A 57,671-nucleotide genomic window follows, 5' to 3' on the forward strand; every position below is an offset into this window, starting at 1 on the left:
GCGCGGACGGTGCCACTCGCGCAGGCGAAGGCACAGGATATGTCTGACGTGCGGGCGCAGGCTGCCGATGCGAGGTCGCGGCCACACGCGACGAATGGCTGTTTCTGGAAGGAGCCGAGGGCCTGGGTTCGCTTGGGGTAGGCTCCACAGCCGGGGCTTCCGGCTCTGGCTGCTTCACAATAGGAGTTTCCGGCGCGGCTGTCGGGGTCGCATTCCCCTCAATCACCGGAGCGGGCGCTGCAACCGCTTCCGGCGCTGCAGAAGTATTCCGATAGAACCACCCTCCGACCAGCGCCGCCAGCACAAGCACCGCCGCCAATCCAATCCATAGAGATAATCTGCTACGGGGGGCTTCGGCGGTTTCCGCACTCACCCGCGTGAATCGAATCGGTGTATCCAGGGCAGGTTTTGCAGGCGGAATTTCAACAGTTTCCACAGGAGCAAAAGGCTCGACTTCCGCATGCATGGGCTCACGCGAAGATGCAGGGAACTGCGTAATCAGTGGATTTTTAAGAACCTGCGTAGCCGGGGTGGCGAGTTTTTCCACATCGGCGCCAGCGTTTTGCACAGGCGCGATGGATTCGATCGACGCAGCGATGGGCTCCGGTAAAACTGAAGCCGTATCCACGCTGCGAGCCGGTGGATTCAACCCGTCATGCGCCCCCATGACAAAGCGCAAAAGATCGTGCGCCACACCCTCATCAGCATCCGCTGCGAGCCGTTTGCCAGCAGCCGCCAACGCCACGACACCCAGCGTCTCGCCATAACGGACGTCGCTGCCACGGCGATGCAGCATTACCCACACATGCGACGTCAGATCGCGATGAAACCCGCGGTCTTCGCCCAGCCGTCGAACCACCGCGGCCAGTGCCTGAGGCTTTTCCACAGCCACACCGGCTGTGGTGAAAAACTCGGACATCTCCGCGATCTCATCCGCGTAACGGACGGACACATCCTCAAGTTGCGACGGCTGAAGCATTCCGGCGTTAATTCCTCCTTGAAGAATGGACGCATTCCCTAGCTATAAGCGTACAGACACGGAAATCCGGCGAGCGTTGCCGTTTTACGGCGTCTGGCCTCAGAGCCATACATCTCCAAAGCATCCGCTTTCTTTTCATGCAACTACGATGCCAAGCAAAAACCTGTTGCCTCGAACCGGTAAACACATGATTTGGCAGAGACATTCATGGCAAGGTCAAAAGCAAAACGGACGCCGAAGCGTCCGTCTCTGCAAAGCGTTGCAACAGGATTAAGCCGTAGCCTTGCGTCCTGTCTGCAGACCAGAGCTCTTGCCTCGGCTAGTGCGCCAATCGGTGTAAGCCACCAGCATGGGTGCGGCCACCGCGATGGACGAGTACGTACCGATCAAAATGCCGATCACCAGAGCAAACGAGAAACCATGCAGCACCTCGCCGCCAAACAGGTAGAGCGCCAGCACGGTGAGGAACGTCAGGCCCGACGTCAGCAGGGTTCGCGACAGCGTCTGGTTGATGCTCTTGTTTACCACTTCAGACAACGTGGCGCGACGCATCAACTGCAGATTCTCGCGGATACGATCGAAGACCACGATCGTATCGTTCATGGAGTAACCCACCAGCGTCAGGATGGCCGCGATCACCGTCAGCGTAATTTCCTGGTTCGTCAGCGAAAACGCGCCGATGGTGATCAGCGTGTCGTGGAAGACCGCGATCACGGCAGCCGCACCGTAAATGAACTCAAAACGGAACCACAGGTATGCCAGCATGCCCAGCAGCGACCACAGAATGGCCCAGCCCGCCTGCCGCGTCAGTTGCTTACCAGCCGTGGGTCCCACGGTGTAGGCGTCTTCCACGCGTGACGCTGAGTCCGTGTAATTGGTGGCCAGAGCCTTCACCACGGTTGCGCGCGCGGAATCGGAATTGGAATCGCTCGTCTCCGGCAACGTGATGACAGCCTCATATCCATTGGCGCCGTTCAGGCGCTGGATGCTGGCATCGTGAATGCCGGCGCGGTCCATCGCGGTACGCAGATGGTCCTCGTTCGGCTGCTGCGGAAACGACACACGCACCTGCGTGCCGCCCTTGAAATCAATGCCCACGGGAATGTGGTGCCAGAACAGCATGCTCAGCACGCCGGCCACGGAGAAGATCAGCGAGAAGCCAAGAAACAGCCACTTCTTGCTGAGCCAGTCGATGTTGCTATCTCGAAAGAATTCCACTTGCGAAACCTCGGTACTACAGAAACAGAAACGTTAGATCGACAATGCTTCGCCGCGCGTCTTGCGCTGCAGAATGCTGTCAAAGATCACGCGCGAAACGAACACAGCCGTAAACAGGTTGGCCAACAGACCGAACATGAGCGTCACGGCGAAACCACGAACCGGGCCCGTTCCCACAAAGAACAGGATCAGTGCGGAAACGATGGTCGTGACGTGCGTATCCAGAATGGTGGTCCAGGCATGATCAAATCCGCCGAAGACAGACGCACTGGCATTCTTGCCCGCACGAATCTCTTCACGAATACGCTCGAAGATCAGCACGTTCGAGTCCACGCCCATACCAATGGTCAGAATCACACCTGCGATACCCGGCAGTGTCAGCGTCGATCCGGTGAAACCCATGAAACCCAGCAGGATGACCAGGTTCAGGATCAGCGCCAGATCCGCGTTGATGCCCGCGCCCTTGTAGTAGATGAGCATGAAGATCATCACGGCCATCATGCCCACGACCGATGCGATCACACCCTGACGAATGCTCGTGGCACCCAGCGAAGGCCCAACCGTATGCGTCTCAAGGAACACGATCGACGCAGGCAGCGAACCCGTGCGCAGCATCAGCGAAAGATCGCTTGCCGTCTGCTTCGTGAAACCGCCGCCGCTGATCTGGCCCTGGTCGCGGATGGCGCCGTTGATGTTCGCCACTTCGCGCACCTTGTTGTCCAGAACAATGGCCATCTGCTTGCCAATGTTGGTGCTGGTGTACGAGTAGAAGCGGTCGCCTGCGCCCGTGGTTAGCGTGAAGGAAACGTCCGGACGTCCGGCTTCATCCTGCGAAGCGCGTGCATCGCGGAAGTCCGGTCCCTGCACCACAGCGATGCGCTTCAGCGCCCACCACGACTGGTCGCCCAGCGCGTTGCCACCCTGCACCAGAACTGAGTCTGGCTGCAGCTGCATCTGCGCGTCCTGCTCCGTGGTGAACGGGCCACCGGTCACTTCGTGAATCTCAAGGCGTGCCGTGGACTGGATCACATCGCGAACGTGGTCGGCATTATCAATGCCCGGCAGTTCGACGAGGATCTGGTCTTCGCCCAAGCCGTATTTCTGGATAGTCGGCTCGGCCACACCCAGCGAGTCAACGCGGCTACGGATCGTCTCGATCGACGTCTCCAGAGTGCGCTCGCGCAGTTCCTTCACCTCAGCCAGCTTCATCGTCAGCTTGTAGCCGTCAGCGGTGGAGGCCAAGTCGTACGCGGAAAACTCAGTCGCACTCAGTGCATCGCGCACGGCAGACATATTGTTCTGCGATACGCCGCTGACCACGATCACCGGCTGCGACGGATCGGGCTTGGTGGCATGGGCTCCGGGAGCGACCTTGCTGGCTGCATCCTGCGCACGCACCATATCGTTGTCGCTGCTGGCTGCAACGGCTTCCGCCGTCTTTACCTGCAACACAATGTGCGTACCGCCCCGAAGGTCCAGGCCCAGGTGAATGCGTCGTGTAATGGACTCCTTCAGCCCGCCATGCGGGATACCGAAGATGCCGTAAAGAAACACCACCAGGATGGCGATGATGAGCGCGATTTTGCCGTTCAGATTCTTCTGCATGGATATCTATCTAAGGCTGTGGGGACCCGCGTCTCTCAGAGACACAAGGCTCTCTCACCAGAACTTACTGTCCCGCCTCTTCCTCCGTGGTCACGGATGCGATGGCGGTCTTCAGAAACTCAAGCTTGATGCCGTCCGGCTGCGTGCGAAGGACCACCACGTCGTCCTTCAGGCTAACGATAGTGCCGCGGATGCCGCCCGTTGTAGCAACGCGATCGCCGGACTTCAACTGCGAAAGCTGCTCGTTCCACTTCTTCTGCTTGCGCTGGTTAGGAATCGCTGTAAGCAGCACCATGCCGATGAGAAGTACAGGCAGCAGCAGGCTGAATCCGCCAAATGCGGAGCCGCCGCTGGATTGCAAGAAGTAGAGAGCGAACAATGCGTGCACAGGGAACATCCTTGATTCCGCGCCCGCAACGGGTTCGCGGGCGAAATTCATGGCACCAGATGTCAGTGGATTTGCACGGCAGAAGTACCCGCTCCCACCGGGACGACGGAAACACCAGCCGGCAAAAGACAGAGGGGTGCTAGTCCAATATGCTCAAGGAATACCGCCACAGTGTCAAGATTTCGCATAGTTACCAGGCGGTTCCGCGAGTTATCGTCAGCTATGGCATCGCTTCTCGGCCGTTCCATCACTTTTGCAGCCGTTTCTCTTATGGGCTTGATGTCATGGGGCGCACACGCGCAAAACACTTCCCATCCCAGCTTTGCTGTCACTTCCGTCAAACCCTACGTGGGTGATCCCAAACCCTTTAGCGTTCGCTTTGACGGTGGTCGAGCCGAGTTAGGGCGCATCACCGTCGCCGACATGTTGCGCTTCTGCTACGACCTCACCACGGACGAACAGATCGTCAATCTGCCGGACTGGGCAAAGAAAGACCGCTGGGACATTCAGGCCACGGAAGAAGAAGACATCTCACACGAGCTGGAGACAGGCCCGCTGGATCAGCGCATCGCACTCATGCGCCAGCTCACACTCGAACTGCTGCATGAGCGCTTTGGACTACGCGAATCGAAAACCACGCGGGTGCTGTCAGCCTACGAACTAACCGTGTCGAAAGCCGGAGCAAAAGTGACGCCCGCTGGCCCCGTAATCGAAGGCTTCCACGGACTGGATGGCGGCAACGGTCACATAACCGCCAACGGGGCACCTATGTCGCTGCTGGTGATGCGCATGTCCGCGATGCCGGAGGTCCAGGGGCATCCCATCGTGGACCATACCGGCATGTCTGGCGAATACAACTGGAAGCTGAATTGGACCCCGGAGCTTAGCGCTCTCTCTGCCAACGTAAGCGACCTGCCATCGTTATTCGAAGCACTTCAGCAGCAACTTGGCCTCAGGCTTGTACCCACAAAGACTGCCGTTCCGGCCATTCAAGTGGACAACATCACCAAACCCTCACCGGACTGATGTCTGCTTTTCCCCTGAAGCCCGATTCTTCCTGTCTTCAGCCTTACTATCTGTTCTGTAAAAGGTGCGGCGACACTGCACACACTCCCACGGATACAGACCAAACCTCCACAACACGTGGCGTTCCAGCCACGTCCTCTTAGGCCACCTACGCAGCACACGACCAGGGCAATTACAAAGAAACAGCATCGCAAGAATCTACGCGCTGAAATGAATCGCTGGCAAACGCCATTTACGCACACATACCGTGGCCTATGACGTTGATATAGCTGCTGATATCAGCGGCAACATCATTTAGGACATGCACCAATCCCGCATGATTACTGGCTCTGACGCATTTGCATGCGAACTTAATTACCTCTGGCCGTATGCTGAAGGCACACTCTTTTCATTGCACCTGTGACCTATAAAAGGACATCGCTGATGAAGGTCCTGCTACGAACGCTCGCATGCTTGTTCTTACTGGTCGGTCTTGCTGCTTTGGCAACCGTTGTCTGGGCGCGACATACGGGCGGTTTCAGCGCGCGAGCAACGCCCTCCTATGTAGAGACGGCCCTGGCACGATACACCCGCAGACTGGCCATACCTGCCTCTGCAAAGTCCCTGCAAAACCCTATTGCCGACTCGCCTTCAGTGCAGCATGAAGCCATGGCGCATTACGCCGATCACTGCGCCTCCTGCCACGCCAACAACGGTTCTGGTGACACCATGTACGGCAAAGGACTCTATCCCAAGCCGCCCGATCTTCGGCTTGCCGCAACGCAGAACCTTAGTGACGGCGAGTTATTCTTCATCATCCAGAACGGTGTGCGACTCACCGGCATGCCTGCTTTCGGCTCGTCCAATGACGACGGCGCAGATTCCTGGAAGCTGGTTCGCTTTCTCCGTCATCTGCCGCAGATCACGCCAACTGAAGTCGAACGGATGAATGGCATGAATCCCAAGAGCCCGGATGAGTTACAAGAAGAGAAACAGGAACAGGAGTTTCTGAACGGTGCCCCAGCCGCGCAGTAACTTGGAAGTGGTTAGGAAAGGAAACGAACCAATCGTGAAGCGCCTGCTTGCTGCTCCTCTCGCTCTCGTCCTCAGCGTCTCTGCCTTTGCCCATAACGGCATGGAACACATCATGGGCACGGTGACTGCCATCACCGCGACCTCCATCGACGTCAAAAACCCGAAGGACGGCAAGATCACTCCCGTCCTGACCGATGCAAAAACCATGTGGATGCGTGGCAAGGACATGATCACCGCAAAAGACGTCCATACCGGCGACCGCGTCGTCATCCATGCCAAGAAGGTGGATGACAAATTCCTCGCCGCAGAAGTGGAAGTGGGTACCACCACGGCAGCAAGCCACAGCCACTAACGCCCAGTTCAAGCAGCAAGCGTTTAAGACAAAGAAACGAGCCGCGACCATAAAGGCCGCGGCTCGTTTGTGATGCGTTGAAGTAAGTTACAGCGAAGCCACCGTGAGAGCTGCACCATCTGCATTCTTGCGGAAGATCTCTGCCAGCCCCTGCAAGCGCTTTGCATCCGCAGGAGTCTTGGCAGTCGTGGCAGCCTTATCCAGTTCGCCCGCCATGCCCTTCAGCTTCGCGGCAGCCTTCTTGTCGGTACCGGCCTGGTTCACCAGCGCCTTGATGGAAGCCACCTTGTCCTTCGGCAGCGAATCGCCGCGGCCAAGCTGATCCAGATACGCCTTCGCAGTGATGTACGTTGCAGGCCACACCACCTTCGGCTGATCCTGCACGTTCAGTTCCTTGAACGAAATCTGGTTCGCTGCGGCAATCTCGTCCGGCGTCAGAAATTCCGTGGGTGTCAGCTTCAACACATCCAGTCCACGGGCAATCTCCGAACCGTAGATCATGCCGTTGTACCAGTACGTGGACCACTGGCCGCCCATGGCAAACTTCTTGCCGCTGATGGGTCCGCGGTCGAAGTAAGCGATTTCAAACGGATGTGCCGGATCGGTCCAGTCCACCAGCGAAACGCCGCCCTGATACCAGCTCTGCACATGCAGCGCGCGTCCCGGAACCGGAATCTCCGAACCGTTGTGCGCCACGCAGTTTTCCTTGTCGGTCTGCGATGCCGGCATCTTGTAGTAGCTCTTCAGCGTCATCTTCTTGTCCGGACCAATGGCAAAGATGGCATCCGCGCCCCACTGCATCGGATCGGTTGCACGGCAGCGCGGCTGACCGCCACCGCCCCACTCGTCAGAGAAGAGAATCGCCTTGCCATCATTGGTGAAGTTCGCAGAATGCCAGAAAGCATAGTTCGGATCGCTCACCGCATCCAGACGCTTGGGATGCACCACATCCGAAATATCCAGCAGGATACCGTTGCCCGAGCATGCGCCCGCAGCCAGACCCACTGCCGAATACACCGTGATGTCGTGGCAGCCACGCGTTGCGCTGGTGCTTTGCGTGCCCTCGCCGTGGTTGCCGCCCTTCCACAGGCCGTTCATGTTGCCCGTCTCAGGATCGGTGAAGATGCGCGGCGAGTTCACAACCTTCGCCAGCTCCGGGTGCGCCAACGGCACCTGGATCACAACGATGGTGAACAGCGCAGTGTTCGGGTCTTCATCAGGAGAAGCACCGGAGCAGCCTGCAAGCTCCTTCGCATCGCGTACACCCGCGGAACCGGACACGTAGATATACACGTTGTCCTTGTCCTTCGGATCGACGACCACAGTATGTGTGTGCGATCCGCGGCATGTCTGCACGTCAGTGATCTGCTTCGGCTTCGTTACATCGCTGATGTCGAAGATACGCACGCCACGCACGCGATCTTTCTCAGCAGGCTCAGGCTTGCGATTGGCCATCATGCCGGCCATTGCCTTCTGCCGCTCTTCCGGCGACAGGTTAGCCAACTGCTCGCGCTGAGCAGCCTGTGCCTTCTGCGCCTCTTCCAACGAAGAAAAGCCCTGCACACCGCAGTCGATACGGCCGTTCGCAGCTTCCACGCTCATGAACAGCAGGTTGCCGTAAACCGAAACGTCGCCCTGACCGCCGGGGCACACCATGCTGGTCACCAGCTTCGTGTGTGCCGGATCGGAGATGTCATAGGTGTTCACGCCATAGTAGTTGCCCACGAACACATACTTGCCCTTGAACGCCAGGTCAGAGTTCGTGGTGCCATACGGAGCTGGAATCGCAGCGCCACGCGGCGCGCCCGGTGCAGGAGGAGCAGCATCCTCCCATGCGGGGATCTTACTTTCATCCGGTGCAAATCCAGCAGGCTTGGCAATGGTCTGCACCAGTTCCAACCCCTTGGCGGCAGTGCCTGCGTCATACAGACCGGCCTTCAGGCCCACACGCGGATCACTCTCCGGCGCGCGCGGATTCACATACACCGTCGGCGGCGGAGGGGTAGCCATCGGCTTTTCATGGTCCATCTGCGCGGACAACACCGGCAGCGAACAGGCGAAGACCGCGGCAACTGCAAACGCGGCTTTGAGCGAGGAGAACTGTTTCATGGATTCACCTTTCGAAGAATGCCCTTCATAATGTCGATCTCTGCAAGCTGCGTGTTGTCCACGTCGTTTGCAAAGTCAAATAGCTGTGGGTCCTGTCCTGCCCCCGGCTGTTGAAACAACTCCTTCACCATCAGCAATGCGCCGCTGTGGTGTTGCATCATGCCGGTTAGAAACAACCGGTCAAACTCTGCGCCATGCGCTGCACGCAGCGCCTGCATCTGTCGCGGCGTCAACATGCCAACCATCGGCGCCACGTCCATCGGATCGGTCTTCTTCGCGCCATCATGATTCATGGCGGCGTGATCCATGCCCTGCATCTGCGAGTGGTCCATCCCGGCCATATCGCCGTGATCCATACCCGCCATCTGCGAATGGTCCATACCCGCCATGTGGTCCATGCCACCTGCAGGAGCTTCGGGATACCCACGCTCTGCCAGCCACTGCTTCATCCAGCGAATCTCATCGCCCTGCGACAGATCAATCTTCGATGCCAGTGCCTTCACATCCGTGTTTGTCGCACGGGTCTTCGCAAGCTCTGTCATCTCAATAGCCTGACTGTGATGCATGATCATGTCCTGCATGAACTTCACATCGGCTTCGCTCGGCCCTTTGGCCGGAGGAGCCGCAGTTACAGCAGTCAACTCCTGCGTAGGTTTGCCCGGAGCACCGGGTTGCACAATGTTCGGCGCCTGCGCGAACGCCAGTGACGCACATCCACACACAAGAACGCCAACAACGCGTGAAAGAACGGCCATACACCAACCCTCAGGGGAACGGTTCAAAAACAGTTGATGAAAAATCGCGGTGACTCAGTATGTCTCACGCTGCGCATCACTGCAACGGAAAACTCACATATCACAGCGCCTTTCTGCGACTTCATTCGCAATTACCAAAACGGACATTACCACCCACATCGCGATATCCTTGCTTCGCTTAACTTTCCGGAGAAAACACGTCCCCAAATGCTCTCTCGCTACGTTGCATCATTGCTTCTCGTCGCCGCCTCCACGCTCACGGCCCAAACGGTGGAACGCCCGCCCGCCACGCCGCTCATCGCGCACGACCCATACTTCTCTGTATGGTCCATGGCCGACACGCTCACAGCGGAGCCGACAAAGCACTGGACAGGCCATCCGCAGCCGCTCAACAGCCTCGTCCGCATCGACGGTAAGTCCTATCGCATCATGGGCAACAGCCGCGACATCCCGGCATTGCAGCAGACCGGCAGCGAGCTGACCTTCACCCACACGCGATATCACTTCGCAGGCAACGGCGTAGCGATTGATCTGACCTTCTTCACACCGGCATTCCTCGACGACCTCGACACGCTCTCGCGCCCCGTCACCTATCTGACATGGACCGCGAAGAGCACCGACGGCGCATCGCACCAGGTCAGCGTCTTCCTCAACGCCAACGCAGAGATGGCCACCAGCTACAGCGGCCAGCCCGTAACGTACTCGCGTCAGCAGACTGCAAACCTCACCGTGCTCTCCGTCGGCACGCAGTCGCAGAATGTACTGAACCGCAGCGGTGACGACCTCAAGATCGACTGGGGCTACTTCCACATCGCCGTGCCGAACGACGCACAGCCCAAGACCTCGCTCGCCAGCGGCACCGCGCACGCCTTCGCCACCGATGGCATGCTGCCCGCCAACGACGACATCGACGGCCCCGCGCCCTTCACCAAGGGCCAGACGGAAATGGCTGTAGCCATTCCGTTTGGCGCCGTCAACGCGCAAGCCGTATCCAAGACTGCAATGGTCAGCTACACCGACGGCTACAGCATGGAAGTACTGAACAAGCGCCTGCGCCCGTGGTGGCAGCGTGAAGGCAAGCCCGTATCGCAAATGCTGGAAGAGGCACTCGCCGAACAGACCAAGCTCGATGCAAAAGGCAACGCCTTCGATGCAAAGCTGAAGGCAGACCTCACCGCAACCGCAGGCGAGAAGTACGCATGGCTCTGTACGCTGTCCTATCGCCAGAGCATCGCCGCACACAAACTCATTGCCGACACCGACGGCCAGCCGCTGCTCTTTGCAAAAGAAAATTTCAGCAACGGCGACACAGCAACTGTCGACGTCTTCTATCCCTCCGCGCCCATCTTCCTCTTCTTCAACCCACGTCTGCTGCACGCGCAGGTATTGCCGATTCTCGAATACTCCGCGCTGCCCAATCGCTGGCGCTTCCCCTTCGCTCCGCATGACCTGGGCCGTTATCCGCTGGCCAATGGTCAGGACTACGGCGGTGGCGAAAAGACGGAAGAGAACCAGATGCCCGTAGAAGAGTCGGGCAACATGATCCTGCTCGTTGACGCGCTCGCACGCTTCGAACCCAACAACGCAGGCGTGAAACTCGCGCAGCAGTTCTGGCCGCAGCTTTCGCAGTGGGCCAACTTCCTGCACGAACACGGCCTCGACCCCGAAAACCAGCTCACCACCGACGACTTCGCCGGACACGTCACGCACAACGCAAACCTCGCGCTGAAGGCCATCGACGCCATGGCCGCTTACGCCGATCTCGCCAAGCTGCTGCACCACGACGCCGAAGCGAAGAAGTACAACGACGACGCACACGCCTACGCGAAGAAGTGGATGGAGATGGACAAGGAAGGCGATCACTACAAACTCGCCTACGACTCACCCAACACCTGGAGCCAGAAGTACAACCTCATCTGGGACAAGCTGCTGGGATTCGACCTGTTCCCCAAGAGCGTACGTGAAAGCGAGATCGCCTTCTACAAGACGAAGCTGAACAAGTACGGCCTGCCGCTCGACAGCCGTAAGGATTACACGAAGCTCGACTGGGAGATGTGGACCGCTACACTCGCCGACAATGAAGCCGACTTCAACACGCTCGTTGACCCGCTCTATACCTGGGCCAACGAAACCACCAGCCGCGTCCCCATGACCGACTGGTACGACACCATCACCGGCAAGCAGGTTGGCTTCCAGGCCCGCAGCGTAGTCGGCGGCCTCTTCATCAAAGCCCTCGCCGACAAGCCACTTGCAGATAAATACCGCAAGGAAGCCAAGTAAACCCATCACAATCCGTCTAAACACAAAACCCCGTCAAAAGCGGGGTTTTGTGTTCTATGGGGATGTGGCTGCTGCTCTATCTTTGATAGTTCCAACTCCCAGCGAACTTATTTTGTATGAGAGGGGATTTGTGTTGCCTAAGCGCGCCTTGGCATTACTTGCCTTAATCGTTTCTTTCGTCGGATCAATGAACTCGATTGCCCTTGCGCAGAGTACTCACGAAGAGAAACTTACGCATACCCCCGAGCCCGCAAAATCATTCGCGTTTGAGGTGTTCTCCATGCATCCTCATAAAGCGGGCACACCGATCTACACGCTGCAGTATCTTCCCAATGGCTACCACGCCACGGTAGCGATCAAGTGGGCGATCATGCTCGCGTACTTTCCGCAGCCGATGAACAGATGGTCCGCGTCCAAAATAATCAACGCACCAGATTGGACAGAAAATGAACTGTACGATGTGGATGCACGTGTAGCCCCGTCCGATGAAGCAGCCTGGCAAAAGGCACAAGACGGTTACGATTCTCCGCTTCTACATTTGGCGTGGCAGGCGGCACTACGGGATCGCTGCAAGCTACAGTTCCACACTGCCACTGTCGATGCTCCCTACCTGGATTTAATGGTGAGCAGCTCCGGAGCTCGACTCAGTGAAACGCAGGCAGGATCATTCGCATCGTTCAAAAGGCGTCCCATTCTATTAGGTAAAGGGTTTTATTTAAGGGACACCGACAAGGTCGACTTTGTTGGCGTCTCCATGGATGAGTTCGTTAACTACCTCTCGAGACTATCCAAGGACTATCCCATCCAGAACAAGACAGGCTTGAACGGACGGTACGACTTTACGTTGCCTCTTATCAACGATGAAGCAGATCGGCCAAGCCAATCATTGAGCTCAATGCCAGTAAGTCCTATCGGATTGTCTCTGCGACGAGGAGTGGGATCGGCATTGAACCTCACGATCGACCATATCGAGAGACCTGACCAGAACTAGTCCGCGAATTGCGGCATAAATTTCACGGAACTTTCCCCGCAAGCCAAACGTACTTCCCCTTGACATCCGACAGAAGAAGCGAGACTCTTGTCGAGTATCAAGGGGAAAGCTAAATGCCACCATCCACAGACCTTTTGCAGGGCACGCTCGATGTGCTCATCCTGAAAACACTTGCTCACGGTGAAATGCACGGTTGGGGCATCGCCTCGCGCATCCAGCAGGTCTCTGATGATGTGCTGCAGGTAGGCCAGGGCTCGCTATACCCCGCACTGCATCGCTTGGAATACAAAGGCTGGATTGAATCCTCATGGGGCGCCAGCGACAACAATCGCAAGGCTAAGTTCTACGCACTCACACCCGTGGGTCGCAAACAACTGCGCAGCGAAATCGATCAGTGGAACCGCCTCAGCTCTGCTATCTCTCTCGTGCTCGCCGCACCGAAGGAGGACTTCGCATGATCCACGAACTCTTCACCCGTCTCGGCTTCCTCTTCCGTCGCCGCCCCGCCAACGATCTCGACGAGGAGCTTCGCACGCACATGGAACAGTCCATCGAAAGCAAAATCGCATCCGGCATGTCGCCGGAAGAAGCACGCCGTCAGGCAGGCATAGAATTCGGCAGCATGGAAGCCGCGCGCGAACAATCCGCAGGCGCACATCCGCGATCGTGGTTCGGCACCCTGCAGCAGGACCTTCGTTTCGGCCTTCGCTCCCTCAAGCGCGACCGTGGTTTTGCCATCGTCTCCATCCTGATTCTTGCGCTTGGCATCGGTGCCAACGTCGCAGTCTTCAGCCTGGTCAATACCATTCTGCTGCGACCGCTGCCGTTCAAAGACCCGCAACAGGTGGTATGGCTTGAGCCCGCGGAAAAAGCCGGTGGACTCTCCGGTTCCACCTACTCGTCGGACGCATATGACGACCTCGTTGCCATGAACCGCTCTTACAGCGGCGTCACTGGCTACTTCGCTTTCTCCTCACCCAACAACATGAAGCTCACGGGCAACGGCATTCCCCAGCCCATCACGGGCATCGGCGTGGTGCCAAACTTTCTGGACGTGCTCGGCATCAAGCCCGAACTGGGTCGCAACTTCCTGCCCGGCGAAGGCAAGATGAATGCACCAGCCGTTGCGTTGCTCTCACACGCTTTCTGGAAGACTCACTACCAGGGCGATCCCAACATCGTCGGCAAAGCAATCTCCGTCGACGAGAAGCCGTTGACCATCGTTGGTGTGCTGCCGCAGAGCTTCGATTTTGGAGCAACCTTCTCGCCTGGCACACGTGTTGATGTACTTAGCCCATTCAGTCTCGACATGGGTCGCAACTGGGGCAACATCATCACACTTGTCGCACGCCTAAAGCCCGGCGTAACAACGCAACAGGCCAGCACGGAAGCCGCCGTCCTCTTCCCGCAGTTTTACAACAACAAGAAGTATCCGCACTCCAAAGGCGATTACGGCCCCGCCGTTGCTACAGCCATCAAGGAACATGTTGCAGGCCAGATACGCCGTTCCCTTTACATGCTGTGGGGCGCCGTCGCGATGATCCTGCTCATCGTCTGCGTCAATCTCTCCAATCTTCTGCTGGGCCGCGCTGCCACTCGCAGCAAGGAGTTTTCGCTACGCTTCGCTCTCGGTGCCAGCCGAAGCCGCCTCATCCGCCAGCTGCTCACAGAGAGCGCTTTGCTCTCTTTCTTCGGAGCTCTGCTCGGCATCGGCCTTGCAGCAATCATCGTGCAGTGGCTCGCTCATCAAGGCTCCGTTGCACTACCGCTACTTTCAGAACTGCGGATCGACACCACATCGCTGATGTGGACTGTTCTACTCGCCTTCGGTGCAACGCTTCTCTTCGGTGTTATGCCAAGCCTTCGCGTCACCGGCGGCGACCTGCAATCGCAACTGAAAGACAGCGGCCCCGGCACCAGCGAAGGCCGATCCCATGATCGTCTCCGCAACACATTGGTCGTCAGCGAAATTGCGCTGGCATGCGTGCTCATCATAAGTGCGGGGCTTCTATTGCGCAGCTTTCTGCATGTCATGGATGTCGACCTTGGCTATCAACCATCACAGGCCGCAGCCATCGCTCTCGACGTTCCCAATCTGAAGGACGAACCCCGCTACGCCTTCTATCGCAACGTACTCAGTGAAGTCTCCAACATCCCCGGCATACAAAGCGTCGGCCTCTCAGATAATCTGCCGCTCGCACGCAACCGCACATGGGGCGCGCCACGCATTAAAGGCGTGGATTACAAGCCGCACGAGCTACAACCCACCTTCATCTACATCGCCACACCCGGTTATGTGAAGACAATGGGCATGCATCTGCGCGGACGCGACTTCGCATGGACTGACAATGCTTCCAGCGAAAACGTCGCCATCATCAATGAAAAGGCCGCACGCTTCCTGTTCCCCAATGGAGACGCCATCGACCACAAAGTCATGCAGAACGACAAGGAAATCCGCATTGTTGGAGTTGTCTCAGACATTCACGAGACAGACGTTGAAGCCAGTTCCGCATGGCAACTCTATCTTCCTCTCACCCAGGGCTGGGGAGAAGATGGTGCCGAACTCGTTGTGCGCAGCACACTACCTGCAGACACACTCGGTCCCACCATCATGCAGACACTGCGCAAACTGAATCCCGGCCAACCCGCAATGCAGTTGCGGCCCTTGCAGGAATTCGTGGATCACTCCACCTCACCACGACGCTTCTTCGCAATCCTCGTCGCTGCCTTCGCAGGAACAGGATTGATCCTCGCCTGCCTCGGCATCTACGGCGTGATCTCCTACTCCGTCACACGCAAAACGCAGGAGATCGGCATCCGCATGGCACTCGGCGCATCGCGCGACGTGGTGCTGCGCGACATCATCGGCAGAACACTACAACTAGCCGCCATCGGCATCATCGTCGGCTCCATCGCATCATTCATCGTCGCGCAGAGCATCAGCGCCATGCTCTACGGAACCCAACCCACTGACACCACTACCTTCATCGCAACACTCGTTTTACTGCTGGCAGTAGCCCTCATCGCAGGCTACCTCCCAGCAAGAAGAGCCTCACAGATCGACCCCATGGCCGCCCTGCGCACGCAATAACCTCCGTGCAAAAACAGAGGGCAGAGCCGAAGCTCTGCCCCTTGTCTCCTTGGAGGAACTAGTTAGAAACCCTTCGCCGTCGGATCAGGCTTCGGCGTTTCAATACGTGGAAGCATCTCTGCACGCGTCGCAGCGTTATATGCAAACCACGCTTCAATCATCGAGCCCTGCATCACGTCGCCCTTCTGCACACGGTCATAAAGATCCATGTTGGAGTGATGCGTGCGTGTGCCATACTCCAGCGGGTCCTGCATAAAGCCAATACCGTTCAGGCCAATCCACGAGAACGAAGTGGAATCCGTACCACCCGGAGCCTTCGTCGCACCCGCAGTCTGTCCCGTCACCGCGATGATGCCCACATCCTTGATCGGCTCAATCCACGAACGGAAGATCGACGCCATCTCATCAGAACCCAACGCCGATACTGCACGGAAGCGACCGGAACCCGAATCGTCGTTGAAGTAGACATCCAGCTTGTCATACTCCGGCGTCTTCACCATCGTGGTACGCGGTGCATAGTGCTTCTGCACATACGCCAGCGATCCATAGAGACCTTCTTCTTCACCGCCCCACAGAGCCACACGCACCGTACGCGCCATCGGCTTCTTAATGGTGGCAAGAATACGCATCGCTTCCATCGCCACGGATGATCCCGTGCCGTTGTCAGTTGCGCCTGTGCCACCCTGCCAGCTATCGAAGTGACCGCCAACCATCACCACTTCATCCGGCTTCGTCGTGCCCGGAATCTCACCGATCACATTGAAGCCATTCAGATCATCCTTCTGATAATCGACAGCAATGTCGAACGTCAGCTTCGGATGCTCACCATGCTGCAGCAGACGAACCACGCGGTTGTACTGCTCTGGAGTAATCGCAGCCATCGGCGGGCCAACCGGATCATTCGGATTCTGCGAACCACCGTACGATGCAAAGACCGTACCGCCATCGCCGTTGTAGCCCGGCGTAATCGCAACAGCAACGCCTTCGTCCTTCAGGAACTTGTTGATCTTGTTGCGCAACACCATGCCACTGGCGGCTGCAGTCGAAGTCGTGCTCGGAGTAATGTCACCGGGACGCGGAGCGGCAGCACCCGGACGCGCACCACCGAAGCCGCTGCGCGAAACATCATTCACCACCGTGCGCGCCATCACCTCGGCATCAGTCAACCGCTTGGCTTCTGCTTCGGTGTGCATCTCCAGCTCACGCGGATCAAAGATCAGAACAATCTTTCCCTTGAGCTTGCCCTTGTACTTTTCAAAATCACGCTCGGTATGCAGCGGCGCCCATACGGCTTCCGCCGTCACAGGCCCATCCGTACCCGGCGTCCACGCCAGCGGGAATCCAATCAGCGATGCATACGCAGGTGTCTCCAACGCTCCATAGAACTTCTTGATCTGCCATCCGTAGCCGAACGGGCCCCACGATTCAAGGTGGACATTCTGCAGACCCCATTCCTTCATCTGCTTCATGGCCCACTCAGCCGCAGCGCGATGATTGCGGCTGTTGTTCACACGCGGGCCGTACACCTCGCTCATGTAATACAGATTCTCCATCACCTGCGAACGCTCAAACGCCTCGCGCTTGATCGCGTTCAACGCAGTCAGATCCACCTTGTCGCCGCCGGCTTCCTGCGCGAACGAACCCTGTCCCATCACCACTGCGGCCGCGCACGCAACCGCCGCCAGCTTGTTCCTTAAACGAATCACTGTCATCTCCCCTGAAGGTGCAAAAGCGCATGGATGCTCTGAAAAGCACCCGAGCCCGCTGCATTCTGTCGATAGATACAGAACGAAACGGGCCCGGCCATTGTTTCAGCTAGTCACTATTTTTAGAAAGTGACTTTGAAGGCAAACTGCACGTTGAACGGTTCGCCAAATCCAATACCCGGAGCCGATGCGCCGTTACGAGTATTGGTGATCAAACCAAAGGTGCTGCTGCTGATGTTGCTCACGCTCGGATTGGCATAGTTGTTGAAGTTGAAAATATTGAATACCTCAGCACGAAACTCCGTGTTGATCTTCTCTGTGATCGGCGTGTGCTTGAACAGGGAGAAGTCAACCGTCCGGAAGTTCGGGCCAACATACGCGTCGCGACGCATGTTGCCATACGTGCCGACAGCAGCCGCAGTGAATGCTCCGCCGTTCTGCATCCAGCGATACTGACGTCCAGTGCTGGTGCTTGTGGCCAACTGCAGACCCGTATAAGGATTGATGCCGGCATTCACATTCGGACGATCCTTCAACTGGTACGTGCGGCTGTTATCCGTACTCACCGTCGGGCTCAGCGGCAAGCCAGACGAATACTGGAACGACGCATTCAACTGGAAGCCCTTCGTCACACGCGGCATCGCATGGAAGAACTGCGGCACCGTGTAGAACACATAGCCGTTCACGTTGTTACGGCCATCGAACGTGCTCGGACCGTAATCCGCCTTCAGGTTGTAGCTGTTCATGGGCGTTCCGGTTGCAGAACTGGTATCCATGGACTTGCTCCATGTGTAGTTCAGGTTGCCGGAGAATCCCTTCCACTCAGCCTGACGTACGCTAACCTGAAGAGCGTTGTAGTTGGATGTGGCAGATCCGCGAAGTTGGTTAATGCCTGCAAGTGCGCCACCAACGAACGCGGCATTCTCATTCACAAACGATGTCTGCGTTGCATAGGGACGTGGGTTGTAGGCTGTCGAACCACTGGCCAGTGGCTGGTTCAGATCGAAGTAAGTGAGCAGGTTACGGCCGAGCGTTCCAACATAACCTACCGTCATCAGTGTCTTCTTGCCGACCTGCTGCTCGATATTCAGGTTGAACTCATCCGCGTACGGCATGCGGATGCTCGGATCGACACCAACCGCGCCAACCGTAGGAGCAGCCGCTCCAACGAATGGATTCACGCCCACCTGCCAGCTCACTGCATTGTTGATATAGATGGCAGCTGCATCAGGCCCTGCGGGATTGTTCTGCGAGTACGCCGCGCCACCATTACCCGTGGTGCCAGAGGCAAAGGCACTCATCGCAACCGTATCGTAGAAGCGTCCGACAAAGCCGCGAATGACAGTGGAGTTATCTTCGCGTGGCGAGTACGCAAAACCAATACGCGGCGCAACCGAAGCGTAGTACTGGTTGTACATCGGCTTATAGAATCCGGCTGCATTCGAGCCGCTCGCTGGACGGAAGCTGTATGTATCATCCACCTGCGAATGAATCACGCCCGGAACCGAGTAGCGCACACCCAGGTTCAACGTTAGTTTCGGATTCACCTTGAAGGTATCGGCGGCCCACGCCTCTTCCGTGTTCATCAACCACACACGCTGCGCATTGCCCTGCAACAACCGTGCGCCGGACGATGCCGTCGGCTGACCTGCGAGGAAGTCTGCAATGTAAGCAAGGTTGTTGCAAGCTGCAGAAGTAGTAAAGCCAAGACTCGCTGCATAGGCGAGCGAGCTGGCATTGCACGTGGAACCTGTTGCGCCAGTGCCATTCGTTGCGCGGAACCACGGACCGCGCGTGCCATCAAAGTTAAACGTGCCACGCGATGACGAGAAGTAAAGCTGATTAATATCAGCCCGACGATACTCACCACCAAATACAAGCTGGTGACGCCCCAGCGTCCAATGCAGCGAATCTGTGATGTGACCGGTTACGTCGGTACGTCCTGAAGGCTGCGTCGCGCCGGTAATGTCAAAGCTGCTGATGCTGATGGTTGGCGCGCCCTGCGCCACAATCGGATTCGTAATGCCCAGGTTCAAACCGGCTTTCGCCTGTGGGAAGAAGTTCTGGTTGGCATCATTAAACGTCTGCAGGAAGTAGTTCACACCCAGCGTCAACTGATTCAGGATCTTGCTGGAGAAGATGTGATTGTCCACCACGGAGAAGTTGTGGATGTGCATCGGTGCAGTCTGGTAGTAGTCCGCGTAGTACGAACCCGTCGGTGCAGTCTGCTTACCCGTCGTGCCCAGGTAGCGCAGGCTCAACGTGTTCTTATCACCAAAGTGGTGATCCAGCTTAATGATGCCGTTATATGAGTTGTAGTTCGTTGTGCCTTGCGCGAAGTAGTTGCTGGTCGTCGCAGCGCCGCCCTTTGAATTGGCAGGGAACAGCAAACCATACAGATTCGTGCTGAGCTGGCTCACCTGCGGCGAGCTGGCAAGACCACCGCGCCACGCATTCATGAACGACGTAGCACCCGCAATCCACGAGTCCGTCAGCACCGTATCTGTCAAAGCAGTGTTGATCTTCGCAATCTGAATTTCACCCGCGAGGAAGAAGAACGTCTTGTCTTTCCAGACCGGTCCACCAAGTGTGAAGCCGCCTTGATGATTGCGTAGGAACTGCTTGCGGCTACCAACAGGAGCTACAGGCGAGATGGCCGCAAAGAACTCATTGCGATCGAAGTAGAACACGTCACCATGAAGATTGTTCGTGCCGGACTTCAACACCATGTTGCTGTTTGCGCCAGCATTACGGCCCTGATCAGCAGCGCCGCCGCTCTGCATGGAGAACTGATCGATCGCTTCAATCGGAATCAGACCACCGGCAACGCTCGCGATACCACCCTGGTTTGAAGCCACAATACCAAGCCACGCATCCACGTTATCCGCGCCGTCCACCTGGAAGTTGATCGAAGCCGTACGCGATCCATTCACTGAGTTGGAGAGCGCAGCCACACCCGGTGAGTAACGCACCAATCGCGTGAAGTCACGGCCATTCAACGGCAGTTCGGCAACCGCCTTGTTATCCACCACAGTCACCAGTGCGCTCGACTCGGTATCCGGCGCAACTGTGTTGCCCGCAGCCACATCCACAATCGTGCTCTCTGCGCCAACGCTCAACGGCACATCGATCGTGGCAACCTTCGTCACCTGCACATCAATGTCAGATACCTTGCGCGTGGCAAAACCCGGAGCGCTTACCGTCAACTCATATTTGCCCGGCGCAATTTCCGGAAAGCTATAGTTGCCAGCGCCATTTGTCTTGCTCTGAATCGCTGCGCCTGTCGCAGGATTCTTCAACTCCACGGCGGCATTCGCAACAATCGCCCCCGTGCTGTCTGTAACGGTGCCACTCACCGTTCCGCGAAATGTCTGAGCCCCTGCAACAGCACTGCCGATGAGGACAGCCGAAGCTGCCAATGCAAAGCTGCCGCGCCTTACGTACGAAAAGCTGCTGCGCTTGGAATACATGGTCATCTGAGTCTCCCTGAGGTCCTGCAAAAGTCGGCCCAATGGCGTCTATGCAAACTGCGCCTGTGGGCAGATACAAGAGTGCGTTTACGCCGCGTGAAACAGGGCGAAGCGCAAGCCCGGAACGTCATTCCGGTGAAAAAGGTTGTACGATAGGCCCACAGTAACCGTTAAAGCGCCACGACGCAAGAGATAAAGTTAAGTAACTTTCATATTTTTCTTACACTCCCGTCGCATTGCACCGCATCTGCAACACAACATCGCGAAGCATTCCCGAATCAGGACAGAGCGACAAAAGAAAAAGCCCGCACGGCTTGAAAGCCATGCGGGCTTGATTTGTTTCGGTACGCCGAAGTTAGAAGATGATCTTTCCGGCGAACTGAACGTTGAACGGAGCACCCGAAGAGATACCAGTGGGCGCACTCGTAATGCGACCGAACTGTGAGCTGGTGGGGCTCGTCGTCGGCGTGCTGGGATTCAGGATGTTGAACAGGTTGAACAGATCCGCGCGGAACTGGAACTTGACGTTCTCATAGATCGTCGTGTTCTTCGCCAGTGCTGCATCGATGACGTAGAAGCCAGGTCCACGGAAGTAGTCGCGGCCCACGTTACCGTGCGATCCGTAGGTGGGAACGCTGATAACCGTATTCGCTGCAGCAGCCGCCCAGTACTGGATGTACTTGCTGCCGTCTGAGTTGGTCTGGATGCTACGGCTGCCCGTCTTGTACACACCGCCGTTGTAGTTAACGCGGTCCTTGTTGTTCATACCAAGACCGGTGTTATCGCCAACGGTGATGTTGATGGGTGCCGAGGTATGCAGCTGGGCATTCAGAGTCGTCTGCCAACCTGCAGTCAGCGGAGCAAGATGCTGCGTGAACTGCGGAACTTCCCACACAAGGTATCCGTTCAGCGTGTGGCGGATATCGAAGGTGGCATTTCCGTAGTCCAGACCCAGGTTGTTGGAATCGATCGGGCCAGTGCTGCGGAAGCCCGAACCATTATCCAGCGAGTGGCCATACGTCCAGGAGAGCTGGCTCGTCAGATGATGCCAGTTGTTGGACTTGATGGTTGCCTGCAGGGAGTTGTAGTTCGATGCTCCCCAGCTTGCAACTTCTTGCACCGGACCGATCGAAGCGTAGTTCGCAACGCACTTGTTGATGTAGCAAGGGCGACGCGGAATCAGCGCAGTAGCGGAGGTGCCTACACCGGGTGCAGCCTGGTTGGCATCACGAAGACCATACAGGTGTGTTCCCGTAGAGCCTACGTATCCCAGCGTAACAACCGTGTTGCGGCTGAGCTGATATTCCGTGCCCAGGTTGAAGTTCTGAGAATAAGCCGTCTTCAGATTCGGGTTGACGGAGAACAAGCCATAGTTGGAGGCGCCAGCGGCACTCGCCCAAACGTACTGGTTCGTCTGCCATGTGCCCACGCCAAGCGACACGTTCTGCACACCACCGAACGGATTCGCCTGCAGGCCGGTCGCCGTGCTGCCAGTAGCAATGCTGCCGTTGTTGCCGAAACCGTTGAACGGCGGCGCATCGAAGTAGATGCCATAGCTGGCGCGAAGCACCAGCTTGTCGGTAGGCGTAAACGCAACACCAACACGCGGAGAGAAGTTCACCTTGCTCGGGCTATAGGTGGAGGGATTTCCGGGTGTACCCACCTTGATCAGGCCGTTCGCGTCAGCACCCGTAGCGCCGGGACGCCAGATCGACAGCGGACCCGTTGAAGATAGGGCACCGAAGTAGTCATAACGAACACCGTAGTTCAACACCAGCTTCGAGCTCGCCTTGAACTGATCCTGGAGGAAGAACGTGAGGTCCGTACGATACAGATCGCGACGCAGGGTGCCCTGAACAAATGACCCCGAGAAGTAGGTGCCGTTCAGGAAGTCTGCCAAGGCCAGCACTTCCGTATGCGTGCCGATGTATTGCGCATCATTGACGCCGCCGCAATCCGCGTTGACGGTTCCGGGGCCTCCGCACACCTGGGCTACGTTCTTGTTGGAAGACCAACCACTTACACCGGGACCAAGCGTTGTGTTCTGCGAAGCATATCCGTTGAAGGTGAAGTTGCCGCGCACACCGCTCTGATACTGCAGATCGATGTAGCTGCGACGGAACTCACCACCGAAGCGGATCTGGTGCGCGCCCTTTACCCATGTCGCTGTATCCGTGATGTGACCGGTGTAGTCCTTACGTCCGAGAGGCTGCGTGACACCTACCGTGTCAAAGGTGCTGCCCAACGTGATGGACGGAGCACCGAACAGCGCCGGGTTCGTCACACCCGTATTCAGGCCAAGGCCCGGCATGTTGAAGTCGTGACGGAGATCGTTGAACGTCTGGTTGAAGATACCGGTTGCAATGATCACCTGATTAGACAAACGATCCGTCGGTGCCCAGTTGTCAGACAGAGAGAAGCTCTGCGTGATGTCCGGAGCCACCTGGTAATACCAGTACGTGCTTGTGGTGTTCGCAGGTTCTGCCTGACGTCCCGTACCCACGAAAGCCTGCAGACGAATGGTCTGCTTCGGCGACAGAATGTAGTTCAGGTTGCCCACAAAGTTGTCGCTGTAACCGTGGCGCTGGTGGGTTTCCACATAGTTGCTGACGTTCGCAGCAAGGCCGGGAGCATTACCGCCTGCCCACAGAGCCTGCAGCAAGTTCACCGACAGCGGATTGACCGTGTTAATGCCGTGACGAGCCAGCAACTGAGTGGCCTGCGTTACATAAGCTGCACCGGGCTCCGTGAGCGAGTTGCTGGAGAGCTGAATGCCGTACGCCTGGCGTTCATAGTTCGTGAAGAAGAACAGCTTGTCCTTGAACACCGGACCGCCGATGGAGCCACCGAACTGCTGGTTACGAGTCTTCGTCTTGCGAGCGCCAGTCTTCGCAAAGAAGTCATTCGCTGCGAAGAATTCGCTACGGCCATAGAAGTAAGCCGAACCATGGAAGCTGTTCGTACCAGTCTTCAGGCCCAGTGACACAAGACCACCGGCACTGTGGCCCGATTCCGCACTACCCGAGGACTGAATCGAGAACTGATCAATCGCTTCGATCGGCAGCGTGACACCAGCGATAGGACCAACGCCGCCCTGGTTAGCAGCCGTGCCGCCCTGCCAGATGTCGTTGTTGTCTGTACCGTCGATCTGATAGTTGATCTGGTTGCTACGGGAGCCATTCAGCGAGCCATTCGCGTTATAACCAGGAGCCAGCGTCAGAAGGGAGATAAAGCTACGGCCATTCAGAGGAATTTCCGCGACGGCCTTGCTTCCGATAACCGCATTATTCGCCGTCGACAGCGTCTGGATCTCTGAAGTGGTATCCGCAGCAACATCAACTACAACTTCCGAGCTGCCCACAGACAGCTTGCCATTCGCCGGGGTCACAGCACCCGGGTTTACATCAATCTTGTTCAGTGTCAGATCGCCAAAGCCAGCAGCGGAGATCGTCACCGCATACGTGCCAAGCTGAAGATCCTGGAACACATACGTACCAGCCTGCGTGCTGTTCGTCGTACGTGTTTCGCCAGTTTCCGTGTTCTTCAGAACAATCTTCGCCTGCGGGATCGCTGCCCCGGACGCATCCACCACCGTACCGCCGATACCGCCGCGATACGTCTGTGCACCTGCCGTTACGCTACTTACCAATACTGCTGACGCAAACAGCGCCAGGTGAGGCCTCTTAGTGAACATACTCATGGTGCTCTTCTCTCCTGCTGCCTGGGGGTCGTCCCGAACCTATGGGTCTGCGACGAGATACACGTATCCCATGGCGGACCAAAACCTCCTGTAACGCTGACTGCCAGCGCTGCGGGGGCGGTTAGGAACGACAGAACATCTGAATTGACAAGGTAGATATCACCCTATTCAAACAACGTTCACAATGCAACCACTCATTTCGCAAAAAATTTATCTTTTCGATTGCTTGCACTGAATACGTTGCAATCTCGAACGCTGAAGGCAAAATTCGTTCGCAAAACGAACCATTTCAGTTAAGGAATGTAATGACAAACAAAGAGGGAGACGCCGAAGCGCCTCCCTCTTGCTATGTCCATTTTGGAACAGTTGTTAGAACACCAGCTTCGCGCCCAGCTGCAGAATGCGCTTATCGCGATAGCCCGTGATATTACCCGCGGTGCTGCTATAGCCACTCGCAGTAATCAGGCCACTCGTGCTGATGGTGTCCGGGTTCGTGTGGTTGAAGATGTTGAACGCTTCCCCGCGAAGCTGCAGGTTCACGTTCTCCCAGATGCGGATGTTCCGGAACACACCCGGATCAACACGCCACCATCCCGGCCCGTTCACGCCATTGCGCTGCGAGTTGCCGCCGCGATACTGCCCCAACGGAACCGCCTGGTACGCATTGATGTTGAACCAGTGCTGACGCGTGTGGATCGGACCGCTCGTTGCGCTGGCAACGTTCGGGTTCGCCACCTGGTCCGGACGTCCGCTCGCCGCGCTGGACGAAACGATCACGCCCACGCCCGCCGGATCAAGACCGCTGGTGGTCACGTTCAGCGGCAGACCGCTGTTGAAGTAGCCCAGCGCCGAAACCTCCCATCCACCCAGCAGGTGTCCCACAAAACCCTTCTGCTCATAGAAGAAGGGCAGTGCGTACACCGCGTTGAAGTTGAAGATGTGCGTACGATCCGCAGCGCTGCGGCCGTACTCCAGGTCCGGACGCGACGAGATCTGCGGCGCACCCGTACGGTCAGCATTCGCATTCGTCAGCGCACGCGACCACGTATAGTTCACGCTCACCAGCGAATCATGCTTCCACGACTTCCGCCCGCCAATCTGCAGCGAGTTGTAGTTGCCGTCGAAGATCGGCAGCACGCTATTGATTACGCCATAGCCGCGATACGGACGAATCTGGTTAATCTTGTTAATCGTCGTCGTGTTGATTGTGTAATAACCACCGCTCGCCGTACCCACACCTGGCGTAGCAAACGCACCGGGTGCAGGCTGGTTGATATCCACCAGTCCAATCAAATGAACCTGATGGCTACCCACGTAGCTGACGTCCGTCGTCACACCCCAGCCCAGCGACTGCTGCACACCCAGCGAAAACTGCTGGTTGTACGGCGTGCGGAACTTCGGCGATGTCGCGCGCAACACCGGAGCCGCGTAGCTCACATTCGCTGCCACAGCCGCCGGATTATCGAAGCTTGTGTTCGAAATCGTCGGCGACTGCACATACGGAATGTTCTGGAAGATGTTCTGTTCGTAGATGCCGAACAGAGCCGAGTCATACGCAATGCCGTAGCCGCCGCGCACGCTCGTCTTGCCATTGCCAAACACGTCGTACGCAAAGCCAAGGCGAGGGGCGAAGTTCAGGTTGTCGCTCTTGCCCACCTTGTCGCCATAAGGAGAGGTGGCCGCCTGGCTCGATCCGCTGTTGATGCTGATGCCGTTCAACCGATTCGCATTCGGATTCGGCGTCGTGCCAGTACATGGCGCACCGACAACGCACAGGTTACCGGCATTCGTCGTATCGATTGTGGGAGCATTCGCCGCCACATACAACGAAGGATCAAACGTCGTCAGTTGATGGTTCGCATCAATTGGCTGCGCAAACTTCGAGTAGCGAATGCCCAGGTTTACCGTTAGACGCGGCGTCGCCTTCCAGTCATCCTGGAAGTAGCCTTCGAACTGGTTCACCTTGATGTCCGGCGTCACGTCATAGCTGGCCTGCGAGAACGTCGTCACAAAGCCAGTCAGGAAATTCGCCCAGCTCTGCCGATAGGACAACTGACCCGTAGGCACACCCGCATCGGTAAAGGTGAATGAACCCGCATTCGCGCTGGCGTTGTTCTCCTTCTTCTCGTAGTGGTTGTAGTTCACGCCAAAGCGCAGCGTGTGCGGCCCCAGCGTCTTCGTCACGTTCAGGAAGATGTTGTGATTGCGGCTGTAATCGCGGTACGGGCCATACGTCGCCAGCGCTGTTCCACCCGTGAACGTCAGGCCCGGCACGCGCGCCAGTGTCGATTGGTAAGGAAGCTTAACCAAAGCCGCCACATCCGGCGACGCCGAGTTACGCATCGACCCAATCGGATCGCTCAGTAGCGCGCCCTGCGAGAACGCATAGCCGCCATCCATCAGCCACGTCGGCGACATCACCCACGTTGCATGTCCCAGATAAATGCGCCCTGGAGCATTCGTCGCGGTCGTGCCAACACCCGGATAACCCGAACCCTGGAACAAACCGCCCGGTTCCACTGTCGGAATGCTGTCGTTGATGATGCGGAAGAACACCTGCACCTTGTCGCCAAAGCTCTGATCAACGCGGCCAATCTGCTGGTTCGCATTGAAGATGTTCTGCAACGGCGGCGTCACCAGCGTGCCCGTGTTATCCGGAGCCGGAACGCCGGCATAAATGTCTTTGACATACGCCAGGGCCAACGGACTGAAGTTCGTCACCTTCGTGTTCTGTGTGGTGCAGGTACCAGTGGGACTCACAGCCACGCAGACAGGTGCTGCAAACGTGCCGCCACGCTCTGCAATCGTCGGCACACCGGTCAGCGTCACCGGCTTATACGTGATCACGCGACGAATCTCCTGCGAGAAGAACAGGTACGTCTTGTGCTTGCGGCCGTCATACACCTTCGGAATAAACAGCGGTCCGCCAATGGTGTAACCAAAGTCGTTGTAGCGCAGCTTGCTGCGTGGACTCGTCGTCTTCGTCGCACCAGCAGGTGTCGTCGTCAACTTGTTCAGCACATCGTTCGCGTTGAACACATCGTTGCGAACAAACTCATACGCGCTGCCGTGCAGGCTGTTCGTGCCGCTCTTGGTCACCACGTTGATCTGGCCGCTGGCGCTGCGTCCAAACTCTGCGGAGTACTGTCCACGCAGCGTCTTGAACTCAGCAATCGCATCGACCGAGGGATAGGTCAGCAGCGTATAGTTCGATCCGCGATCCACGTTATCCGCGCCATCCACCGTCCATGCGTTGCCGCTGGTACGTGAACCGTTCACGCTGAAGTTCACAACGTTCGTCGCGCCGTTCGGGCTGCTGTTGCCAATGTAGATCTGGTCGCCGCCGCTGTAAGAAACACCGGGCTGCAATCCAACAAGCTGCTCATAGTTACGCGTTCCCAGCACCAACTCACGCACCTGCGTGCCGTTGATCAAACCGGCCTGCGTCGCGTTCTCCAGGTTGATGGACTGCTGTTCGCTGGTCACGGTCACGGCTTCATTGCCGCCGCCTGCCTTCAGATCGGCATTGATGGTCAGGGCATCGTTTACATGCACCACAATGCCGTTTACCGTCTGCGTGCCGAAGCTCGGCGCAGAAACCTCAACCGTGTAGTTGCCCAGGGGAAGGGAACGGGCGCTGTACGTTCCGGAGCTGCCGGTGGTCAGCGTACGCACCACCAGGTTGCGATCCGTATTCGTGAGTTTCACCGTGGCATTGGGAATAACGGCGCCGCTGGCATCACGCACGGTACCGGAAATAGAACCACTCACATCTTGCGCAACGAGCGTGGCGGAAAGGGCAAGCGGCGCAATCAGGGCTAAGCCCCAACAGGCACCTTGCGTCCTGCGATTCATCATGGGTACTGCCTCCAGAAATGTTGCTGCTAAGGGGACCGTCAAACGCAGCTGAAACCATCGGGGGTTCCGTGGAACAGTCAGCGCAAGTGGGGGGCTGGCTATCTTCCTCGCTTATCGGGGGGAGGTAAGACGCCGGCGGGGCCGTTATATGAACATCCCGTGAATACACTACGGGATAGCAAAAAGCGTAGTCGTTCACCATCTCTCGTGCAACGGTCAAATTGCACTATTTTTTCGTCGCTTGAACCAGCGAAAACAATGCCCGGATGAAGTGTGTCGAGCGAAATTCCAGGAATCAGCCTCAATCGGCTAAGGAGTCTCCACCACCAGGGATCGCTTGCAGAAAAGCTGCGTGCAGTTGAAGACCGTTTCTTGTAGAGGCGTGCGGAATTGCCGCATGAGTGGGCCGTCGGACGGATATCTCCATGCCCCCATCTTTAGTTTAAAAGAGGCGGGTGGGCTTGCCGCAAGATGCGGGTCTTGCGGCATCATCGTCATTCTGCGTGCAGAAATTGCGTCGCAGGAGAGACGTTCGTCGAACCTGCAAACGATCTCGAAAAATGCGATTGGATCTGGCTCGACGTTCTCATTTCAAGGAGTGCTCGATATATGTCGGAAGTGGATAGCAGGTTTCGTCGGCAATTCTTTCATGGCACCCGCGCAGATCTTCAGCATGGAGATCTGATCACAACTGGCTATACATCCAACTACGGTGAAGGCAAAGTCCTGTCCTGGGTGTATTGCACCGGAACACTGGACGCAGCCATATGGGGTGCTGAACTGTCCGTTGGCAATGGGCCGGAAAGAATCTACGTGGTAGAGCCAACCGGACCAGTAGTGGATGATCCGAACTTGACGGACAAGAAGTTCCCTGGAAACCCAACTTTGTCCTACCGCTCCCGCGAACCGCTTCGCGTTGTTGCAGAGGTGACGAAGTGGCAGGGGCACTCAGCCGAACAAATTCAAAACATGAAGGGAGGCCTTGAACGTCTGAAAAGGGAACGCGCTGAGATCATCGACTAGGGTGTATCGTTCGGTACGTACCATCATCCAGTCGTTAGCTGTTCATAATTCTCTGGATGCAAGACGTTAAGGTTTCGTCGATAACGTTACATTCTGAAAGCTGGTGACCTTTCCTGTGTCTGGGTCCAGTTCGCAGGTAAAGGTAAAATCCCGCCAGCCTTTCGGAGTTCGGAACTGGCCACTCCCAGTGAGTCGTCGATTGCTCTCAAGATTCAGGGTGTGCGGATCGGCGGTTCCAAGAAACACTCGGTCGACGCCTGTAGTCTGCTTTTTCAATACAGACAGTGCGACTGGTCGGCAAAGAACCTCTGCAACTTTCTTGGCGTTGCTCCAGTCTTCCGCAACACGACGATCGCCGGGAGACTTCAACCCAGCGATCTTACGATTCACAATCGCTTGTTGCTTTGGGGACAGTTCAGGTTCCTTTGAAGATGAGGCCTGAGCGACGTCCCCAACGCACATCACGAGTAGCACGCAAAAACCGATCGATCTACCCAGCATTTCGCATCCCACGCACTTCAGGACTTTAGAAGTCATTCACGATTGCACTGAAACCGAACACATAGATCGTAATTCAACCAGGAATTTCGCTCAGTTGGGGGTTGGCCGATCCATCTTATCGATGGTCCAGATTGTGGAATGTATCTTGATATTCTCCACCGTCATGCCGATGGCGCGGAGGTCGAAAGGGACGGGTCTATCTGCCTGAGTCCCTTCGCCGTCCTGCGATATTGCGTCGGGCGCATGCAGTACGAGCTTGTACCTGCCATGCAAGCCGGTTCGATCTTCCACGAGACGCTTTGAAGGGATTCCGATGAATGTTGCGAGCACGGACATGGGTGTGTTGTAGAAGGTGTAGATGCGCTCGCCCTCTCGCTTTTCGAAAACAGCCTTGGCACCGTCGGGGAGCTCCATGATCGTCCCTGCCGTGGGAAGCTCGGTGCTTTCGGTCAGCGGCGGTGCGCTCGGGCGACGTACCAACGCGTAGGCATCAGTCATGCCTTCTGCGCTGTGTATCTGCAGGTTGCAGCGTTCGGCGAGGGCGGCACGAAGCATGGATTGCAGTTCCACGGATGTCTGCCAGTTATTCACTTTCATGTTGCGCCAACGTTCTGCGTCTTCCGGTGCGATCTTGGCAATCAGGTCATACTTCTCGGTTGTGGCCCATGAAGGAAAGCCTTTCACCTCCTCGAGGTGCTTGTAGAACGGAGCTGGAACGTAAGCGGTGTAGAGAGCGGTTTCCAATGGCGCCGCGATCGCCTCGTAACCGTCGGGCAGAATGCCCACTGCCATTTTGCTGGACTCGCCACTTGGACGAATAGACACGACATCGAAGTGCGGACGCTTTTCAGTGGCGACTTTGGGAGACGACTGCGCAGATGCGCGAATGCTGAGGGCGAGAGTGATCGTGGCCAACAGGACTGCGCGGACGCGTGATCGTCGAAGATTTCTCATTATGTATCCCCACCCACCAACGTAGACCACCGTAAGCGGAAGGAGCATACCATCCGGTAGGCATTTTGCCGAGCCCTTAAATCGGGGAGGCGAGGCCCTGCTCAGCAAATGCGTCGCGATAAACGCGGTTCGCGGAATCAATACACCCCTCAAGAACACCACGAACCGCGCGAAGCGTCGACAACAGTACGAACTACTCGAAGGGCAGCGCTCCAGCCCTGCCATAAGAATCCGGGTGCCCCACATCTCAATTCTGAGATGTGGGCCATCGCGCAAAGCGCGACCAAGCGAAGCATCGAGAGCAGTACGAAGTACTCGGAAGAGCAGGGTTCCAGCCCTGCCACAAAAACTCGCAATCAAGGACAGCACGAAGTGCCGTCGAAGGCGTCGAAACCAAAGCTCAGGCAAGACGCAGAACTTTCTGTATTCGCGAAGCGGTGTGCGTGGATCGCGGAGAGCATCAAAGCCGCTTTCAAGGGAAAGCGTGTCAAGCCCCCAAACCACCCAACTATCGGAAAACAAAAGAAATAGAGCTGGCATGCTATTTCCCACAAATCACTAAAATAGAAATAGCCACCAAGTCCGCCGACTTTCTACCCGCTGACTCGCTGCCTCTAACTCGTTTAGAAAGACGATTTTGCCTCTAAACCCAATAGAAAGACGATTTTAGAGGTAGGTCAAACCGTAACTCCCACAGAAAGACGATTTTGCGAAATGATAGGGAGGGGGGAGGGGGATCCCCACGCTATGCCGCAGACCATTGCTGAACTGAACCAGAAATTCGCCATCCGCGACCACATCACCTTTACTGAAGACGAGCCCGGCCTGCCGAAGATGCGCATCGCCACAGCCGCTTCCGATGCCACTCTTTATCTCTACGGCGCACACCTCACGCAGTGGACACCGCGTGGCGGCAATCCTGTGCTGTATCTGTCGCCCAAGTCTGCTCTCGCTCCGGGCAAGGCTATTCGCGGCGGCATTCCCGTCCTCTTCCCATGGTTCGGACCGCGCTGGAACGCCGCCGAATACGACGCCGCACACGGCACCACCTCGCCCATGCACGGCTTCGCCCGCACCACCGTCTGGACAGTGGATCGCGTCCACCTCGACCCCACAGGCGAAGTAGAGGTCACCCTCTCACTGCCCGTTGATGAGCAGGCAAAGGCATTCGGCTATCCCGACTTCCACGCCACGCTGGAGTTCCGCATCGGCAAGGAACTGCACATGACGCTCACCGTCACCAACCGCGGCAAGGAAGCCGTGGCGTTTGAGGAGGGCTTCCATACCTACTTCGCCATCGGCAACATCCACGCCGTACGCGTACTCGGCCTGCGCGGCAGCACATACATCGACAAGCGCGACAATCTGACCCGCAAGGTGCAGCGCGAGACGGAACTGGCATTCAGCCGCGATGTGGATCAGCTCCACGTCAACACCAGTGAGCCCCTCGTCCTGCAGGATCCCGCCAACCACCGCTCCATCCACATCCTCAAGACCGGCTCGCAGAGCACGGTAGTGTGGAATCCCTGGACGGTGCTCACGCCCAACTTCCCGGATCTGGCAGAGGATAGCTGGGAGCACTTCGCCTGCGTGGAGGTAGTCAACGCCGCAGACGACCGCATCACCCTGCAGCCCGGTGCCACCCACGGCATGGCAATGGCCGTCTCCGTCACTCCGCTGTAAATTTCATCTTCCGCACAGATAACAAACACCGCACAGGCGAAGTCTCTTCTCACACCAAGGGAGACTTCGCCTGATGAGTTTTGCGCTGACTGCCGCACTGTTCTGCATCGCCGGAATCACAGCCGCTGCACAGACCGTTCCCATGCCGGAAGTCACGCTGGAACCGCACGACGGCAAAACCCACTTCTACCTCGGCGAACCAATCCGTCTCGATCTGGTCTTCCGTAACACCAGCGGAACGCCCATGATGCTCAACGGCACCGACTATGGCGACCTGTCGGACAAGGTAAGCATCATGCCCGCCGAAGGCTGGATACAGTGGCGAGGACAAAGCGGCCATGACTACGCCGCCGTGCAGACACTCACCAGCCACGCCGAGCGCGTCGCCGTCCGGCTGAACGACGGCTACGTATTCCGCAAGCCCGGCCATTACACCATTCGCGTCACGGCGGCCCGCGTCAGCGGTGGCACCATGGCCAAGTCCACCGTCATTCCACCTACGCTGACCAACGGCGTGGAGATCGACCTGGAAGAAATGCCGGAAGGCATGGAAGCCGACATCGTCCGTCAGGTACAGAACGAGGTCACCAACGCCCCCGCTGGCGTACCGGGACAACGCATCCGCGAAGCCGCCTTCGCCCGTCTCGCCGCGCTGCAAGGCGAAGACGCCCTCGCAGAGAAGGTGCGCCGGATCGTGGAAGAAGACGAGGACTTCCGCAGCTTCATGCCGGTCGCCATGGCCACCACGCGTAACCTGCCGCGCCAACTGGAACTGCTCCAGGCCGCATGGCGCAACCCCGCCAATACGCCACGGTGGGACGAACCCTCAGCCATCGACGAGACACGCCGCCTGATGGCAAACCTGCCGCTGCAGGGGTCCAAGTTGACTTGGCAGGCGGGTGTGGTGCCGACAAAGCCGACCGACGCGGAGGCACAGCTCATCGTCGCCCATAACCGCGACATGGAAGACCTGCTTGCCTCCATGCCGCAACGCACCGGCGAAAGCCGCACTGTAGGAGCCTATTACCTGCTGGAGTTCCCCGGTCTGACGGAGGCGGAGAAGCAGCAGGCGCACGAATACGCCGTGGAAGAGTTCCCGCACATGGACAACATCATGCAGGGCATGCTCCTTCAGACAGCGCACCCACCTTTGCGCGATCCACGCCTCCTCCCGGCGCTGAAGGCCACACTGGACAAGACACCCGCAGATCGCGAGCCACTCATCGCCGCACTGGAACTCACCTCCGACGACGACCAGAAGCAGATACTCATACACGCCATCTGCGCACCGGGTTATCCCATTCAGCTAACCACCCTCGCGGCATGGCACGGTGACCGCCTGCCGGAAGTAGACACCTGTCTCGCCAACCGCCTGAAGTCGCCACCGGGGGACCGCGCCTTCCTCTGGAATAGTGAAGCCATCCTCGCAGCTCGGTACGCGACCCCGGCCATCCTGCCGCAGATCAAAGCCGGATGGAACGCCAATGCGCAGGACGACGCCATGCTGGCCGTGCTGATGCGCATGGCCCCCACCGAAGCCGTCGCCCTGCTGGACCGCACCGCCAGCCAGAACAACCTCCCCTTCTATCCGGCAGATACCATCTACGAGTCGCTCCACCAGCCTTTCCCACCCGAGGTACTTACATGGATACGGCATCACCTCACCACCGGGTCCGGGCTGGCCGAACAACGTAGTCTCGCGTATCAGTTGGCAGGTCACGGCGAAGCGACAGATGAAATGCTGATCGAGAGGCGCCTCACTGATCTCCGCAAGACATGGGCGCCACGCGCCTCAGAAGTGAGCTCCACCACCGACTGGCGCACCGAAACTGGTGAAGCCCGCGCCACCGAGCGCGATCTGATGAGCAGCTTGCACAATGCCACTGCATGGAAGCTATCGCCAGACAAACTGCAGGCACTCGCCGCTGGATGCATGAGCGACGAATGCCGTGGCGCTGCGAGTGTGCACATCATCAACCACTAAGGCCGCGATACGATATCCGTTGAGGACTCGCATGCCCGACGCTCAAGCACAACAGGCCGCCAAACTTGCCGCCGCCAAGGCCGCTCTCCGCTTCATCGAACCCGGTAAGGTCGTCGGCCTGGGTTCCGGTTCCACCGCAACACTCTTCATCCAGTTGCTGGGTGAGAAGGTGCAGCAGGGCCTCGACATCAAAGGCATCGCCTCTTCGGAAGACAGCGAGATACTCGGCCGCAAACTCGGCATTCCCATCACCGACTTCGATCACCACAGCACGATCGATGTCGCCGTGGACGGCGCCGACGAAGTGGCCCCCGGCCTTGCACTGATCAAAGGCGGCGGCGGCAAACTGCTACGCGAGAAGATCGTCGCCAGCGCCTGCAAGCGCTTCATCATCGTCGCCGACGACAGCAAACTCGTGAAGGAGCTCGGCGCGTTTCCGCTACCCGTGGAAGTTATCCCTATGGCTGTTCCATTGGTCACGGAGAAGCTGCGCGACCTCGGCTTCACGCCGAAGATCCGACAGGACAAGTCTGGCAGCGGCCCCTACATCACCGACGAAGGCAACATCCTACTCGACTGCTCCTCCAGCGGCATCGCTGATCCCGAAGTGACCGCTGCTGAGATTCGCAGCATCGTCGGCGTGGTGGAACATGGTCTGTTCCTGAACATGGCAGAGCGTGTTCTGTTGGCCGGTGCGGACGGCAGTGTCCGCGAGATCACCGTGGCGGACTACCCCGCCGTATGAGTCAGGCAAAGCCAATCATCCTTGCGAGCGCATCACCGCGCCGCCGCGAACTGCTCACCCAGATCGGTGTCGACTTCACCGTGGTCACTGCCGATATCGACGAGACCCCGCTGCCCGGCGAGGACCACCGTACTTACACGCTGCGATTGGCCGAGGAAAAGGCACGCGCTGTGCTTGCCAAACACCCGGGCAGCATCGTGATAGGCGCAGATACAACGGTCACTCTGAATGGCGAACTCCTCGGTAAGCCGCAGGACGCAGCCGACGCCCAACGCATGCTGACCATGCTGCAGGGCAACACACACGAAGTCACCACCAGCATAGCCGTGCTGACCGCCGGGGAAACGCTAACGGCAGCCGAGACGACACGTGTCACCTTTGCCGCGGTCACACCGGGGCAGATCATCGAATATATCGCGAGCGGAGAACCAACGGACAAGGCTGGCGCGTATGCGATCCAAGGCATCGCCGCACAATGGATACCTCGCATTGAAGGCGACTATTTCAATGTCGTCGGCCTGCCACTTGCAACGCTCAGCCGTCTCCTCGCAAAAGTGCAGTAATAATTCCGCCAGAATGCAGCCCTTTACCTCACGCGCAAGCCGCTTCATGGAGGTTTGAATCGGCATGAGGCCGCTATCAGAACTCGGCGAACGCATCTGCATCCTCGGACCGTCGAACAGTGGCAAATCCACGCTCGCTGACGCAATTGCGCGTAAATCCAGCGTGCAAGCGATCCATCTGGATCAGCTTCACCATCTTCCCAACACGAACTGGGTGCCGCGCCCCGCGAACAAATTCCGCGTTTTGCATGACGAAGCCATCGCGGGCGAACGCTGGGTCATCGACGGCAATTATTCCATCCACTTTCCGCAACGCTTCCAACGCGCGACCGGCGTCATCCTTCTCGATGTCTCCACGCTGACAAGCCTGTTTCGATATGTGCGCCGATCCATCTTCGAGCGCAACCGAATCGGCGCACTAGTGGGTGGGCAGGACAGCATTAAGTTCGCCATGCTGCACCACATTGCAGTCGTGACACGTGGAAACCGAAAGCGTTACGCCGACATCTACCGGCAACTCCTCTTACCGAAGATCTATCTGCCATCCAGTCGCGATCTCAATAGGTGCTATCAAGAATGGGGGCTAGAACGTTAGCCGAATGAAGTCCTCTGATAAAGCATCCTTTCCATAGCGACCAGCTTTTAACGCGGTGCATTAGCCCCAAATGCAAAAGAGCCTCCGTTTCCGGAGGCTCTTAGCTTGTTTCGGTGGTGCGATTAGTTCATCGTCACGCCGCCGCGGAGCTTCTCTTCTTTCTTCTGCTCGTTGATCTTGCGTGCGCCCATCGCGTCCTGGCTGGCCTTCTCGGCATTTGCTACAGCTGCCTTGACCGCAGCAGGATCGCCGCAGAGGATGTCCGCCTGACGGCGATACACCAGGTTCAGGTACTGGAAGGCGTCATCATAGGTTGGGTTGATTGCAATCGCCTGCTTCAGGTGATCCAGACCATCGTTCACAAGATCGGTGTTCTTTTCCTTGATCTTGGCGCAGGTGGCCTTGCTCATCTTCGCGTTGCCTGCACCATCGTCGGTCAGACCATCGGCGGCCAGCAGCTGGCGAGCGTTGTCATAGGCTTCAACCCAGTCCACGAAACCGATGGTGTAGTGAGCCTCAGCGTCTTTCGGATCTACCTGGATGACTTCCTTCTCATACTGCTTTGCTTCCGGATACTTCTTGATGTTGCGGTAGATGGAAGCAAGCTGCTGCAGAGAAACCTTGTCGCCGGGATGATCAGCGAGGTAATCCTGGAAACCTTTAATCGCCTTGTTGGCGATCTTCATGTTGTTGTCGTCCAACAGATTCGGCACAACCTGGTACGAATACGCAGTCGCCAGGTACAGCTTAGCGGTGTCGTACGTCGGATCGTACTCAATGGCCTTTTCAAAAGCGTTGGTCGCCTGCTCATACTGCGCATTCTTGAACGCCGCGACGCCCTTGGTAAGTTGGTCGCGAGCCTTCAGCTTGGCGCAGCCAGTCAGCATTCCAAGCGACAGCAGAAGAGCGGCCGTGGCGGATACACGTGCGTTAGCTTTCATTGAGCGAATGATCTCCTTCAAATGCCGCATACGAGCAAAGTGAGTCGGTAAAGACGCAGGAGCCGAAGGGGCAACGCGTGGAGTGATTGTACCCGCAGAGAAAGACTACTGGCCAGATGGAAGCGAGGAATTTCGGTCACAAGAAAACGCCATGACACGCGACGAATACCTTTTACTTCTGACACAGACTTGCGGAGCCAAAGGGAGCAAGAAACAACTTAAAACCGATTGACCAGGCCGGGAGACTTACTTCCGTGAAGTAAAGCATTCCCTGTCCGGAGGACAAACGAAAACACAGGCGGTACTCAGGTATATATCAGAAAACGGACAGAGGGCGATGAAAGTCTCATCGCCCTCTATGGAATTTCCCACTACTTACCGGATTCAACCGCCGGGGTGATGATACCAATGTTGTCAACGCCGGCAGCATGGCCGTCGTTGATCACCGGAAGCACCTGGCCGAAGTCGAGGTCCTTGTCACCCTTCACGAACATCACCTTGTCGTTACGAGCCGAGAAGATGTCCGTCAGACGTGCGGTGAGCTGATCGAGCGCCACCTGGTCCTCGTTGATCTTGTAGGAAGGCTGGCCGCCTGAGGCCTGGACCTGCACCACAATGGTGCGCTGATCCACTTCCTTATTCATGTCTTCCTTCTTCGGCGGCTGGGGCACCAGAGTGTCCAGGCCGCGTACCGTGTTGGGCTGGATGACCATGAAGATGATCAGCAGCACCAGAAGAACGTCGATCAGCGGCGTCACGTTGATATCAGAACGTGCGCCCGAACCGCCTCCGCCTCCCATGCCCATGGTGAATCTCCTGTGTGGCCGCCGAAGCGACCGGTTGATTTACGGTTCCCGTTCGACTCCCGGAGTGATGATACCGATGTTGTCGACGCCTGCCTTATGGCCACCGTCGATCACCGGGAAAATCGCCCCGAAATCGAGATCTTTATCACCCTTCACGAACATGACCCTGTCGTTACGGGCTTTGAAGATACCAGTCAGCTTCGGCTCAAGATCCGGAAGCTGTACCGTATCCTCATTAATGCTGTACGCCGTTCCGCCCTTACCGTCGGGAAGCACTTGCACCACGACGGTCCTGGGGTTTGGCTCTTCACCGGGATCTTTCGGCGGTTGCGGTGCAAGCGCTTCAAGACCTCGCTGAAGGTTGGGCTGAATCACCATAAAGATGATCAGCAGAACCAGAAGAACATCGATCAACGGAGTCACATTGATCGCGGAACGTGCTCCCTTGCCTTCGCCCGATGCCATTGCCATATCACTACCCTCGCTCGCCGCGATTGTGCGGCCGGTGTACTTCGTTCGGTGCCGTGCGAGAGGCGGATGTGGGTGTTACGAGCCGGTCACGAAGGCCGGGTTGAAAGTCGTTGTGATTAGATCAGCGGCTTTTCAGCGATCATGCCAAGCTGGCTCACGCCAGCCGCACGGATGCCGTCGATCGCTTCCATGACCTTGCCGTAGTTCGCGCGGATATCGCCGCGGAAGTAGACGCGCTTGTCGGTCTTGTTTTCGATCTTTTCCGTAATCTTGGGTCCAAGGTCAGCGGACTGTACCTGGTCGCCGCCCAGGAAGGTCTTGCCGTCGCGGGTGACCGCAACCACAATTGAGTCTTCCTTGTTAGCGTCTTCCATGACCACTGCGGCCGTTGATGGCGGCAGTTCCACGTTGACCTTGTTGTTCAGCATGGGCGTGACGACCATGAAGATGATCAGGAGCACCAGCATAACGTCCACCATGGGAGTTACGTTGATGTCTGAATTTACCTTCTTGCCCTCATCCCGCGTTGCCATTGCCATAGCAGCAACTCCGTCCTATCGGCTGAAGAAAATCGTTGTAGAGCGACCGAGATCCCGGAGTCGCCGGTGGAGGATTTCAGGCCCTCCACCGGTCTCGTATCGATCTCGCGTCGACGCTCCGGACTAGCGCTGCGACTGCTTGATGAAGTAGTCGACGAGCTCGGAGGAGCTGTTGTCCATCTCCACGTCAAAGGACTCAACCTTGTTCGTGAAGTAGTTGAAGGCCATAACGGCAGGGATAGCTACGAGCAGACCGAAAGCGGTCGTAACCAGAGCTTCCGAGATACCGCCGGCAACTGCGCCGATACCCGAGGTCTTCTGCGTAGCGATCTGCTGGAAGGCGTGGAGAATGCCGACGACGGTGCCGAACAGGCCGATGAACGGTGCGGTGGAACCGATGGTTGCCAGCGAACCCAGACCGCGCTTCAGCTTGGCGTGAACGATTGCTTCCGAACGCTCAAGGGCGCGCTTGGAGGACTCGATCTGCTCGTCGGAAATTGCGCCACCCGAACCGTAGGAGCGGAACTCCTGCAGGCCAGCCGTTACAACTTCAGCAAGGTGCGACTTCTTCGAACGGTCAGCAACCTTGATTGCCTCGTCCAGACGTCCGTCCTTCAGAGCGCCGGCGACCTTCGGAGCGAATTCGCGCGACTGGCTCTTAGCAGCCGAGAAGTAGAGGGCGCGGTCGATCATAACGGCCAGCGACCAGATGGACATGATGAAGAGCAGGCCGACCACAACAAGATCGATCCAACCCATGCTCTTAAGCATGGAGAGAACGGAGAAGCCGCCGGCTGCTGCGCCGCCTTCTTCCTGGAAGAACATGCCGAGGGTGGCGGGTACATGAGCGAATGCTGCTGCTGCGTGAGCGAGAATCACGAGATTCAGTCCTCCTGGTTCGTACTGCGTAAAAAGGTTTGGCAGAGCCCACAGGGGCACCGCGAATCAAAGGTTCCCTCGTAGGACGCAGCCAACCATTCCGCTGGCTACGTCCGCCGGATAATTTATCCGCCGAAGGTGAAGTTCACAGTGATCGTCGTGTCCACTTCCGTGGGCTCGCCGTTCAGAAGATAGGGCTTGTACTTCCACTGCTGCACTGCGGCAATGGCGTTTGCACGAAGCATTTCCGGGCCGGATACAACCGAGAGCTGCTGGATGCTGCCGGTCTTCGAGATGATGGCGTGAAGCACCACCGAGCCGGAAACGTGGGCAGCCTTGGCGATCGGCGGATAAACCGGCGTGGTCTTGGTAAGGATCTGACCAGCCATAACACCGCTGGAGATCTTCGCAGGGCCTGTCGGCTTCGGCGGAGCAGCCTTCACCACCGGGGTGGGAGCAGCGCCCAGACCGAGGCCGCCCATGATGCCACCAGCGGAACCCGAACCGGAACCCATGCCTGCGCCAGCCACACCGGCAACGTTGGCCGGCGGCGGCGGATCTTCATGGGTCATGTCGATCTTCTTAGGAATCTTGGTGGGCGCGGTGAACGCGTCCAGGGCCTGTACGACCTTGGTCACCTTTACCACCTGTGCCGGCGGCGGTGGTGGTGGTGGCGGTGGCGGCGGAGGAGGTGCCGTCAGCATCGCCGTCATGGCGGTCTTCGGCAGCGCTTCCGGGTAGAGGAGCGGGATCAGAATCATCACCAGGACAATGGCCAGGTTGAAGCCTGCCGTTACCCACATCCAACGGCCAGACTTCGACTTCAGCTTGCCGGATGACTCCACCAAAGAATCTTCAAACATATGCAACCCCGATCTACGAGAGGTAAAGCTGCGACTGTAGACACCGCGTGTTTCTGTTTTGTTCCCGATGTCTAAAAACTTTTTTCAGACGCAGACCAAGCCACCACTTCCAAAGAAAACAGTGCGATCTGCCAGCGAGAATTGGATACTAACCCGCTGGAATTACATCTGGCAAATCCACAGGCCGGCACTGCTCCAGGAACGGTGCAGCCGGTGAATCGTTTCAATGCTGTTGTTTCGCGCTATCGACATTTCTGCGGTATCTTCTGAGGCATCGTTTCCCAAATTTCCGAGCTTTTCAGGGCCTTCCATTCCAATGCATCTCCGTCTCGCCGTCGCTGCAGTCTCACTGCTAGGTCTTCCCCTTACTGCACAAACACGTCCCGCAGCAGGAGTTGATTTCGAACAACATGGCAAGCCTTTGGTGAAGCAGCCGAGCGATCCGCAGATTGCAGAGGCGCTGCGCGATGTTTCGCCCGCGGAAATGCGTAAGACGATTGAGGCTTTGGTCAGCTTCCACAATCGCAACACCGCTGGCGGCGGCGACACCACATTGCCACCGCATACTGGCGTGGATGCCGCAGCAGCATGGATTCGCGATCGCTTTGAAGCGATCAGCAAGGACTGCGGAAATTGTCTGGAAATTCACGAGGACGTCTACATACAGCCTGCTCAACCCGGCCCGCGAGCGCGCATTATTAAGCCGACACCGCTAAAGAGCATTTACGCGGTGATGAAGGGCACCAGCGATCCTGACCGGCGCGTTCTGGTCACGGGCCATTACGACAGCTTCTTCACTCGCGACATGCAGAACGTACGCGATGAAGCGCCCGGCGCCAACGACGATGCCAGCGGTACTGCCGTGTCATTGGAATGTGCGCGCGTGCTCACAAAGCATCGCTTCCCGGCCACGATTGTCTTCGCCACTGTCACCGGGGAGGAGCAAGGTCTACTTGGTAGTCGTCATCTTGCACAGACAGCCAAGAAAGAAGGCTGGAATCTTGAGGCCGTTCTGAACAACGACATTGTGGGCGGCGACACCACGCCCGCCGATCTGGCGAATGAAGACAAGCACCGCGTTCGTGTCTTCTCCGAAGGAATTTCGCTGGCGGCAACGCCAGAGGAGACGCAGAAGATTCTCACCGCGGGTTATGAGAGTGATTCGTCATCACGTCAGCTTGCACGTGCCGTGGCCGATGTTGCACGCACATACACCGCATCCCCTTTTCCGAAGGCAACCGATACGCTGAAGCCCACACTCGTCTTCCGGTTAGATCGCTACGGTCGCGGAGGCGATCACTCCTCCTTCAATCGAGAAGGTTTCACTGGCGTTCGCTTCACCGAATGGCGCGAAAACTTCGATCATCAACATCAGGTCGTTCGCGTAGAAAACGGAACGCAGTTTGGCGACCTGATCCAGTTCGACGATTTCCCCTACATGGCACGCGTCGCTCGTCTGAATGCAGCGACACTCGCCACGCTGGCTTCCGCGCCGCCTATCCCGCAGAACGTGGCATTCAAAGCAGGTGGCCTGAACAACGACACGACCATCACGTGGACCTCTTCCACAGACGCGCACGACGAAGTACTGTGGCGCGAAACCAGTGCTCCCGATTGGCAGTTCAGCGCGCCCGTTGCTTCGTTTCAAGTCACTGCAGACGGCAACGCGAAGACAATGACACTGCCCGTATCCAAGGACAACGTGATCCTCGCCATCCGAAGCTGCGATGGCAAAGGGCACTGCAGCCCGGCCGCTGCGCCATTGCCAAAATAGGAGGCACACGCCGATCGTGCCTCCTAACGATTTAGGAGTTCATTCATGCGTTTCTTTTTGGGGGCGATGGCGATATGCCTGACAACAACATTCGCGTCGAACGCGCAGGATCGGCAGACCTCTGCCCCCAGCACGATGCGCTTTGAAGTAGCTTCCGTCCGCCCCGACGATGGCCCGTTCAAACCGCCATCCTTCGCACTCAGCGCAGACAACTCCTTCCGCGATCCGCAGGGCCGCTTTCACGCCGACTTCTCCCCTGAGGTCTACATTCAGTTCGCATACAAACTCTGGCTGACCGACGAAGAGCGGAAAGACATGCTGGCGAACGTGCCGGAATGGGTAGCCCACCAGCGCTTTGACATTGAGGCAACTGCCCCAGTAACGGCCACCAAGGACGACTATCGCGCCATGATGAAGACACTTCTTGCAGAGCGCTTCGGCTTGAAGCTTCACTTTGAAGACAAGGACAAACCCGTACTGGCAATGGTGCTGGTAAAGGACGGCACGCCCGGCCCGAAACTGATCCCGCATGAGAAGGGCCAACCGTGCAACGAAAAGCCGCTGCCCGGCAGCTTTGATTGCTACGTGTATGGGGCTCATCCGGATAAGGACGGGATGTGGATGGCAGGCTCTCGCGCCACTACCATGGATCTCATCGCAAACTTTGTCGGTTCTGTCGCCGGCAATTACGGCGAAATAAGCCGTCGCGTCGTAGACCGGACCGGTCTTACAGGCCTGTGGGACTTCACGGTGGTGGCGCCTCCTCCCGCAAGAGGACCAGACGCACCAGTTCCCGCATTCACCGCACTCGAAGCAATCCGCGACCAGCTCGGCATCAGGCTCAAATCGACCCGCGCAATGGTGTCATTGCCAATGATCGATCACATTACGAAGCCGGAAGAAAACTGACAGACGTACGCTGCTCCTCATCCAGCGGCGTGGCCTCAGTGGCTGGTGTGTAGCCGGAACGACGCCGTGAAATCCAGCGCAACGCTGGAGCCTTCCGGTTCGCCATCCCATCCGGGCAGGTCAAACACCTCGTCCGAATGTACGTTGCCCCCGGTCGCTACCTGGGCCTGCTCGTGTTGTGCGGCCAGTGCGCGACGCGCATGGCGGCGCATCGAGCCGCGCTGCAGACTGAGGGTGGGCTCCGTCAACAGAAGAAATCCGCGTCCGCAAACGGGGCATTGGACATCAAAGGCGGTCTCTGTAGCAATGCAGGGAATATGCATTTTTTGACTCTTTCTGTTTGGTTCACTCATTCGTGGTGAACCTGTTGCGTGGGCGGCGTGGATATGATCCCGTGAAACAACGCGGGTATCACTCCGGCCGACGAACAGCGTCTGTTTTGCCCTGCTGTCTCCGTGATTCTGCAACCCAGTCAAAATCAAACCCCTCAGCGGTATGTTGCGAGCCCTCGTGCTGACGACGCAGCATCTATTGAACCGACTCACGAACCGCCACTCGCTCCTGCGAGATTCGGTGGTTCCCGTAAAGGAGAAATCCTTGACCGCAAACCGTGCAGCGTACATCGCTGCTGAGGTTCGACGGGCGACATGCAATCGGCATGGTCGTAGTGCTCCGAAACAAAAATTCAGAGACAGCCTGGGAGAAGTGCCAATAGTGGCTGCCTGAAATTCAGGCTAGGCCTCACTCAACCCCATGCCCATGCCCCATACGGAACGGAGCGTCTACAACCTTCGCGCAGCCCCCCTGCAACATTCGCGGACAAACGTGACTGATATCGCGACAGGTGCTGATATAAACCTGCGCCAAATCACGCCATACAATTATCTGGGCAACCCTTAACTGCGTTTTTGCTGATGATCAGCCCTTCAGGTTGGGTCCAACCGCCATGACGAAATACTTTGCCGGAGCCGTGCCAACATTCTTCAGGCCGTGCAGTTTCATGCTGCTCGCATACAGGATGTCGCCTGCCTCCGCCGGTTCCCATTTACCGTCGATCAACCACTCCACTTTGCCTTCCCGCAGGAACAGCCACTCAGAGTGCATGTGCTGATGCGGCGGGTGCGGGGCCATTCCCGGCAGCAACACCGTGTTATGCATCTCCACACCTTCGCCTGTTGGCAGCACGCCCTGGCAAACCGCTTGTGACGATCCCGTCTTGCCGCTGTGAATGGGAAGCTCGCGAGCGTTGAAGATGTGGTTGTCCGAAAAGATCTTCGTCCCGGCAGCAATCTTCGCAGGATCCGGCTTGGATTCCGTAGCTGCGGGCGCCGCCGCTTGTTGTGCAATACCAGACATTTCGGCAAAGAAAGCAAGGGCGGGCAGGCTCAGACACAGATCGCGGCGTGTGGAATTCATGCGCGAAAGCATACGCCGTTGTAAGGGATACAAGGAAGTTTGAAACCGGTGTTACAGAGCGGTTGCTGTTTTCCGTGCCTCGAAATAGTGGTTTTCGCCAGAGTCCTCAAACTCCGCCATCACGGCGAGCCCCACGGACGCGAGTTGCTTCCGATATTCTTCCGCGCCGAGTGAAACAGAACGAAGCCCGGTCATCTGATCGATCCATGTGCAGGGAGGCGATGGCGAAGTGAACAGCAGACGTCCGCCGGGAGACAAAATCTCTGCAAACTTTCGTAGCAGGCGCACCTGGTCATCTGCCGTCATCAGAAAAATCAGGCCAACGGCCAGTACCGCATCGAACTCACGTCCAAAACAATCCGACTGTAGCGCGGATGCACATGTGACTGGGATTCCGGGCAAGTTCCTCTCAAAGGCTGCAACAAACGACGGTGCCGCATCCAGACCATAGACCTGGAGTCCCTCTTCGACCAGCACTACGGTAAGTGGAATGCCAGGGCCACACCCTATGTCAATCACACTGCTGCCGGGCGGGAGGGTCCGCGCCCACCGGCGCACTTCGTCCACGCCAATCGCCGGGGAGCGCTCCGCACTGTTGCCACGATGCGCAAGCCACTCGGCCGAAATCGCTTCGTATCCGTTGGACTGGTCCATTTGTGCCGAAGTATAGCGTTCGTACAGACGCAGCCGGAAACCGGTGGCAGTATCCTGTTTATTGTGAGCGACCAGATCAGAGTCACCCTTCCCGATGGCAGCGTGCGCGAAGTTCCGCGCGGCACCACGCCTTTCGCCATTGCCCATAGCATCTCTCCGCGCCTTGCCGACGCAGTTGTTGTTGCGAAGATTCGCACCACTACCGGCAACACCACCGACGGCGCTGAAGACCAGTCAGACGCAGCCCACGGTGGCGCGCAGACCGAAGAGAGCATGTACAGTGACGTCGCCACAGCAGAACGTATCGTCGATCTCGCTGAGCCCTTGAATGAGGACGTCGCCCTGTGGCTATTGAAGGAGAACGATCCCGAATCCCTGCGCGTTGTGCGCCACTCGGCTGCACACGTCATGGCTACGGCCATCACGGAGTTGTATCCGGAAGTGAAGCTCGGCCACGGCCCCGCCACCGACAGCGGCTTCTTCTACGACATCCTCCGCGAGCAACCATTCACGCCGGAAGACCTTGCCGCCATTGAAGCGAAGATGGCGGAAGTCGTCGCGCGCAACGAGCCATTCCGCCACGAATACATCGCGCGCGATGAAGCTCTCGTCGGCTATCTGCAGCAGGGCGACTTCATGAAGGTCCACTTCATTGAGAAGTTCACCAAGAGTGGTGAGGGCGTCAGCTTCTATCGCAACGGCGAATTCCTCGACTTCTGCCGCGGACCACACGTTCCCTCAACAGGCCGTGTAAAAGCGTTCAAGGTGATGTCCATCGCCGGCGCGTACTGGCTCGGCGACGAAAAGAACCCGCAGCTCCAGCGCATCTACGGAACTGCCTTCTACACGCAGAAGGAACTTGACGCGCACTTCAAACATCTGGAAGAGATCAAAGCACGCGATCACCGCGTCCTCGGCAAACAGCTCGACCTCTTCTCCATCCAGGAGATCGCCGGTCCCGGCCTGATTTTCTGGCACCCCAAGGGTGCGCTCATCCGCAAGGAGATGGAGAACTGGATGCGCGACGAGTGCCTGCGTCGCGGCTACTCGCTGGTCTACACGCCGCACATCATGAAGCGCGATCTCTGGAAGGTCAGCGGCCACGATGGCGTGTACAGCAAGGACATGTTCCCCGCCATGGAACTGGACGACGCGGAGTATCGCGCCAAGCCCATGAACTGCCCGGGCCACATCCTCATCTACAAGAACTCGCCCAAGAGCTACCGCGACCTGCCGCAGCGCTACGCCGAATTTGGCAATGTCTATCGCTACGAACGCAGCGGCACCATGCACGGCCTGCTGCGCGTGCGTGGCTTTACGCAGGACGACGCACACATCTTCTGCACGCCCGAACAGATCAGCGGCGAAGTAGAGGCCTGTCTCGACTTCGCAGAAGCTGTACTGAAGAACTTCGGATTCTCCGAGTACCGAGTGGAACTCTCCACGCGTGACCCCAAGAAGGAAGGCGAATTCTTCGGCACCGCCGAGGACTGGGCCTACTCCGAAGGCGCACTGCGTGACGTGCTCACCAATCGCGGCCTCAAGTTCCAGGAGTTTCCCGGCGAAGCTGCCTTCTACGGCCCCAAGATCGACGTGAAACTCGTCGACGTGCTGGGTCGTCTATGGCAACTCTCCACCGTGCAGTTCGACTTCAACCTGCCGCGTCGCTTCGAACTGGAATACACCGGTGAAGATGGTGAGAAGCACCAGCCCGTCATGGTGCATCGCGCACTCTTCGGTTCCGTGGAACGCTTCTTCGGCGTGCTGATCGAGCACTACGCCGGAGCTTTCCCGCTATGGCTCGCGCCAGTGCAGGTAGGCCTCGTGCCCATCAGCGAAAAGCACCTTGACTACGCCCGCACCGTAAAGGCAGAACTCGAGAAGATCGGCCTGCGCGTAGAGCTCGACGAGCGCAACGAAATGATGAAGGCCAAGATCCGCGACTTTGCCAACGAGAAAATCCCGTTCGTGCTCATCATGGGCGATAAGGAAGCCGCGAACAACGCCGTCAGTGTCCGCACCCGAGGCAAAGGCGACGAAGGCAGCACCCCGCTCGCCGACTTCATAGCGCGTGCGAAGGACCTGCTCACAACGCGCAGTGCAACGCTGTAAACAAACCGCATCTACGAAAGCAAAGGCCCCGATAGGGGCCTTTGTTGTTAGAAGCGATAGACAAAGCTTGCGCTGGGTTCAGAGCTCACACGCCAGCTTCGCGTGCTGATCTGCGAGTTGTTGAAATTGGGAGCGCGATAGAACAGACCGCGTCCTTGAATACGCAATGCCAACTTGCGTGACGTATAGGGCATTGCAAACTCGAAGCCTGTCTCGACCAGGCCCGTGCCACGCCACTGGCTTGACGCCTCGCCTACGTCCGTCCTGAAGTTGATGGCACCGCCGCCGACGTTTACGAACGGCTGAAATGGAATGTGTTTCGGATGGAACGAGTATGCCGCGGTGGCCTCGTGCGCGCTGGTCGGAATATTGGCAGTGCCCCTAACGGTCTGACCTGTCAGGTAGGAACTGAACCGTTCAGAGTAATGCTGGTATCCGTAATTCAGTTCAACACCTGCCCACGGCACCGGGTGGAATTGAAACGATGTAAGAAACCCAGGTGACGACGTAATGTACTGTTGCTGTCCGTAGATAATTTTCGTTTGCCCTCCAGATGGAAAGGGCTGAGGGCTGGGATCGGTTGTCAACGGTGTAACAAAGTTACCGGTCGCACCCACTGAGACACTCACGCCGTGAGTCTTCGCATAGTGTGCCATCTGAGCGGGTGCAGCAGATCCAGCAAGCAAGGCAAGTGCAGGGAGAAGAGTACCAATTCGAAACATGCTTCGAGTTACCTCCATAAGTGATTCAGCAAAAGGACGCGCGTTCTCTCTCGCGCTACGACGGCGCGCTACACACCCGTTTTGCAAAATGCGTAGGAACTACGCGGTTAGTACCGTATGCCGATACCGTCGGATGGCGCGGGAACAAATCAACGCGTCCTGCAGACGACGGTGGCATCCAGTAGGAAACATGCCGCTGGTTCCTGCGGCTTGCTTCTTCTTCAGGTTGACGGCAAGTTGCGTTGTAACTCACCAAGCTATGTACGATCCGCTGCTGACTTACAAGCAAGCAATCAATAAAGATTAAGAGTTAGTTAATAAACAAAACGTTGTAAGCATGAACACGGTAAAGGGCGCATATCGAACAAAACTATAAAGTTCGCATAAAACCATAAAATGCACCCGCGCTTTGTTGATCCCATTGCAAAATAGCTTTCACCGCGAAAGCGGATAGCTCATCAGGCGATTCTCAATGCTCCTCGAACGGATCATGCGATGCGCTCTGCTCAAGCAGCGAACATACCCGCCTCTTAATAGCAAGACCAATCAAAAACGCGGATTGTTAGTGAACCCAGGGCCGTCATTCAAACCCTTCGGGGCAACCTGGCGTCGAAGTCAACGAATGTTTGGCATGCCACAATCCGTGCGTGAATTTTTACGCTGCCGGGTACTACGGCCATTACTGCGTCTGCTTCGTGGAGGCGTCACACCGCGACGCCTTGCATGGAGCCTTGCACTGGGCATGGTGATTGGCATCAACCCCACAGTGGGAATCACTACGGTCATTCTCATACTGATCGCGTGGTTCTTTCATCTCAGCCAGACCGCTTCGCAGATTGGTTCGCACATTGTTGCGCCGCTGCATGTGTTGTTGTTCCTGCCGTTCATTCAGGCAGGGGTGCATCTCTTTCGCACACGCCGCCTTCCATTCACACGGCAACAACTTCACCACCTGAGCCATCATCCGGTTCAGATGGTGCGTAACATCTGGCAGTGGGAATGGCATGCACTTGTGGTGTGGGGTGCCATAGCGGTTATTCTCACACCGCTGCTAGCCATCTATTTACGGCGCGCACTGGTACTACTGATGCGCCGCCATCCCACGCTGATGCACACGCGCCCCGCAACGCAATAAGCCTCTACCGATTCAGATAGACCGGATTCCCCAGCAATTTCAGCTTTCCTCCAGCGTCACGAATCTCCACGCGAACAGTGTGCTGCTTACCATCACCGTCGATGGTGAAGTTCCTTATCTGTTTGCCGGGAGCGAATATGGTGCCTTCCAGCATGCTGCGTTTGCCGTCTTTAATGACTTCGCCGTGCATGCCTGCAACGTCGTTCGCCTCCACGGTGAACGTCACCGTTGCTCCATTCGCAACATGCATCGCGTCACCCATCAATGCATGTGCATCACCAGACGTTGCAGACAGGATCAGTGAACGATTCTTCGTGCCATCGGTATCGACGAACACATGGCCTGCGCGAATGCCCGCAAGAATGGCGCTCTCAGACAACGACGTTGCATACACCACCGTTGTTGGCGAACCAATCGCATTGTTCTGCCCGGGTTTCAGCAACGCGTTGTGATTGTCGCTGCCGCCGATTGCCGTAATACGTAGACCGCGATCCAGTTGCTGCTGCCACACAGGCACGCCGGATTTCTCGCCATCTGCATCCGCTCCATTCACTGCTTCCATCAAGTGAATGCGCGCAAAGTCCGTATCTGGAGCAGTCCATCCGCACCCCATGCACTGCTCGCCCGATGGAACGCCCGGATGATTCAACGCAATCAATCCGTGAGCAGCATCCACTTCGTTCAACAGGTCGTTCATGGTGGGAACGCTCTTTGTTCCTAACCGAAAGTCGATGAACTGCGTGGTGCCGAATACGTTCGCGTGGCCATAAAACGTAGTGATTTCGCGCCCCGGGATCAGCAGTAATTTGTCAAAGTACGGCTGCAGTTCACGCATGGCATCGTAGTGCGATGTCGTGTTGTGATCGGTGATGGCAATAAAGTCCAGCCCACGCGCCACTGCGGCTTGGGCCGTCAGAAACACAGGACAGGGCACCTTCGCACCACTCTCGCTTGCGCAGGAACCGTCACTATGTCCTGTATGCATGTGGAGGTCGCCGCGATACCACGCTGCACCTTCGCGTATTGGCTTCTGCGAAAACGTGGATACAGACGCAGCATCCGTACTGACCTTCTGCCACCACACCTTCACTGTGTATCGCGCAACAGAAGCTTCGCGGATGGCAGGTACACCCATCAGCAAACGCCAACGCCCAGCCACCACAGGCCCCGGCAGATACGAAGGGGTAGCATCCGATTCGCTCACGGTAAATGTGTGCTTGTTGCCGCCGCTCCATCCGCGAAAACGCTGCGGATCGATCACGCCCATATCCAGGTTCGTGCCGTGATCATGCCCCGTGTACGTGAACTCCACGGTCAGCCGCGACACGCCTTCCGGTACATCAAATGGCACTTCCTGATACGACATGAACTGTGCGCGACGCACCTCGCCATGCAGCGTTAACTGTGGCTCCTGCGCACATGCCACACCCACAACCAACGCCAGCCACACAGCCAGCAACTTCCGCAATCCTGAAACCGTCATCCCATCCCTTCTATCAGGAGGGAAGCGATGCCTGCATGACGCCTGCGCGAAACTGCGGCTTACTTTCCAGCAAGCGCGCCTTCGCGCAGCCGCCCGATGCGTCCCTTTGGCCCTACAACAAATGGCAGCGACAGTGCATTCCAGTTGCGATCCGCATCCGCAGAATCACCAGCCTTCGCATCCGGCAGCAATGGTTTCCAGTTGCGGCCATCGTCTGTCGAGATGTCGGTTCCCGTAGGCCCCGTTGCAATCCACGTTGTTGTTGCAGCGTCATACGCCACCGTGCTGCGATAGCCACGCGGCATCGTCTCCGCGGGTTGCCATCCCATGCCACCATTCACGCTGAACGCAGCGGTGTGTGTTGCCAGTTCCGGGTGCATGTAATCGCCGCCAACTGCGACCATCGCCTTGCCGTTGGCGGCGATAGCAAAGATGCCGGACGACGAACCGGCTCCGCCCACATCTGTCAACATTCTGCGAAACCCTACATGCGTCGCGCAGGCATTGGGATCGTTGTACTGCACAGGATCGGGGCAGCGATCCTGCTCACCGCGATACAGCAAACCGCCGCCACCGCCGAAGACGGGCCCTGCCACGCCCATTGCAAGAGACTGGTTGCTCGCCGCGAACGCTCCGCCCTTTTCTGTCTCCGGTTGAATGGGCACGGGAACCTTCGCCCACGACTGGCCTCCGTCACGCGTTACCGCCACATAGAAGCCGCCCTTGACCGGATCGCCCAGCAGCCATCCCTCTCCATGTCGTGGGACGTACAACGCGTCAAAGAACCCACCCGGAGCATCCGGATTGGTGAAGACCAGCTTCCACGTGCTGCATCCATCCGTGGTGCGATAAAGGCGGCTGGCGTCGCCTGCACCGGCACTCATCACTATGGCCGTCTGCCCGTCAAAAGCCTGCACCGCGCGGAAATCGAGTTTCTCTGCACCTTCCGGTACAGCGCACTTCTGCCATGTTCCGCCGCCGTCCAGCGTCCGCAAAACCGTGCCGGAAGTGCCACTGGCCCAAGCCACCCGGCTATCCACATTGGCCACACCGCGCAGACTGACGGACGACGGGTTCTTTTGCAGGACAAACTGCGCGGGCGCTGTAACAGTAAGCAAAAGCAGTGGGATAAGGGAGCGCATGGTGCCTCTGAGTGTACCGGGCTTACCGCGCATCCGGGCACCTATGTCAATGGCTGTTGCGGAAGATTCTCAACAAAGGCTTTCCCTCCTGTGGGAAATGCGGTAACATAAGCGATGTTGTCCGCAGTGCGCCGCCCTAGCGTTGCGCGTTCGTGCTGGCAGGGTGCTTGCATTAGGCTCGCCGGACAGGACAAAACACTTTTCAAGCTCAGCGCTGCTGCTTTTCTCCCCTGACGGAGAGCTCTGCACGCTTAGCGCAGGAGACGTAACAGCATGCCGAAGCGCACTTTTCAGCCGAACCGCCGCCGCCGCGCCAAGACGCACGGCTTCCTCACCCGCATGAAGACCAAGGCCGGACAGACCGTCCTCAGCCGTCGTCGTGCCAAGGGCCGTCATAAGATTGCCGTCTCCGCCGGCTTCCGCGACTAGTTTCCTGTCGCATTCCGTTTCTGCAAGGGGCGCGCCAGTCGCGCCCCTTCGCGTTGCAGGCAATGACCCTTCCCATCCCCAAACCGAAGATCTCGTTTGCTGAGCTGCGCCTGCGGAAACACGCGGACTACCAGCGTGCCTACGCCGCATCCCGCAAGCAGCACTCCCGCGAGATGACGTGGTTCTGCGCCCGCCGCGACACCATGCCGGAACGCCGCCTGCATCCCTCCGAACTGCTATATGGTGAGCCGCACACCGGCCCTCGCATTGGCCTGACCGTCGGCAAAGTCATGGGCAAGGCGCATGACCGCAATCGCATCAAGCGCCGCATGCGCGCCGCCGTCGCTATGCACGCAGCGTTGTTGGCCGATCTGCCCATAGACGTGATTCTGCATCCGCGCCGAACGGTCCTCCTGCTGGAATGGGACAAGCTCCAGCGCGAAGTAGCCAACGTTTTCCGTGCAGTACGCAAGCAGTACACCGCACAACCAGAGCGATAATCCAGTCAGCGGCATGCTTGCCGCGCCTCCGTTCCATGAACATTGCGCTCGCAGCACTCCGCGTGTACCGCCGCTTGCTCTCGCCCATGCTGCACAGCACCGGCATCAGCGGATGTCGCTACACGCCCACCTGCTCAGAGTATGCAGAGGTGGCCATCGCCCGCTTTGGCCCCTGGCGCGGTTCGTGGCTCGCCCTGCGGCGTATCGCGCGCTGCCATCCTTTCAGCAAGGGTGGCCTGGACAACGTACCGCTGAGGTGATGTCATTCTCGGCGAGTCAAGCCGCACAGATACGATGGCTGTAGAAGTAACCGATGGATATGACAGTGGATACCAGATCCTCCTTGCTCACCGTGCGCCCTCTCGTCATCGAGGACGCAGAGGCCGTAAGCTCTCTCAGCACGCAACTCGGCTATCCCTGTGACGCTGCTACGATGCGTAAAAGAATCCATCAACTCACGCAGTCACCCGACCGCATCGCTTTCGTAGCGGTTCTGGAAGACGTCGTTGTGGGATGGGCGGACGCAAGCATTGAACGACATCTGCAGTCCCCAGACGTAGTGGAGCTGGGCGGCCTGGTCGTGAAAGAGGGCCATCGCGGATTGGGTATCGGTCGACGGTTGTGCGAAGCAGTGGAGCAGTGGGCTGTGCGCCAGGAAATACCGCGGGTGCGCGTGCGTTCTCAAATCAAACGGCAGGATGCACATCGCTTTTATCTGCGCGATGGCTATGAACATGTAAAGACCTCTGAGGTCTTTGAGAAGAGGTTGGATTAATCATCGTGGAAGCCTGCCGAAAGATCGACCTCACGACCTGGCCGCGCACGGCCCTGTTCCACTTCTTTCACAGTTTCAGCGAACCATTCCACGGCGTCTGCATCCGGATGGACTGCACGGAAGCCTTCGCCTATGCCAAGGCAAAAAACCTGTCCATCTTCCTCACGCAGGTCCACTGCGCTCTCACAGCAGCGCAACACGTGCAGAACTTCCGCACACGCATCCTGGACGGAGAGCCGTGGGAGTTCGAGCGGATCAACGCCGGTTGCGCCATTGGCCGCCCGAACGGCACCATCGGTTTTGCCCACTATCCGTATCACGACGACCTGCATGAATTCGTGCGCGTGGGTTCGCTCGCCATAGAGCAAAGCCGGATCAGCAACGACCTGGAGCGTCCGCCAGCACAGAATCTCATCCGCTTCTCCTCGCTGCCGTGGCTGGACTTCACATCGATATCCCATGCCCGCAACTACGGGGCGGATGACTCCGCACCTCGCATCACCTTCGGCAAAATCACGGACAACGAAGACCGCAAAACTCTACCCGTGTCCATCCACGTACACCACGGACTGGTAGATGGATCGCATGTTGGTGAGTTCGTAGACCTGTTGCAACTGCGCTTCAACTCTTTTGGAGCAGCTTAAAAAACAAAAATTCTGAACCGCACGGAAAATCAATCGCATCCTAACAGTGCCGAAAAACGCGGAGCCGGCTTGGTAAGCCCGGTTCGCTGCAGCGCACCCGCGTTGCAGTAATGTCACCCCTGGGAGAAAACGGGGAAGGGACCCACGGCGACAAACAGCAGTGCACGCATGCACTTGCTTTTCTGTCGCATGTGTCCCAGTAACGCTTCTTCGGATCCATGCGACAACCCACCCCTAAACGGAGGTTTCGCACGATGCACACTCTCAATCACGCCAACCTGACCACGTATGACGTTCCCGCTCTGCAGGCGTTTCTGGAACGCATCTTCGGCTTGCGCACGCTGGAAACACGCGCCGGGAAATTTGCCATTCTGCAGGATGGGAAGGGCTTTCTGCTGGCGTTGATGTTCGACAAGAACATGACACCAGAGCAGGGATATCCCGGCTTCTTTCACGTGGGTTTTCTGCAGGACACACCTCGTGCAGTGGACGAGCGACATGCCGCAATCGCGCAGTCAGGCTTCACCGCACCGGAACCCACCATACTGCAACGCGGCGGTCCACCCACCTATGGCTTCTACGTCAATGCTCCCGGCGGAGTCACTGTGGAGGTAAGCACCATGAACCTGAGCAATGCAATCTAGAGTCGGCGAACGCAGAACGGGTGAGCAGAGTATGTCTGCTCACCCGTTTTGTTCTGCGGATTGCGTTACTGCTTGCCTGCGTCCTGAACTGCTGTGGGATACAGGTTCTTCAGCGGTGCGTTGCGGTCCGCGTCCTCTTCAGGATGCGGGTACGGCTTACGCGGCATCATCGCCTCGCGCTCGCTGGTGTTGTAGAGGAAGATGGCTTCCACAACGGCGGCCTGCTTCAGGTCGTCTTCGTGGATGCGCTCCACCGTGTCCATGTTGGAGTGGTGGCTGCGCGTCTCGTAATCCATGTCGTCCTGGATGAACTGGAAGCCGGGCAGGCCGAGCGAGTCAAATGACAGGTGATCCGTTCCACCGGTGTTGCGGTTGGTGATGGTGGTAACGCCCAGATCCTTCAGCGGTGCGATCCACTGCGCAAAGATGGGGCCAATGGCAAAGTTCTGCTGCGTGTACACGCCGCGCACCTTGCCGGTGCCGTTGTCCAGGTTGTAGTAGGCGTCCAGCGTCTCCCACTCCTTGGTGGTCTTCAGCGGTCCTCGGCGAGCGTTGCGTCCGCCCATTCCGAGAGCAGCCATCATCGCAGCATCCGATCCCGGTGCAGGCCCACCCGGAGCCGGCAGGATTTCGCCAAAGTGCTGCTTCACGTAGCCGCGCGAACCATACAGGCCCTGCTCCTCACCGCTCCACAGAGCAATGCGGATGGTGCGGCGCGGCTTGATGTTCAGCGCCTTCAGGATGCGAACAGCTTCCATCGCAACAACCGAACCCGCAGCGTTATCCGTGGCGCCCGTGCCGGAGATCCAGCTATCCAGGTGGCCGCCAACCATCACGACCTGTTCCTTCAGCTTGGGATCGGTACCAGCGATTTCAGCAACGGTGTTGAAGCCATGCTCGTGATCGCCAGTGAACTCCGTCTGAATGTTCACTTCCATCTGCACCGGAACGTGGTGCTGCAGCAAGCGGAAGATGCGACCGTAGTTCTCAACCGTGGTCACAGCGTTCGGAATGGTGACAGCCGTTTCCTTGACCTGTGCGCCACGAACCAGGTTCGCGCCGTTGTCGTCAAAGATAATGCCGGTACCGCCGCCCTTGCCTCCATCACGCGACGGAGTAATGATGGCGGCAACGCCTTCTTCCGTCATCATCTTCAATGCAGCACCGCGAAGCTGCGCCAGACGCGCACGGTCTGCCAGTGCCTGCTGGATGTTCACGCCACCACGTCCACGCGGTGTCTCCGGGCCTTCCATCTCCTTCAGCTCAGCATCGGTATAACGCGAGAAGAGAGGCTCCGTCAGATCAACGATCGCGTGCGGCGCGCCCAGCAGAACAATCTTGCCTGCCAGCTTGCCCTTGTACTTCGCCAGATCAGCCTGGGTGTTGAACTCCACCAGCACAGCATCGGCAGTCACAGAGCCCTTGGTTGCAGGCGACCACGGCGTTGCCTGAATCCATACCGGCTCGGTGTCCGGCGCAATCATGCGGGCCCAGCTGTTGATCTGCTTCCAGCCCATGCCAAACTCGCCCCAGTCTTCCAGGTGCGCATTGACGAGACCAGCATCGGTGAGACGATCACGCGTCCACTCGTTTGCTTTCTTCATGTTGGGCGAACCGGTAAGGCGCGGACCAATACCGTCGGACAGGCCTTCCATGTACTCCATCACATGCGAGTGCAGCAGACCTTCGTTGCGAATCTGCGCATAGATGCCCAGGTCAATGTTCTCTGTCGCGGGCTGCGCGCCGTAGTAGCTGGCCGTCTTCTTCTCTTCCGCGGCGGGTGCGGCAGATTTGTTCTTCTGCGCAAAAGCTGCAGGCATGGACGAAACAGCAACAGTGGACAGCAGCGTGGCGGTACAGATGCCGCGACGCAGTGCTGAAAAGGTACGGGACATAAAGGTGGAGCCTCCAAAACAGGGTGAAAACAATTTGTCGTGAAAAAGGTGCTATTACACGGTATCAGCGGTGCCTTTTCGAGGGGTATTCGTAATACGAACCAGCTATGCTGGCGGACGCACGCCCCCTGCTCAAAAATGTGTGGCGAATTTTCTGCTGAGGTCCTTGTGATGCGTTCCGCTCTCCGGCTGCTTTTTCTTGTCCTGCTCACTACATCCGTGCCCTTCCTGCGGGCTCAAACCGCTTCTGTAGGAACACCAATTCGCGTAGCCATCGTGGGTCTGGTACACGGTCATGTTGGCGGCACACTGAGCAACCTTGCACGCCACGCAAACCCGAACGTTCAG

General features: G+C 57.7%; 49 protein-coding genes (1 of these 49 running past the window's edge). 24 read left to right on the plus strand and 25 right to left on the minus strand.

Going from position 1 to position 57,671, the window contains the following annotated elements:
* The 4 genes from JAO32_RS14895 to yajC all read right to left on the minus strand — a co-directional run.
* On the minus strand, positions 1-979 hold a 979-nt coding region (locus tag JAO32_RS14895; protein WP_334241775.1), incomplete at its 3' end, for a hypothetical protein.
* Between the two features lie 270 nt (positions 980-1,249).
* A complete protein-coding gene (secF, locus tag JAO32_RS14900) occupies positions 1,250-2,197 on the minus strand; it encodes a protein translocase subunit SecF (protein WP_334241777.1) in 948 nt (315 codons plus the stop codon).
* Between the two features lie 33 nt (positions 2,198-2,230).
* A complete protein-coding gene (gene secD, locus JAO32_RS14905) occupies positions 2,231-3,802 on the minus strand; it encodes a protein translocase subunit SecD (protein WP_334241779.1) in 1,572 nt (523 codons plus the stop codon).
* A gap of 64 nt (positions 3,803-3,866) precedes the next feature.
* Positions 3,867-4,241, minus strand: a complete 375-nt coding sequence (gene yajC, locus JAO32_RS14910) for a preprotein translocase subunit YajC (RefSeq protein WP_334241781.1) — start codon at positions 4,239-4,241, stop codon at positions 3,867-3,869.
* A gap of 171 nt (positions 4,242-4,412) precedes the next feature.
* On the opposite strand from yajC, the gene JAO32_RS14915 reads away from it, so the two are divergent.
* From JAO32_RS14915 to JAO32_RS14925, 3 genes are all read left to right on the plus strand, one after another.
* Positions 4,413-5,216, plus strand: a complete 804-nt coding sequence (locus tag JAO32_RS14915; protein WP_334241783.1) for a TIGR03435 family protein — start codon at positions 4,413-4,415, stop codon at positions 5,214-5,216.
* 423 nt (positions 5,217-5,639) lie between these two features.
* Positions 5,640-6,230: a c-type cytochrome gene (locus JAO32_RS14920; protein ID WP_334241785.1), complete on the plus strand. Its 591-nt coding sequence runs from the start codon at positions 5,640-5,642 to the stop codon at positions 6,228-6,230.
* A gap of 34 nt (positions 6,231-6,264) precedes the next feature.
* Positions 6,265-6,582 (plus strand): DUF5666 domain-containing protein, encoded by a 318-nt coding sequence (locus JAO32_RS14925; protein ID WP_334241787.1) that lies wholly within the window; start codon positions 6,265-6,267, stop codon positions 6,580-6,582.
* 87 nt (positions 6,583-6,669) lie between these two features.
* Here the strand turns inward: JAO32_RS14925 and JAO32_RS14930 are convergent, their stop codons facing one another.
* Both JAO32_RS14930 and JAO32_RS14935 read right to left on the minus strand, forming a co-directional pair.
* Complete coding sequence (locus JAO32_RS14930; protein ID WP_334241790.1) at positions 6,670-8,691, minus strand: LVIVD repeat-containing protein; 2,022 nt, start codon at positions 8,689-8,691, stop codon at positions 6,670-6,672.
* Complete coding sequence (locus tag JAO32_RS14935) at positions 8,688-9,446, minus strand: DUF305 domain-containing protein (protein WP_334241792.1); 759 nt, start codon at positions 9,444-9,446, stop codon at positions 8,688-8,690. Before JAO32_RS14935 ends, JAO32_RS14930 begins: the two co-directional genes overlap by 4 nt.
* A 207-nt stretch (positions 9,447-9,653) precedes the next feature.
* On the opposite strand from JAO32_RS14935, the gene JAO32_RS14940 reads away from it, so the two are divergent.
* From JAO32_RS14940 to JAO32_RS14955, 4 genes are all read left to right on the plus strand, one after another.
* Positions 9,654-11,726, plus strand: a complete 2,073-nt coding sequence (locus tag JAO32_RS14940) for a glutaminase family protein (protein ID WP_334241794.1) — start codon at positions 9,654-9,656, stop codon at positions 11,724-11,726.
* 130 nt (positions 11,727-11,856) lie between these two features.
* Positions 11,857-12,717 carry a TIGR03435 family protein gene (locus JAO32_RS14945; protein WP_334241797.1) on the plus strand — a complete coding sequence of 287 codons (861 nt, stop codon included), beginning with the start codon at positions 11,857-11,859 and terminating at the stop codon, positions 12,715-12,717.
* A 113-nt stretch (positions 12,718-12,830) separates the two neighbouring features.
* The gene (locus JAO32_RS14950) at positions 12,831-13,175 is read left to right on the plus strand and encodes a PadR family transcriptional regulator (RefSeq protein WP_334241799.1); all 345 of its coding nucleotides are present in this window, start codon (positions 12,831-12,833) and stop codon (positions 13,173-13,175) included.
* Entirely contained in the window at positions 13,172-15,808 is a 2,637-nt protein-coding gene (locus JAO32_RS14955) for an ABC transporter permease (RefSeq protein ID WP_334241801.1), read from the plus strand. Before JAO32_RS14950 ends, JAO32_RS14955 begins: the two co-directional genes overlap by 4 nt.
* Positions 15,809-15,870: 62 nt before the next feature.
* On the opposite strand, the gene JAO32_RS14960 is transcribed toward JAO32_RS14955, so the two are convergent.
* The 4 genes from JAO32_RS14960 to JAO32_RS14975 form a co-directional block, all read right to left on the minus strand.
* Positions 15,871-17,520, minus strand: coding sequence for a M28 family peptidase (locus JAO32_RS14960; protein ID WP_443082602.1), 1,650 nt, complete (start codon positions 17,518-17,520; stop codon positions 15,871-15,873).
* Between the two features lie 116 nt (positions 17,521-17,636).
* Complete coding sequence (locus tag JAO32_RS14965) at positions 17,637-20,990, minus strand: carboxypeptidase-like regulatory domain-containing protein (protein ID WP_334241805.1); 3,354 nt, start codon at positions 20,988-20,990, stop codon at positions 17,637-17,639.
* A gap of 349 nt (positions 20,991-21,339) precedes the next feature.
* Positions 21,340-24,684, minus strand: a complete 3,345-nt coding sequence (locus JAO32_RS14970) for a TonB-dependent receptor (RefSeq protein ID WP_334241807.1) — start codon at positions 24,682-24,684, stop codon at positions 21,340-21,342.
* Between the two features lie 369 nt (positions 24,685-25,053).
* Positions 25,054-28,542: a TonB-dependent receptor gene (locus tag JAO32_RS14975; protein ID WP_334241808.1), complete on the minus strand. Its 3,489-nt coding sequence runs from the start codon at positions 28,540-28,542 to the stop codon at positions 25,054-25,056.
* A gap of 609 nt (positions 28,543-29,151) precedes the next feature.
* Between JAO32_RS14975 and arr the strand changes: the two genes are divergently transcribed.
* A complete protein-coding gene (gene arr / locus JAO32_RS14980; RefSeq protein ID WP_334241810.1) occupies positions 29,152-29,565 on the plus strand; it encodes an NAD(+)--rifampin ADP-ribosyltransferase in 414 nt (137 codons plus the stop codon).
* Positions 29,566-29,631: 66 nt separating this feature from the next.
* On the opposite strand, the gene JAO32_RS14985 is transcribed toward arr, so the two are convergent.
* The gene (locus JAO32_RS14985) at positions 29,632-29,955 is read right to left on the minus strand and encodes a DUF930 domain-containing protein (protein ID WP_334241812.1); all 324 of its coding nucleotides are present in this window, start codon (positions 29,953-29,955) and stop codon (positions 29,632-29,634) included.
* A gap of 201 nt (positions 29,956-30,156) precedes the next feature.
* Complete coding sequence (locus JAO32_RS14990) at positions 30,157-31,020, minus strand: TIGR03435 family protein (protein ID WP_334241814.1); 864 nt, start codon at positions 31,018-31,020, stop codon at positions 30,157-30,159.
* Positions 31,021-31,767: 747 nt separating this feature from the next.
* Between JAO32_RS14990 and JAO32_RS14995 the strand changes: the two genes are divergently transcribed.
* The 5 genes from JAO32_RS14995 (at position 31,768) to JAO32_RS15015 (ending at position 36,590) form a co-directional block, all read left to right on the plus strand.
* The gene (locus tag JAO32_RS14995; protein WP_334241816.1) at positions 31,768-32,703 is read left to right on the plus strand and encodes a D-hexose-6-phosphate mutarotase; all 936 of its coding nucleotides are present in this window, start codon (positions 31,768-31,770) and stop codon (positions 32,701-32,703) included.
* A gap of 73 nt (positions 32,704-32,776) precedes the next feature.
* Positions 32,777-34,687: a hypothetical protein gene (locus tag JAO32_RS15000; RefSeq protein ID WP_334241818.1), complete on the plus strand. Its 1,911-nt coding sequence runs from the start codon at positions 32,777-32,779 to the stop codon at positions 34,685-34,687.
* A 31-nt stretch (positions 34,688-34,718) separates the two neighbouring features.
* Positions 34,719-35,432, plus strand: a complete 714-nt coding sequence (gene rpiA, locus JAO32_RS15005; protein WP_334241819.1) for a ribose-5-phosphate isomerase RpiA — start codon at positions 34,719-34,721, stop codon at positions 35,430-35,432.
* Complete coding sequence (locus tag JAO32_RS15010; RefSeq protein ID WP_334241822.1) at positions 35,429-35,995, plus strand: Maf family protein; 567 nt, start codon at positions 35,429-35,431, stop codon at positions 35,993-35,995. Before rpiA ends, JAO32_RS15010 begins: the two co-directional genes overlap by 4 nt.
* 64 nt (positions 35,996-36,059) lie before the next feature.
* Positions 36,060-36,590 carry an AAA family ATPase gene (locus JAO32_RS15015; protein WP_334241823.1) on the plus strand — a complete coding sequence of 177 codons (531 nt, stop codon included), beginning with the start codon at positions 36,060-36,062 and terminating at the stop codon, positions 36,588-36,590.
* 122 nt (positions 36,591-36,712) lie between these two features.
* Here JAO32_RS15015 and JAO32_RS15020 read toward each other — a convergent pair whose 3' ends face one another.
* From JAO32_RS15020 to JAO32_RS15045, 6 genes are all read right to left on the minus strand, one after another.
* Positions 36,713-37,531, minus strand: a complete 819-nt coding sequence (locus JAO32_RS15020) for a tetratricopeptide repeat protein (RefSeq protein WP_334241825.1) — start codon at positions 37,529-37,531, stop codon at positions 36,713-36,715.
* Between the two features lie 371 nt (positions 37,532-37,902).
* Complete coding sequence (locus JAO32_RS15025; protein ID WP_334241827.1) at positions 37,903-38,337, minus strand: biopolymer transporter ExbD; 435 nt, start codon at positions 38,335-38,337, stop codon at positions 37,903-37,905.
* A gap of 39 nt (positions 38,338-38,376) precedes the next feature.
* On the minus strand, positions 38,377-38,808 hold the full coding sequence (locus JAO32_RS15030) for an ExbD/TolR family protein (protein WP_334241829.1): 432 nt from the start codon (positions 38,806-38,808) through the stop codon (positions 38,377-38,379).
* Positions 38,809-38,924: 116 nt separating this feature from the next.
* Entirely contained in the window at positions 38,925-39,347 is a 423-nt protein-coding gene (locus JAO32_RS15035) for an ExbD/TolR family protein (RefSeq protein WP_047491391.1), read from the minus strand.
* Between the two features lie 123 nt (positions 39,348-39,470).
* Entirely contained in the window at positions 39,471-40,226 is a 756-nt protein-coding gene (locus JAO32_RS15040; RefSeq protein WP_047494591.1) for a MotA/TolQ/ExbB proton channel family protein, read from the minus strand.
* 125 nt (positions 40,227-40,351) lie between these two features.
* Positions 40,352-41,089: an energy transducer TonB gene (locus tag JAO32_RS15045; RefSeq protein WP_334241833.1), complete on the minus strand. Its 738-nt coding sequence runs from the start codon at positions 41,087-41,089 to the stop codon at positions 40,352-40,354.
* Positions 41,090-41,405: 316 nt separating this feature from the next.
* Here JAO32_RS15045 and JAO32_RS15050 point away from each other — a divergent pair, with 316 nt between their 5' ends.
* Complete coding sequence (locus JAO32_RS15050) at positions 41,406-42,863, plus strand: M20/M25/M40 family metallo-hydrolase (protein WP_334241835.1); 1,458 nt, start codon at positions 41,406-41,408, stop codon at positions 42,861-42,863.
* A 45-nt stretch (positions 42,864-42,908) separates the two neighbouring features.
* A complete protein-coding gene (locus JAO32_RS15055) occupies positions 42,909-43,772 on the plus strand; it encodes a TIGR03435 family protein (protein WP_334241838.1) in 864 nt (287 codons plus the stop codon).
* A gap of 35 nt (positions 43,773-43,807) precedes the next feature.
* Here the strand turns inward: JAO32_RS15055 and JAO32_RS15060 are convergent, their stop codons facing one another.
* The 3 genes from JAO32_RS15060 to JAO32_RS15070 all read right to left on the minus strand — a co-directional run bounded on the left by JAO32_RS15060 (position 43,808) and on the right by JAO32_RS15070 (position 45,842).
* Entirely contained in the window at positions 43,808-44,095 is a 288-nt protein-coding gene (locus JAO32_RS15060; RefSeq protein ID WP_334241840.1) for a hypothetical protein, read from the minus strand.
* A 595-nt stretch (positions 44,096-44,690) separates the two neighbouring features.
* The gene (locus tag JAO32_RS15065; RefSeq protein WP_334241842.1) at positions 44,691-45,188 is read right to left on the minus strand and encodes a cupin domain-containing protein; all 498 of its coding nucleotides are present in this window, start codon (positions 45,186-45,188) and stop codon (positions 44,691-44,693) included.
* A 51-nt stretch (positions 45,189-45,239) separates the two neighbouring features.
* Entirely contained in the window at positions 45,240-45,842 is a 603-nt protein-coding gene (locus JAO32_RS15070; protein ID WP_334241844.1) for a class I SAM-dependent methyltransferase, read from the minus strand.
* A 63-nt stretch (positions 45,843-45,905) separates the two neighbouring features.
* On the opposite strand from JAO32_RS15070, the gene thrS reads away from it, so the two are divergent.
* Entirely contained in the window at positions 45,906-47,954 is a 2,049-nt protein-coding gene (gene thrS, locus JAO32_RS15075; protein ID WP_334241846.1) for a threonine--tRNA ligase, read from the plus strand.
* A 47-nt stretch (positions 47,955-48,001) separates the two neighbouring features.
* Here the strand turns inward: thrS and JAO32_RS15080 are convergent, their stop codons facing one another.
* Positions 48,002-48,676 carry a hypothetical protein gene (locus tag JAO32_RS15080; RefSeq protein ID WP_334241848.1) on the minus strand — a complete coding sequence of 225 codons (675 nt, stop codon included), beginning with the start codon at positions 48,674-48,676 and terminating at the stop codon, positions 48,002-48,004.
* A 631-nt stretch (positions 48,677-49,307) separates the two neighbouring features.
* On the opposite strand from JAO32_RS15080, the gene JAO32_RS15085 reads away from it, so the two are divergent.
* Entirely contained in the window at positions 49,308-49,811 is a 504-nt protein-coding gene (locus JAO32_RS15085) for a DUF2062 domain-containing protein (protein ID WP_334241850.1), read from the plus strand.
* Between the two features lie 4 nt (positions 49,812-49,815).
* On the opposite strand, the gene JAO32_RS15090 is transcribed toward JAO32_RS15085, so the two are convergent.
* Both JAO32_RS15090 and JAO32_RS15095 read right to left on the minus strand, forming a co-directional pair.
* A complete protein-coding gene (locus JAO32_RS15090; RefSeq protein ID WP_334241853.1) occupies positions 49,816-51,294 on the minus strand; it encodes a CehA/McbA family metallohydrolase in 1,479 nt (492 codons plus the stop codon).
* A 59-nt stretch (positions 51,295-51,353) separates the two neighbouring features.
* Entirely contained in the window at positions 51,354-52,436 is a 1,083-nt protein-coding gene (locus tag JAO32_RS15095; RefSeq protein WP_334241855.1) for a WD40/YVTN/BNR-like repeat-containing protein, read from the minus strand.
* A gap of 273 nt (positions 52,437-52,709) precedes the next feature.
* On the opposite strand from JAO32_RS15095, the gene rpmH reads away from it, so the two are divergent.
* The 6 genes from rpmH (at position 52,710) to JAO32_RS15125 (ending at position 55,428) form a co-directional block, all read left to right on the plus strand.
* On the plus strand, positions 52,710-52,865 hold the full coding sequence (gene rpmH, locus JAO32_RS15100; protein ID WP_083346381.1) for a 50S ribosomal protein L34: 156 nt from the start codon (positions 52,710-52,712) through the stop codon (positions 52,863-52,865).
* A gap of 62 nt (positions 52,866-52,927) precedes the next feature.
* Complete coding sequence (gene rnpA / locus JAO32_RS15105; protein ID WP_334241859.1) at positions 52,928-53,365, plus strand: ribonuclease P protein component; 438 nt, start codon at positions 52,928-52,930, stop codon at positions 53,363-53,365.
* A gap of 17 nt (positions 53,366-53,382) precedes the next feature.
* Entirely contained in the window at positions 53,383-53,625 is a 243-nt protein-coding gene (gene yidD, locus JAO32_RS15110) for a membrane protein insertion efficiency factor YidD (protein WP_443082603.1), read from the plus strand.
* 65 nt (positions 53,626-53,690) lie between these two features.
* On the plus strand, positions 53,691-54,140 hold the full coding sequence (locus JAO32_RS15115) for a GNAT family N-acetyltransferase (RefSeq protein ID WP_334241861.1): 450 nt from the start codon (positions 53,691-53,693) through the stop codon (positions 54,138-54,140).
* Positions 54,141-54,145: 5 nt separating this feature from the next.
* Positions 54,146-54,784, plus strand: a complete 639-nt coding sequence (locus JAO32_RS15120) for a CatA-like O-acetyltransferase (RefSeq protein ID WP_334241863.1) — start codon at positions 54,146-54,148, stop codon at positions 54,782-54,784.
* Positions 54,785-55,038: 254 nt separating this feature from the next.
* Positions 55,039-55,428: a VOC family protein gene (locus JAO32_RS15125; RefSeq protein WP_334241865.1), complete on the plus strand. Its 390-nt coding sequence runs from the start codon at positions 55,039-55,041 to the stop codon at positions 55,426-55,428.
* A 65-nt stretch (positions 55,429-55,493) separates the two neighbouring features.
* Here JAO32_RS15125 and JAO32_RS15130 read toward each other — a convergent pair whose 3' ends face one another.
* The gene (locus tag JAO32_RS15130; RefSeq protein WP_334241867.1) at positions 55,494-57,323 is read right to left on the minus strand and encodes a M20/M25/M40 family metallo-hydrolase; all 1,830 of its coding nucleotides are present in this window, start codon (positions 57,321-57,323) and stop codon (positions 55,494-55,496) included.
* 171 nt (positions 57,324-57,494) lie between these two features.
* Here JAO32_RS15130 and JAO32_RS15135 point away from each other — a divergent pair, with 171 nt between their 5' ends.
* Positions 57,495-57,671: the 5' portion of a Gfo/Idh/MocA family protein gene (locus JAO32_RS15135; RefSeq protein WP_334241869.1), read on the plus strand. The gene runs 954 nt beyond the window's last position; 177 of the gene's 1,131 nt are visible here — the first part of the coding sequence; it begins with the start codon at positions 57,495-57,497; its stop codon lies off the right edge, out of view.

It is taken from the genome of Terriglobus sp. ADX1 (assembly GCF_036877645.1).
Classification (GTDB): Bacteria; Acidobacteriota; Terriglobia; order Terriglobales; family Acidobacteriaceae; genus Terriglobus.

What these genes read in the sequence shown, in the direction of transcription:
- JAO32_RS14930 (WP_334241790.1), bottom strand. Translation starts at nt 8,691, where the DNA reads ATGAAACAGTTCTCCTCGCTCAAAGCCGCGTTTGCAGTTGCCGCGGTC.
- JAO32_RS14920 (WP_334241785.1), top strand. Translation starts at nt 5,640, where the DNA reads ATGAAGGTCCTGCTACGAACGCTCGCATGCTTGTTCTTACTGGTCGGT.
- yajC (WP_334241781.1), bottom strand. Translation starts at nt 4,241, where the DNA reads ATGAATTTCGCCCGCGAACCCGTTGCGGGCGCGGAATCAAGGATGTTC.
- JAO32_RS15055 (WP_334241838.1), top strand. Translation starts at nt 42,909, where the DNA reads ATGCGTTTCTTTTTGGGGGCGATGGCGATATGCCTGACAACAACATTC.
- JAO32_RS15010 (WP_334241822.1), top strand. Translation starts at nt 35,429, where the DNA reads ATGAGTCAGGCAAAGCCAATCATCCTTGCGAGCGCATCACCGCGCCGC.
- JAO32_RS14975 (WP_334241808.1), bottom strand. Translation starts at nt 28,542, where the DNA reads ATGATGAATCGCAGGACGCAAGGTGCCTGTTGGGGCTTAGCCCTGATT.
- JAO32_RS15090 (WP_334241853.1), bottom strand. Translation starts at nt 51,294, where the DNA reads ATGACGGTTTCAGGATTGCGGAAGTTGCTGGCTGTGTGGCTGGCGTTG.
- JAO32_RS15020 (WP_334241825.1), bottom strand. Translation starts at nt 37,531, where the DNA reads ATGAAAGCTAACGCACGTGTATCCGCCACGGCCGCTCTTCTGCTGTCG.
- JAO32_RS14965 (WP_334241805.1), bottom strand. Translation starts at nt 20,990, where the DNA reads ATGACCATGTATTCCAAGCGCAGCAGCTTTTCGTACGTAAGGCGCGGC.
- JAO32_RS15000 (WP_334241818.1), top strand. Translation starts at nt 32,777, where the DNA reads ATGAGTTTTGCGCTGACTGCCGCACTGTTCTGCATCGCCGGAATCACA.
- JAO32_RS14935 (WP_334241792.1), bottom strand. Translation starts at nt 9,446, where the DNA reads ATGGCCGTTCTTTCACGCGTTGTTGGCGTTCTTGTGTGTGGATGTGCG.
- JAO32_RS15070 (WP_334241844.1), bottom strand. Translation starts at nt 45,842, where the DNA reads ATGGACCAGTCCAACGGATACGAAGCGATTTCGGCCGAGTGGCTTGCG.
- JAO32_RS15085 (WP_334241850.1), top strand. Translation starts at nt 49,308, where the DNA reads ATGCCACAATCCGTGCGTGAATTTTTACGCTGCCGGGTACTACGGCCA.
- JAO32_RS14955 (WP_334241801.1), top strand. Translation starts at nt 13,172, where the DNA reads ATGATCCACGAACTCTTCACCCGTCTCGGCTTCCTCTTCCGTCGCCGC.
- rpmH (WP_083346381.1), top strand. Translation starts at nt 52,710, where the DNA reads ATGCCGAAGCGCACTTTTCAGCCGAACCGCCGCCGCCGCGCCAAGACG.
- arr (WP_334241810.1), top strand. Translation starts at nt 29,152, where the DNA reads ATGTCGGAAGTGGATAGCAGGTTTCGTCGGCAATTCTTTCATGGCACC.
- JAO32_RS14915 (WP_334241783.1), top strand. Translation starts at nt 4,413, where the DNA reads ATGGCATCGCTTCTCGGCCGTTCCATCACTTTTGCAGCCGTTTCTCTT.
- JAO32_RS15035 (WP_047491391.1), bottom strand. Translation starts at nt 39,347, where the DNA reads ATGGCAATGGCAACGCGGGATGAGGGCAAGAAGGTAAATTCAGACATC.
- JAO32_RS15060 (WP_334241840.1), bottom strand. Translation starts at nt 44,095, where the DNA reads ATGCATATTCCCTGCATTGCTACAGAGACCGCCTTTGATGTCCAATGC.
- JAO32_RS15025 (WP_334241827.1), bottom strand. Translation starts at nt 38,337, where the DNA reads ATGGGCATGGGAGGCGGAGGCGGTTCGGGCGCACGTTCTGATATCAAC.
- JAO32_RS15045 (WP_334241833.1), bottom strand. Translation starts at nt 41,089, where the DNA reads ATGTTTGAAGATTCTTTGGTGGAGTCATCCGGCAAGCTGAAGTCGAAG.
- rnpA (WP_334241859.1), top strand. Translation starts at nt 52,928, where the DNA reads ATGACCCTTCCCATCCCCAAACCGAAGATCTCGTTTGCTGAGCTGCGC.
- JAO32_RS14990 (WP_334241814.1), bottom strand. Translation starts at nt 31,020, where the DNA reads ATGAGAAATCTTCGACGATCACGCGTCCGCGCAGTCCTGTTGGCCACG.
- JAO32_RS14940 (WP_334241794.1), top strand. Translation starts at nt 9,654, where the DNA reads ATGCTCTCTCGCTACGTTGCATCATTGCTTCTCGTCGCCGCCTCCACG.
- JAO32_RS15130 (WP_334241867.1), bottom strand. Translation starts at nt 57,323, where the DNA reads ATGTCCCGTACCTTTTCAGCACTGCGTCGCGGCATCTGTACCGCCACG.
- JAO32_RS14970 (WP_334241807.1), bottom strand. Translation starts at nt 24,684, where the DNA reads ATGAGTATGTTCACTAAGAGGCCTCACCTGGCGCTGTTTGCGTCAGCA.
- secD (WP_334241779.1), bottom strand. Translation starts at nt 3,802, where the DNA reads ATGCAGAAGAATCTGAACGGCAAAATCGCGCTCATCATCGCCATCCTG.
- JAO32_RS15050 (WP_334241835.1), top strand. Translation starts at nt 41,406, where the DNA reads ATGCATCTCCGTCTCGCCGTCGCTGCAGTCTCACTGCTAGGTCTTCCC.
- JAO32_RS15095 (WP_334241855.1), bottom strand. Translation starts at nt 52,436, where the DNA reads ATGCGCTCCCTTATCCCACTGCTTTTGCTTACTGTTACAGCGCCCGCG.
- JAO32_RS15030 (WP_334241829.1), bottom strand. Translation starts at nt 38,808, where the DNA reads ATGGCAATGGCATCGGGCGAAGGCAAGGGAGCACGTTCCGCGATCAAT.
- rpiA (WP_334241819.1), top strand. Translation starts at nt 34,719, where the DNA reads ATGCCCGACGCTCAAGCACAACAGGCCGCCAAACTTGCCGCCGCCAAG.
- JAO32_RS14960 (WP_443082602.1), bottom strand. Translation starts at nt 17,520, where the DNA reads ATGACAGTGATTCGTTTAAGGAACAAGCTGGCGGCGGTTGCGTGCGCG.
- JAO32_RS15125 (WP_334241865.1), top strand. Translation starts at nt 55,039, where the DNA reads ATGCACACTCTCAATCACGCCAACCTGACCACGTATGACGTTCCCGCT.
- JAO32_RS15015 (WP_334241823.1), top strand. Translation starts at nt 36,060, where the DNA reads ATGAGGCCGCTATCAGAACTCGGCGAACGCATCTGCATCCTCGGACCG.
- JAO32_RS15065 (WP_334241842.1), bottom strand. Translation starts at nt 45,188, where the DNA reads ATGAATTCCACACGCCGCGATCTGTGTCTGAGCCTGCCCGCCCTTGCT.
- JAO32_RS14950 (WP_334241799.1), top strand. Translation starts at nt 12,831, where the DNA reads ATGCCACCATCCACAGACCTTTTGCAGGGCACGCTCGATGTGCTCATC.
- JAO32_RS14995 (WP_334241816.1), top strand. Translation starts at nt 31,768, where the DNA reads ATGCCGCAGACCATTGCTGAACTGAACCAGAAATTCGCCATCCGCGAC.
- JAO32_RS15080 (WP_334241848.1), bottom strand. Translation starts at nt 48,676, where the DNA reads ATGTTTCGAATTGGTACTCTTCTCCCTGCACTTGCCTTGCTTGCTGGA.